General features: G+C 40.5%; 64 protein-coding genes and 1 pseudogene (1 of these 65 running past the window's edge). 58 read left to right on the forward strand and 7 right to left on the reverse strand.

The window, feature by feature from the left end; translation table 11 throughout:
- Positions 1 to 84: 84 nt before the first annotated feature.
- Positions 85 to 1287, forward strand: coding sequence for an iron-containing alcohol dehydrogenase (locus CU633_RS05755; protein ID WP_101658776.1), 1203 nt, complete (start codon positions 85 to 87; stop codon positions 1285 to 1287).
- Positions 1288 to 1472: 185 nt separating this feature from the next.
- On the opposite strand, the gene CU633_RS05760 is transcribed toward CU633_RS05755, so the two are convergent.
- The gene (locus CU633_RS05760; RefSeq protein WP_101658777.1) at positions 1473 to 2624 is read right to left on the reverse strand and encodes an epoxide hydrolase family protein; all 1152 of its coding nucleotides are present in this window, start codon (positions 2622 to 2624) and stop codon (positions 1473 to 1475) included.
- 306 nt (positions 2625 to 2930) lie between these two features.
- Between CU633_RS05760 and CU633_RS05765 the strand changes: the two genes are divergently transcribed.
- From CU633_RS05765 to CU633_RS05785, 6 genes are all read left to right on the forward strand, one after another.
- The gene (locus tag CU633_RS05765) at positions 2931 to 3497 is read left to right on the forward strand and encodes a CGNR zinc finger domain-containing protein (RefSeq protein WP_101658778.1); all 567 of its coding nucleotides are present in this window, start codon (positions 2931 to 2933) and stop codon (positions 3495 to 3497) included.
- A 181-nt stretch (positions 3498 to 3678) separates the two neighbouring features.
- On the forward strand, positions 3679 to 3942 hold the full coding sequence (locus CU633_RS22525) for a hypothetical protein (protein ID WP_142383396.1): 264 nt from the start codon (positions 3679 to 3681) through the stop codon (positions 3940 to 3942).
- A gap of 106 nt (positions 3943 to 4048) precedes the next feature.
- A complete protein-coding gene (locus CU633_RS05770; RefSeq protein WP_219620948.1) occupies positions 4049 to 4264 on the forward strand; it encodes a hypothetical protein in 216 nt (71 codons plus the stop codon).
- A 105-nt stretch (positions 4265 to 4369) separates the two neighbouring features.
- A complete protein-coding gene (locus CU633_RS05775) occupies positions 4370 to 4873 on the forward strand; it encodes a YbaK/EbsC family protein (protein ID WP_101658780.1) in 504 nt (167 codons plus the stop codon).
- A gap of 207 nt (positions 4874 to 5080) precedes the next feature.
- Positions 5081 to 5581: a hypothetical protein gene (locus CU633_RS05780; protein ID WP_101658781.1), complete on the forward strand. Its 501-nt coding sequence runs from the start codon at positions 5081 to 5083 to the stop codon at positions 5579 to 5581.
- A gap of 511 nt (positions 5582 to 6092) precedes the next feature.
- Complete coding sequence (locus CU633_RS05785; protein WP_101658782.1) at positions 6093 to 6524, forward strand: VOC family protein; 432 nt, start codon at positions 6093 to 6095, stop codon at positions 6522 to 6524.
- A gap of 76 nt (positions 6525 to 6600) precedes the next feature.
- Here CU633_RS05785 and CU633_RS05790 read toward each other — a convergent pair whose 3' ends face one another.
- Positions 6601 to 7284, reverse strand: a complete 684-nt coding sequence (locus CU633_RS05790; protein WP_101658783.1) for an LrgB family protein — start codon at positions 7282 to 7284, stop codon at positions 6601 to 6603.
- Positions 7281 to 7646 (reverse strand): CidA/LrgA family protein, encoded by a 366-nt coding sequence (locus CU633_RS05795; protein ID WP_101658784.1) that lies wholly within the window; start codon positions 7644 to 7646, stop codon positions 7281 to 7283. The genes CU633_RS05790 and CU633_RS05795 overlap by 4 nt, the downstream gene beginning before the upstream one ends.
- A gap of 259 nt (positions 7647 to 7905) precedes the next feature.
- Between CU633_RS05795 and CU633_RS05800 the strand changes: the two genes are divergently transcribed.
- From CU633_RS05800 to CU633_RS05820, 5 genes are all read left to right on the forward strand, one after another.
- The gene (locus CU633_RS05800) at positions 7906 to 9582 is read left to right on the forward strand and encodes a helix-turn-helix domain-containing protein (protein ID WP_101658785.1); all 1677 of its coding nucleotides are present in this window, start codon (positions 7906 to 7908) and stop codon (positions 9580 to 9582) included.
- An 84-nt stretch (positions 9583 to 9666) separates the two neighbouring features.
- On the forward strand, positions 9667 to 11115 hold the full coding sequence (locus CU633_RS05805) for an aldehyde dehydrogenase family protein (RefSeq protein ID WP_101658786.1): 1449 nt from the start codon (positions 9667 to 9669) through the stop codon (positions 11113 to 11115).
- Positions 11116 to 11132: 17 nt separating this feature from the next.
- Complete coding sequence (locus CU633_RS05810; RefSeq protein ID WP_101658787.1) at positions 11133 to 12020, forward strand: NAD(P)-dependent oxidoreductase; 888 nt, start codon at positions 11133 to 11135, stop codon at positions 12018 to 12020.
- Positions 12021 to 12050: 30 nt separating this feature from the next.
- Positions 12051 to 12869 (forward strand): DUF3100 domain-containing protein, encoded by an 819-nt coding sequence (locus CU633_RS05815; RefSeq protein WP_101658788.1) that lies wholly within the window; start codon positions 12051 to 12053, stop codon positions 12867 to 12869.
- A complete protein-coding gene (locus tag CU633_RS05820) occupies positions 12866 to 13306 on the forward strand; it encodes a hypothetical protein (RefSeq protein WP_257958533.1) in 441 nt (146 codons plus the stop codon). The genes CU633_RS05815 and CU633_RS05820 overlap by 4 nt, the downstream gene beginning before the upstream one ends.
- 123 nt (positions 13307 to 13429) lie before the next feature.
- Here the strand turns inward: CU633_RS05820 and CU633_RS05825 are convergent, their stop codons facing one another.
- Positions 13430 to 14683, reverse strand: a complete 1254-nt coding sequence (locus tag CU633_RS05825; protein WP_101658789.1) for an ATP-binding protein — start codon at positions 14681 to 14683, stop codon at positions 13430 to 13432.
- A gap of 321 nt (positions 14684 to 15004) precedes the next feature.
- Between CU633_RS05825 and CU633_RS05830 the strand changes: the two genes are divergently transcribed.
- Together CU633_RS05830 and CU633_RS05835 are read left to right on the forward strand one after the other, a co-directional pair.
- On the forward strand, positions 15005 to 15670 hold the full coding sequence (locus CU633_RS05830; protein WP_101658790.1) for a hypothetical protein: 666 nt from the start codon (positions 15005 to 15007) through the stop codon (positions 15668 to 15670).
- Between the two features lie 17 nt (positions 15671 to 15687).
- Complete coding sequence (locus CU633_RS05835; protein ID WP_219620949.1) at positions 15688 to 16014, forward strand: hypothetical protein; 327 nt, start codon at positions 15688 to 15690, stop codon at positions 16012 to 16014.
- Between the two features lie 245 nt (positions 16015 to 16259).
- Here the strand turns inward: CU633_RS05835 and CU633_RS22760 are convergent, their stop codons facing one another.
- Both CU633_RS22760 and CU633_RS05840 read right to left on the reverse strand, forming a co-directional pair.
- Positions 16260 to 16412: a hypothetical protein gene (locus CU633_RS22760; RefSeq protein ID WP_180954884.1), complete on the reverse strand. Its 153-nt coding sequence runs from the start codon at positions 16410 to 16412 to the stop codon at positions 16260 to 16262.
- 191 nt (positions 16413 to 16603) lie between these two features.
- Complete coding sequence (locus CU633_RS05840; RefSeq protein ID WP_101658834.1) at positions 16604 to 17191, reverse strand: lysophospholipid acyltransferase family protein; 588 nt, start codon at positions 17189 to 17191, stop codon at positions 16604 to 16606.
- 421 nt (positions 17192 to 17612) lie between these two features.
- On the opposite strand from CU633_RS05840, the gene CU633_RS23600 reads away from it, so the two are divergent.
- From CU633_RS23600 to CU633_RS05885, 9 genes and pseudogenes are all read left to right on the forward strand, one after another.
- Complete coding sequence (locus CU633_RS23600; protein ID WP_101658792.1) at positions 17613 to 17855, forward strand: DNA glycosylase AlkZ-like family protein; 243 nt, start codon at positions 17613 to 17615, stop codon at positions 17853 to 17855.
- A complete protein-coding gene (locus tag CU633_RS22765; RefSeq protein WP_180954891.1) occupies positions 17789 to 17962 on the forward strand; it encodes a hypothetical protein in 174 nt (57 codons plus the stop codon). The genes CU633_RS23600 and CU633_RS22765 overlap by 67 nt, the downstream gene beginning before the upstream one ends.
- Positions 17963 to 18016: 54 nt before the next feature.
- The gene (locus CU633_RS05850) at positions 18017 to 18415 is read left to right on the forward strand and encodes a VOC family protein (protein ID WP_374703347.1); all 399 of its coding nucleotides are present in this window, start codon (positions 18017 to 18019) and stop codon (positions 18413 to 18415) included.
- A 100-nt stretch (positions 18416 to 18515) separates the two neighbouring features.
- Positions 18516 to 18752: a hypothetical protein gene (locus CU633_RS05855; RefSeq protein WP_101658794.1), complete on the forward strand. Its 237-nt coding sequence runs from the start codon at positions 18516 to 18518 to the stop codon at positions 18750 to 18752.
- Between the two features lie 365 nt (positions 18753 to 19117).
- The gene (locus CU633_RS05860) at positions 19118 to 20032 is read left to right on the forward strand and encodes a Kiwa anti-phage protein KwaB-like domain-containing protein (protein WP_101658795.1); all 915 of its coding nucleotides are present in this window, start codon (positions 19118 to 19120) and stop codon (positions 20030 to 20032) included.
- Positions 20033 to 20054: 22 nt separating this feature from the next.
- A complete protein-coding gene (locus tag CU633_RS05865) occupies positions 20055 to 20609 on the forward strand; it encodes a hypothetical protein (RefSeq protein WP_101658796.1) in 555 nt (184 codons plus the stop codon).
- Between the two features lie 183 nt (positions 20610 to 20792).
- A pseudogene (gene tnpC / locus CU633_RS23265) lies at positions 20793 to 22138 on the forward strand (IS66 family transposase).
- 370 nt (positions 22139 to 22508) lie between these two features.
- A complete protein-coding gene (locus CU633_RS05880) occupies positions 22509 to 23033 on the forward strand; it encodes a sigma-70 family RNA polymerase sigma factor (RefSeq protein ID WP_101658799.1) in 525 nt (174 codons plus the stop codon).
- On the forward strand, positions 23026 to 24060 hold the full coding sequence (locus tag CU633_RS05885; RefSeq protein ID WP_101658800.1) for a DUF4030 domain-containing protein: 1035 nt from the start codon (positions 23026 to 23028) through the stop codon (positions 24058 to 24060). Before CU633_RS05880 ends, CU633_RS05885 begins: the two co-directional genes overlap by 8 nt.
- A gap of 130 nt (positions 24061 to 24190) precedes the next feature.
- Here the strand turns inward: CU633_RS05885 and CU633_RS05890 are convergent, their stop codons facing one another.
- On the reverse strand, positions 24191 to 24727 hold the full coding sequence (locus tag CU633_RS05890; protein WP_101658801.1) for a hypothetical protein: 537 nt from the start codon (positions 24725 to 24727) through the stop codon (positions 24191 to 24193).
- A 1374-nt stretch (positions 24728 to 26101) separates the two neighbouring features.
- Here CU633_RS05890 and CU633_RS22770 point away from each other — a divergent pair.
- From CU633_RS22770 to CU633_RS06050, 35 genes are all read left to right on the forward strand, one after another.
- Positions 26102 to 26269: a hypothetical protein gene (locus tag CU633_RS22770; protein WP_180954887.1), complete on the forward strand. Its 168-nt coding sequence runs from the start codon at positions 26102 to 26104 to the stop codon at positions 26267 to 26269.
- Positions 26270 to 26640: 371 nt separating this feature from the next.
- Positions 26641 to 27645, forward strand: coding sequence for a substrate-binding domain-containing protein (locus tag CU633_RS05895; RefSeq protein WP_101658802.1), 1005 nt, complete (start codon positions 26641 to 26643; stop codon positions 27643 to 27645).
- 25 nt (positions 27646 to 27670) lie between these two features.
- Entirely contained in the window at positions 27671 to 28375 is a 705-nt protein-coding gene (locus CU633_RS05900) for a sugar kinase (RefSeq protein ID WP_308314711.1), read from the forward strand.
- On the forward strand, positions 28311 to 28619 hold the full coding sequence (locus CU633_RS23535) for a carbohydrate kinase family protein (protein WP_308314712.1): 309 nt from the start codon (positions 28311 to 28313) through the stop codon (positions 28617 to 28619). Before CU633_RS05900 ends, CU633_RS23535 begins: the two co-directional genes overlap by 65 nt.
- A gap of 16 nt (positions 28620 to 28635) precedes the next feature.
- Positions 28636 to 29187 carry a 6-phospho-3-hexuloisomerase gene (gene hxlB, locus CU633_RS05905; RefSeq protein WP_101658803.1) on the forward strand — a complete coding sequence of 184 codons (552 nt, stop codon included), beginning with the start codon at positions 28636 to 28638 and terminating at the stop codon, positions 29185 to 29187.
- A gap of 112 nt (positions 29188 to 29299) precedes the next feature.
- The gene (locus CU633_RS05910) at positions 29300 to 30250 is read left to right on the forward strand and encodes a sugar kinase (protein ID WP_101658804.1); all 951 of its coding nucleotides are present in this window, start codon (positions 29300 to 29302) and stop codon (positions 30248 to 30250) included.
- A 17-nt stretch (positions 30251 to 30267) separates the two neighbouring features.
- The gene (locus CU633_RS05915) at positions 30268 to 30912 is read left to right on the forward strand and encodes a bifunctional 4-hydroxy-2-oxoglutarate aldolase/2-dehydro-3-deoxy-phosphogluconate aldolase (protein ID WP_101658805.1); all 645 of its coding nucleotides are present in this window, start codon (positions 30268 to 30270) and stop codon (positions 30910 to 30912) included.
- Positions 30913 to 31235: 323 nt separating this feature from the next.
- Positions 31236 to 31814, forward strand: coding sequence for a TetR/AcrR family transcriptional regulator (locus CU633_RS05920; RefSeq protein WP_180954888.1), 579 nt, complete (start codon positions 31236 to 31238; stop codon positions 31812 to 31814).
- Positions 31815 to 32326: 512 nt separating this feature from the next.
- On the forward strand, positions 32327 to 32749 hold the full coding sequence (locus CU633_RS05925) for a RidA family protein (RefSeq protein WP_180954889.1): 423 nt from the start codon (positions 32327 to 32329) through the stop codon (positions 32747 to 32749).
- 12 nt (positions 32750 to 32761) lie between these two features.
- Complete coding sequence (locus tag CU633_RS05930; RefSeq protein ID WP_101658808.1) at positions 32762 to 33673, forward strand: polysaccharide deacetylase family protein; 912 nt, start codon at positions 32762 to 32764, stop codon at positions 33671 to 33673.
- Positions 33674 to 33677: 4 nt separating this feature from the next.
- A complete protein-coding gene (locus CU633_RS05935) occupies positions 33678 to 34400 on the forward strand; it encodes a 4-hydroxyphenylacetate 3-hydroxylase N-terminal domain-containing protein (RefSeq protein WP_101658809.1) in 723 nt (240 codons plus the stop codon).
- A gap of 2 nt (positions 34401 to 34402) precedes the next feature.
- A complete protein-coding gene (locus tag CU633_RS05940; protein ID WP_257958536.1) occupies positions 34403 to 35197 on the forward strand; it encodes a 4-hydroxyphenylacetate 3-hydroxylase family protein in 795 nt (264 codons plus the stop codon).
- Positions 35198 to 35618: 421 nt separating this feature from the next.
- Positions 35619 to 37064 carry a purine-cytosine permease family protein gene (locus tag CU633_RS05945; RefSeq protein ID WP_101658811.1) on the forward strand — a complete coding sequence of 482 codons (1446 nt, stop codon included), beginning with the start codon at positions 35619 to 35621 and terminating at the stop codon, positions 37062 to 37064.
- Between the two features lie 109 nt (positions 37065 to 37173).
- Entirely contained in the window at positions 37174 to 37680 is a 507-nt protein-coding gene (locus CU633_RS05950) for a flavin reductase family protein (RefSeq protein ID WP_101658812.1), read from the forward strand.
- A gap of 844 nt (positions 37681 to 38524) precedes the next feature.
- On the forward strand, positions 38525 to 39283 hold the full coding sequence (gene fabG, locus CU633_RS05955; RefSeq protein ID WP_101658813.1) for a 3-oxoacyl-ACP reductase FabG: 759 nt from the start codon (positions 38525 to 38527) through the stop codon (positions 39281 to 39283).
- Positions 39284 to 39361: 78 nt separating this feature from the next.
- Positions 39362 to 40138, forward strand: coding sequence for a DeoR/GlpR family DNA-binding transcription regulator (locus CU633_RS05960; RefSeq protein WP_101658814.1), 777 nt, complete (start codon positions 39362 to 39364; stop codon positions 40136 to 40138).
- A gap of 59 nt (positions 40139 to 40197) precedes the next feature.
- Positions 40198 to 41460: a class-III pyridoxal-phosphate-dependent aminotransferase gene (locus CU633_RS05965; RefSeq protein WP_101658815.1), complete on the forward strand. Its 1263-nt coding sequence runs from the start codon at positions 40198 to 40200 to the stop codon at positions 41458 to 41460.
- A 21-nt stretch (positions 41461 to 41481) separates the two neighbouring features.
- A complete protein-coding gene (locus tag CU633_RS05970) occupies positions 41482 to 42495 on the forward strand; it encodes a phosphotransferase enzyme family protein (protein ID WP_101658816.1) in 1014 nt (337 codons plus the stop codon).
- Positions 42496 to 42553: 58 nt separating this feature from the next.
- Positions 42554 to 42997 carry a hypothetical protein gene (locus tag CU633_RS05975; protein WP_101658817.1) on the forward strand — a complete coding sequence of 148 codons (444 nt, stop codon included), beginning with the start codon at positions 42554 to 42556 and terminating at the stop codon, positions 42995 to 42997.
- Positions 42998 to 43065: 68 nt separating this feature from the next.
- On the forward strand, positions 43066 to 44562 hold the full coding sequence (locus tag CU633_RS05980) for an aldehyde dehydrogenase family protein (RefSeq protein WP_101658835.1): 1497 nt from the start codon (positions 43066 to 43068) through the stop codon (positions 44560 to 44562).
- Positions 44563 to 44578: 16 nt separating this feature from the next.
- A complete protein-coding gene (locus tag CU633_RS05985; protein WP_101658818.1) occupies positions 44579 to 44869 on the forward strand; it encodes a BMC domain-containing protein in 291 nt (96 codons plus the stop codon).
- Positions 44870 to 44906: 37 nt separating this feature from the next.
- Positions 44907 to 45563 carry a phosphate propanoyltransferase gene (pduL, locus tag CU633_RS05990; RefSeq protein ID WP_101658819.1) on the forward strand — a complete coding sequence of 219 codons (657 nt, stop codon included), beginning with the start codon at positions 44907 to 44909 and terminating at the stop codon, positions 45561 to 45563.
- Complete coding sequence (locus CU633_RS05995; RefSeq protein ID WP_101658820.1) at positions 45560 to 46216, forward strand: hypothetical protein; 657 nt, start codon at positions 45560 to 45562, stop codon at positions 46214 to 46216. Before pduL ends, CU633_RS05995 begins: the two co-directional genes overlap by 4 nt.
- Before the next feature lie 15 nt (positions 46217 to 46231).
- On the forward strand, positions 46232 to 46516 hold the full coding sequence (locus CU633_RS06000) for a EutN/CcmL family microcompartment protein (RefSeq protein WP_101658821.1): 285 nt from the start codon (positions 46232 to 46234) through the stop codon (positions 46514 to 46516).
- Positions 46509 to 46850, forward strand: coding sequence for a BMC domain-containing protein (locus tag CU633_RS06005; RefSeq protein ID WP_257958539.1), 342 nt, complete (start codon positions 46509 to 46511; stop codon positions 46848 to 46850). The genes CU633_RS06000 and CU633_RS06005 overlap by 8 nt, the downstream gene beginning before the upstream one ends.
- Before the next feature lie 81 nt (positions 46851 to 46931).
- Positions 46932 to 47870 (forward strand): malate dehydrogenase, encoded by a 939-nt coding sequence (mdh, locus tag CU633_RS06010; protein WP_101658823.1) that lies wholly within the window; start codon positions 46932 to 46934, stop codon positions 47868 to 47870.
- A gap of 200 nt (positions 47871 to 48070) precedes the next feature.
- A complete protein-coding gene (locus CU633_RS06015) occupies positions 48071 to 49672 on the forward strand; it encodes an APC family permease (protein ID WP_101658824.1) in 1602 nt (533 codons plus the stop codon).
- A 43-nt stretch (positions 49673 to 49715) separates the two neighbouring features.
- The gene (locus tag CU633_RS06020) at positions 49716 to 50648 is read left to right on the forward strand and encodes a metallophosphoesterase family protein (RefSeq protein WP_101658825.1); all 933 of its coding nucleotides are present in this window, start codon (positions 49716 to 49718) and stop codon (positions 50646 to 50648) included.
- Between the two features lie 110 nt (positions 50649 to 50758).
- The gene (locus tag CU633_RS06025; RefSeq protein ID WP_101658826.1) at positions 50759 to 51658 is read left to right on the forward strand and encodes an acetamidase/formamidase family protein; all 900 of its coding nucleotides are present in this window, start codon (positions 50759 to 50761) and stop codon (positions 51656 to 51658) included.
- Between the two features lie 452 nt (positions 51659 to 52110).
- Positions 52111 to 53478 (forward strand): amino acid permease, encoded by a 1368-nt coding sequence (locus CU633_RS06030; protein ID WP_101658827.1) that lies wholly within the window; start codon positions 52111 to 52113, stop codon positions 53476 to 53478.
- Positions 53479 to 53634: 156 nt separating this feature from the next.
- Positions 53635 to 53721 carry a putative holin-like toxin gene (locus CU633_RS23605; protein ID WP_374703348.1) on the forward strand — a complete coding sequence of 29 codons (87 nt, stop codon included), beginning with the start codon at positions 53635 to 53637 and terminating at the stop codon, positions 53719 to 53721.
- 819 nt (positions 53722 to 54540) lie between these two features.
- A complete protein-coding gene (locus tag CU633_RS06035) occupies positions 54541 to 55332 on the forward strand; it encodes a helix-turn-helix domain-containing protein (protein ID WP_101658836.1) in 792 nt (263 codons plus the stop codon).
- Between the two features lie 572 nt (positions 55333 to 55904).
- Positions 55905 to 56222: a DUF5082 domain-containing protein gene (locus CU633_RS06040; RefSeq protein ID WP_101658828.1), complete on the forward strand. Its 318-nt coding sequence runs from the start codon at positions 55905 to 55907 to the stop codon at positions 56220 to 56222.
- Positions 56219 to 57448, forward strand: coding sequence for a pre-toxin TG domain-containing protein (locus CU633_RS06045; RefSeq protein WP_101658829.1), 1230 nt, complete (start codon positions 56219 to 56221; stop codon positions 57446 to 57448). The genes CU633_RS06040 and CU633_RS06045 overlap by 4 nt, the downstream gene beginning before the upstream one ends.
- 15 nt (positions 57449 to 57463) lie before the next feature.
- A protein-coding gene (locus tag CU633_RS06050; protein ID WP_101658830.1) for an SMI1/KNR4 family protein crosses the window boundary here: on the forward strand, positions 57464 to 57671 show its start. 236 nt of this gene lie beyond the right edge of the window; only the first 208 of its 444 coding nucleotides appear in the window; it begins with the start codon at positions 57464 to 57466; the stop codon falls past the right edge of the window.

Consider the following 57671-nt stretch of genomic DNA (forward strand, 5'->3'; position numbering starts at 1 on the left):
TTATAAACCCTCTGATATCAATGTATTTGCTTGATTTATATATTTAATTTTTGACAATACGGAATAAGTAAAGGAGGGCCTAATATGTCTTTTTCAAAACTGGTGTTCACACCGTTAAGCTATACAGAATGGGGTTCTATAGAGCAGCTCATTCCTGAGGTTGAAAAATACGGGGCTAACAATATCTTGTTAGTGACAGATCCTGTGCTGAAGCAAATTGGTTTGACAGACCGGGTAACGGTTCCGTTGCTGGAAAAAGGATTTGAGGTCGATATTTATACGGATATTGAGCCGGAACCTCCGCTTGAAGTAGGAGAAAAACTCGTCAAATATACGAGGGAGGGTCATTTCGACCTGGTGATCGGGTTGGGAGGCGGAAGCGCACTGGACTTGGCCAAGCTTGCAGCTGTTTTAGCGGAAAATGAAGGTCTGGCAGCAGACTATTTAAACCTTTCCGGCACAAAGCAAATATCGAAAAAAGGGCTGCCGAAAATCCTGATTCCGACCACATCGGGTACCGGTTCAGAAGTGACGAATATAGCGGTCCTGTCGTTGGAAAGCACGAAAGATGTTGTCACCCATGATTATTTGCTGGCTGATTCAGCGATCGTTGATCCGGAATTAACGTTGACGGTGCCAGCAAATGTTACAGCCGCCACGGGCGTTGACGCACTGACCCATGCAATTGAGGCATATGTGTCAGTCAATGCCAGCCCGACAACGGACGGATTGGCCCTGCAGGCGATTCGTTTGATAGCCCGGTCGATCAGGAAAGCTGTGACCGACGGGCAAAATAAACAAGCACGCATCGATATGAGCAATGGAAGTTTTATTGCCGGCCTTGCCTTTTTCAATGCCGGGGTAGCAGGCGTCCACGCACTTGCATATCCACTCGGCGGCCAGTTCCATATTCCGCATGGCGAATCCAATGCTGTTCTTCTGCCATATGTGATGGGGTATATAAGAAGCAGCTGTACGAAACGGATGGCTGACATTCTAAACGCTTTAGGAGGCAATTCAGCTTATTTGTCCGATGAAGAGGCTTCTTACAAATGTGTCGAAGAGCTTGAAAAACTGGTTGCCGACGTGGGAATCCCGCAAACATTGCAGGGATTCGGAATCCCGGAAAGCGCGCTTGAAAAATTAACCGAAGACGGAGCGAAGCAGAAGCGGCTGCTGGCAAGAAGCCCTTTGCCTTTGGACAAGGAAGATATTTTCCAAATCTATCAGTCTGCTTATCTGGGTAAAGTGAGCGAGCCATCCGGAACAAAATCTTACAATAAGTAAGTTTTAGGGAACCTGTTTTGTTAGAAAAGATACTTCATGTTCAGGAACCTGCGAAACGAATATTTGGTTTAAGGAAAAACGTCCTTGTGGCGTTTTTTTCAATTAAAAGGACTGTAACTTTTAATTTATTGTGTTTTTTTGGTGTTATCTATTAATATAGCGTACCAATTCAATAACAATAACCATTATCGAAAATACCTAAAGAATGATCGTATTTTTTCCGCAATCAGCTTCGGCTCTTCTTGTGCAACAAAATGTCCGCCTTTATGTAATTCTTCCCAACTATAGATATTGGGAAAGAGCCGTTCAACATATTCCCTCGGTGGGCGCTCGTGTTTTTGTGTCGCAGTCAATGACACACCATGAGGGACAGGAGAAATATCGTTTTCCCCCGGCCAGGCTGTATGTTTCCCTTCAAGATAATAACGGTTCGCAGAATTTATTGTTTGTGTGAACCAATAAATAGATACATTGGCCAATAGATCTTCTTTGCTGAAATGGTTTAGCAAATCCCCGCTTGGCGGACATGTCCAAAAATGCCACTTTTCCAGTATAAAAGCAGCTAAACCGATCGGGGAGTCATTTAAAGCATATGCTGCTGTCTGTGGCCTTGTACCGAGGATATGGGCATAGCCGCCTTCTTCGTTATACCATTGCTTTAAATAAGATAGAAATTCTTCTTCTGCTTCTGTTAATGCTGTGTCCTTGGAGATATAAGGACTTGGATTGCCAGGTGATGTCGTGTGGTACCCAATGACTTTATCAGGGTGATCGAGACACAGCAAACCTAAAATACTGGCTCCTAAATCATAGCCGTGAGCTCCGAATCTCTCATAGCCCAATCCGTTCATTAGTTTCACAAATAGATTAGCCGCCTGCCGGTCTTCAAATCCAGATGTTAATGGAATTTGCGAAAATCCATGTCCGGGAACTGAAGGAATGATGACGTCAAATGAATCTTCGCGGTTCCCACCGAACTTTTCCGGATCCGTCAGGTGAGGAATGAGCTCGAGCATTTCATAAAACGAACTGGGCCACCCATGAGGAATGATGATCGGAAGCGGATCAGAGCCTTTCCCTCGTTCATGGATAAAATGAACATCAACTCCATCAACTTCAGCGATATAATTTGAGAAAGAATTAATTTTACGTTCTGCCTTTCTCCAATCAAATTCGCTCTCCCAGTAAGTCTTGATGTCTTTCATGAATTCTAATGGAATGCCATACTCCCACTTGGCATCAATTATTTCATCGGGCCACCTCGTCAGTTTTAAGCGTCTGTTTAAGTTTTCGATTTCATCGTCGGGTATGTGGGTGGTGAAAGGCCGAATGTCCATATTAAGTCTCCTTTATGAAAAATGAATAGATTAGAAATTTAAGTAAAGCAGGGTGGAAATTAGGATTTATAGTCACAAGCTGGGCAACAGTATGTAGGAAAATGTGTATATAGCTAATAGATATAGCCGGCAATTATGAATACGAAAGATGTCATCGTAGTAAGTGTTCTGATAAACTGAAAAGAAAATGATCTTTCAAATGAAACTTATTTTTTGAAAGTGACCGATAAAAATTTTTAGTGGTTAACTAACCTATAAAATGATTTTAATGGTTAAATTATAAATGGTCAATAGGAGTGGTTTGTAATGGGGACTGGATACGACGAGCTTGAAATAATAGCAGACTTTTTAAATACCCATGATAAACGGATGCGTTTTGAAGGAGACCCTGGAATAGAGCTGTTAGAAAATACACGTCGACTACATGCATGGTTTATAAAGCATGATCTAATTTCTAAAGACGATGAGGTTTCTAATGACGATTTGCAAATGGCTCTGAAATTAAGAACCGAAATAAGAAGAACAATTAACAATCCTCACGATCAGCAAGCGGAATTTACAGTATTAAATGATTTTGTAAAACAATTTCAATTTACGATCGTTTTCGGCGAACAGGGAGCAAAGCTCCAACCTGTGCAAACAGGTGGAAAAAGAGGTATTGCTAACTTAATTGCATTGATTTTTGAAATCAAAAGGAAAGAATTGTCGTACCGTTTAAGGGTTTGTTCAGCAGAGGATTGCCAGTGGGTGTTTCTTGACCGCTCCCGGCCAGGGACGGGGAAGTGGTGTTCGATGAAAGCCTGTGGCAATCGGGCCAAGAATAAAGCGTTCAGACACAGGAATAAAGCGTTGGGAAAACCGGCTGTCAAATAGTGCAATGCCGTATTTATCATTTCGGGCGAGAAGACCCCTTCCTCAAGGAATGGGTCGGGCGTAGCCCAATGAGTATGGAGGGGATGAATCGCCCCTCCGAAGGAGAACGCTTTTCAATTGAAAAGGGAACATATATTCTGATAAAATATAGAATATAATTGTTTAGAAAGGAGCATGGATTATGGGTATAAAAACGTATTTTTCAAATCGAGTATATAAAAATACTCTTCCGAAAGAATATGTGGAAGCCACTAGCCATGCCCTTTTAGTGTTTAATAGAGCAAAACACTTTGCTTTCAGCACGACTATAAAAGAAAAGCGTTCCGGTCAAAATAGACGTCCAAAATCTATGCACCTTACGGTGAAAGAAAGATTCAATCTTGATGATTATTACGCAAATAGTGCTGTCCAAGAAGCATCTGCCATGCAAAAAAGCCTTACCTGAGTTAAACAAATTGCATGTTTCGAATGTTAATTCCAAGGGACAGCTTATTTCTTCATCGTCATTAAAATTCAATATTTTAGGAAAAACATCGGGTCAAATCTCTAAAATGATTGAGGCAGAGGCAATCGAATTAGTGAATATTGCCCATCGGGCAAACAAGCCGTTGGCTATTGAAAAATTAGATACGACAAAATCGAAAGTATCCCATCCATATGGAAATAAAAAAGCAAACTTCAAATTCAATATGTTTGCTTATAATAAAATGGTCTCAGCGATTAAATCAAGAGCTGAAAAAATGGGTGTAGCAGTATTCGGTCCATAAGGACAAACCGTATCCTCCCCCGGGCTCTACAGTTCACCTATTATTTTTTTCCCAGATGAGTGTGTTATTATTCTATATAACACCGATAGGGGAAGGATGAATAAGATGTCTTTGGAAAGTGTAAAAGCCCATTTTAGACAATGGGACCGTGAAGATGATGTGATGGAATTTGAATCATCGAGTGCTACTGTTGAACAGGCAGCCGACACAATTGGTGTCATTCCTGCCCGGATTGCGAAAACATTATCCTTCAGAGGAGAAGAAGAAAAAGCCATTTTAATCGTCGCTGCTGGAGATGCAAAAATCGATAACAAGAAATTCCGTCATACTTTTGGCTTCAAAGCACGTATGCTCACTCCTGATGAAGTGCTGGAGCAAACGGGACACATGATCGGCGGGGTTTGTCCATTTGGGTTAAAAAATGAACTTGATGTCTATCTGGATGTCTCCATGAAACGCTTCAAGACTCTTTTCCCGGCTTGTGGAAGCACTAACTCTGCAATAGAATTGACGATTGATGAATTATTTCAATATTCATTTGCAAAAGAATGGGTAGATGTTTGTAAAGGTTGGGAAGAGGCTGATCTAAGTGAAAAGGTAGCTCTGTAAAGGTGAACATTAAGTGAATGATGACAACCGAGATTTATTGGTAGCAACAAGGGAAGGGGCAGGTAGCCGCTTCCCGTTTGCATAATTTTGATTATCTTCTCAAAAGATGCTGGAAAAGATGTTGGCATTCATACCTTAACTACAATTATCTGTTAAGATGTGAGTAAGTGTAGCAGAAGATTTGATGAAAAAGTAGAAGCGAAAGGAATGGGTATTATAATGAAACGTATGCCATTCGAAAGTCCAACCGACCATTACGATGAACGCATTTTACCAATCGATGAACAAATCTGTGCTTTGCTGAGACAACGTAAGGATATCTCAAACAATGATCCAGGTTTTCCCCCTCTTGAAACTATCTCTAATTGGGCTGAAAAATTCGATCTGTATGAGGATCTGTTAACATCGCTATTTGGGATGCTAAGAAATGATGAAGAGTTTCGTCCGTATGTGGATCCGGTTGGTTTCCGAAAGAATATACCGATCTTAAAGTCAGTCGAAAACGGTGATCACCTATACTCGGTAACCTTTGTCAGGCAGTACGAAAATGCCAGTGTTGTAAATCTTAATATCGACTGGGAGGAAACAAACGAATCTCCTTCGTACTTACATAGGCACAGTTTTTTTGAATTGTTTCTCGGAGAGCAACTGTTGGCAGGCAAACACGACAAATCGTATCTTTGTTGGAACCTGGACAATTTAAGATAAAAGTTGAACAAAACAGAATCAAACGATTGTTTGATGAAAGTGCTGTTACGCAAAATGCTAAATGGTTAGCCGACTACTGGAGCAAAAAAAGCATTGCTGGGCTAATACCGATGCCTGCAGTTAGCTCCTTTAAGATCAGATCCTCTAAGCTTGGCACCTATCAGGTCACTTCCCCGACTAAATTGTTTCCGGTTCTTTTTATGAAGTGTTTTGGCACGTACGAGCTCACTTGTACGTATTAGTAAATAATTTACGCTCGCTCTATGCTCCTGCATATTAATATTTAGAATGAATTCCGGGCTTTGCCTAGTAAGACGTTCAATTTCTTCAATACATGCCTGTAAATCATTATGAATCGGTTGAGCTGCTTCTATGGTAAGCGCTTCATTTAAATATCATAGGTCGCTGCGGGGATTTTATGAGTTGTTGCAGACATATGTAATATATGGTAGTATACATAGGAACATTAGTTCTATTATGATTAAAAACTAACAAAAAAGAGGTGTCCAGTATGATTAAAGGGCTTTATCCTTATTTGGTTATGAATGGTAATGGGCAAGAAGCTGTAAAGTTTTATGAACATGCTTTGGAGGCGAAAGTTATGGGGCTTCAAACTTTTGGAGACATGCCTGAAAATCCGGAACACCCCATTCCAATTGAAGCAAAAGACCGTGTATTAAATGCACATTTGAAAGTTGGTAATACAGATCTAATGCTTTCTGATACATTCCCGGGTCAACCATATCAACTTGGATCACAAGTCACGATAGCGATGACCATAACCGATGTGGAAAAATCAAAAGAAGTATTCGGAAAACTACAAGAAGGCGGACAAGTAATCATGCCGCTTCAAGAAACATTCTGGAGTCCCTCATATGGACAAATAACAGACAAATTCGGTGTAACCTGGCAAATTTCTGCAGAGGTTGCTGATAATAAATAGCTTGAGTATCAATTTCGCTATGCAATATATCAATAAAAGGAGAGCTGCTTTGGCAGCTCTTTTGATCAATTCACATTCACAAAATGAGCGGCAGGATTGGCACTAACAAGGAAAGAAACAATGCAGAGGTAGTCATTGCTACGCTGCCCATTGCTCCTTCTTCTTCACCCCAATGCAGTGAACGGTTCGCCCCGAGCATTTGTGCTGAGGTCCCCATTGCCAATCCCTTGGCGGCTTTGCTGCGTATTCCCAATCGCTTTAATAATTTTGGACCAACGGTTAAGGAAACGAGACCTGAAAAAATCACAAAGAAAACGGTGGTTGACGTGTAACCTCCCAGTTCATTTGATAAGGTCAGGGCGATAGGAAGGGTGACGGACCGGGGGATTAATGATGCCATTAACTGTTCCTTTAAATGGAATATTTGTGCCAGCCCAATGACAGAAATGATCCCCAGCACCGTGCCACAAACTACGCCTGAACATATTTTTTTATAATTCTTCTTTAGAAAAGACCACTGTTTGTATAGCGGAACAGCTAGAGAGACAACCGCAAGTTCCAACAGCATATTAAAAATGAAACTTCCTTGCTGATAAGTTTCCTCATGGATATGAAAGGCAAGCAATAAAAAAATGAGAATCAAAGATGCGGTGTATAACGGATTTAGCCAATCTTTTTGATATTTACGATAAAGTTGAAAGCCTAACAAGTAGCATAATAGGGTGAAGACAATGCATAAAAATCCGGTAAAAGTAATCATTGTCCATTTCTCCTTTTTATTTTTTCATACCATTCTACAAAGAAAGCTGTGCCCAACAAACAGCACATGCTGCTCACAACTAGAATCAGGACGATGTTCCAATGCATGATCTGTTGCAAGCTTGGAGATAAGAAGAGACTTACAATGGGCGGAATAAATAGTAGTGTCAGGTGTTTTAACTGAAATGAAGCTGTTCTTTCTATCCAATCCAATTTAATAATGCCGGTTAACAGGAAAACGAACAGTAGTATCATGCCCACGACACTACCCGGTAAAGGGATGCGAAAGACAGCGACTGTACCGTAGCCAAGCAGCAGGAATGCTGAAATGATCAAAAGCTGAAGAAGCCAACTTAGCTTCACGTTTCGCCCTCCATCCTGTAAAGCTTTGTTTATTAGCTTAAAGGACTTGAAAATTTATTACATTATAGTTGTTATAAAATCTTCCATACTTTTTTAAAAAGTTATGAAAATCATGAAAGGAAATCTTACATTACATTTCACGTGGAGTCCGCAGGATATGCATAAGCAGATTTAGATTCGCGCAACGCAAGTTTGCGTTTTTTGTACAATAATTTATACTATTTGAAAAGCTCACCAACCATAAAGGAAATAGAGGTCAATGCTGTGTTTATGTTTATTTGTTGGAAATCTGGAATACGAGGAGGATCAAATATTGAAAACCTTGCATGCAAATGATAAGTTTACAAGATTGCTTGAATTAAACCGGGTTTTGACACAGAGCTTTGATTTTAAATTTGTTATTGATACGTTGGTACACGCAGCATATGAACTTATTGAAAAGGCAGACACCGTTATCCTTTATCATTGCCGGGAGGAAGCCAAGCTGTATTTTGCTTCAGGAGTTGGCGTGAATGAACAATGGATGAACCGGGTTGTTTTTTCACCTGAAGAGTCGTTAACAGGCTATACATATACAACTAAAAAACCGCAGCTAAGGACTGGTAATGAAGTTCTTGAATTTATGAAGACGATGTCGCAGGAAAACGTTTACTATTTTCTTAAAGGCGTCAATCATCGCATCATAAAAAGTACGATTTGTGTCCCTCTCCTCTACCGTGATCAATGCATCGGTGTGCTTGTCGTTGATAATTTTGAAACTGATAGCGACTTCCTCTCTGAAGATATTTATGTCATTGAATCTATCGCTGACCAGGCTGCGATTGCCATTATGAATTCCAAGCTTTATAAGGAATTAGAAGAAAAGAATCATCAATTGGAGAATTCCTTACTTATCCATCAGAAGTTCACACAACTTGTCTTGGAGGGCAAAGGTGTTGAACCGATACTAACTTTGCTTAGCCAATTTCTGCAATGCCCCGCATCATATTCCGAGTCAGCGCAAGATCCTTCACAAAGTTTTTCAATTACTCGAGGCCGCGACACCTTCGGTTTTATTGTGTTAAAAAAATCTCTCAATACTTTAACCAACATTGAAAAATCCGCCTTGGAACATGCGGCAACAGCGATAGCACTGGAACTTGTTAAACAAAATGATTTGTACGATAAAGAATTATCCATAAGAGAAGAGTTTTTTCAACAGCTGGTGGATGAACAATCAGTTACTTTGCTTACAAGTATGGTTCATCAGTTATCATGGAATCCTGAAGGAAAAATACAATGTATCTTAATTGATGGATATGAGGCACTCCTTTGGGATACAAAAGCGGTTCTTGAAAAAGCAAAGGTTATCCGTTCAATAGAACAAATTGCCCGTCTGAATTGCGAAAAGCCTCTTGTTTTTACAAAGGCATATCAAGTCATCATTGTGATCCCTTTCATAAAGAAAATGATCGGTGAAACGATCGCACATGCTATTATGAATCGATGGCCTGGTAAATGCGTGATAGGAATTGGGAGAGAAGTGTCTATCAAAGCAATCGGGGAATCATTGCATGAAGCCAAAGAGGCGGTGCATTATGGGAGAAAAAGAAAAACTCCACATGTAACTACATACTCAAATCTCGGATTCGAACGGTTATCGACCAAAATAGAGGCTACAGCAATAGACAGATTTATTGAGGATAGGCTCGGCATGCTTATGGAAATGAATCAAGAGTATTTTCATACTTTGGCAACCTATATTGATTTAAATGGAAGTAATAAAGATACAGTAGAAAAATTGCATATTCATTCGAATACTTTGTACTACCGCTTAAAGAAAATAGAAGAGACGCTAAATGTTTCTTTTCAAAATAAAGAGGATTGGCTAAATATCATGTTAGCTTATAAATTGTATGTTCAAAAAAAGATAATTGTGGATCAACACAAAAACTAGTTTAAATTTTTGTATAGGGACATATTACCTTCTAAAATTCAGAATATTATAATTTTAATAACTGAACGGGGAAGGAGATATAAAATGATCAAAACCTATCACAATTATATTAACGGCAAATGGGTAACTTCTGTTTCCGGAAAGACATTTCCCAGTATAAACCCTGCAAATCAGGAGGTATTAGGTTACTTCCAAACATCAACCGTCGAAGATGTGCAGGAAGCAATTAGAGCTGCTGAGGATGCTTTTCCCGGTTGGGCAAATACCCCCGCTCCAGTTCGCGGGGAAGTACTATTTAAACTTATTTATCACCTTGAAGAAGAAAAAGAAGAGCTTGCCAGAATTATTACAAAAGAAGTGGGCAAATCTTTGCGGGAATCAAGAGGAGAAGTTTTAAAAACAATCCAGGCAATGAAACAATTCAGTGGAGAAGCGACACGGTTAAATGGCGAAACTATTCCCTCCTACGATTCAAATATCTTTGGGTATACCGTAAGGGAACCGCTTGGTGTTGTTGGAGTGATCGCTCCTTTTAACTTCCCTTTAGGTATTGGAATTTGGAAAATCGCACCTGCCATAACGGCGGGAAATACAGTAATTTTTAAACCAGCAAGTACAACAACATTAATCAGTGTAAAAATTGTAGAATTGTTTGAGAAATCGGGTGTTCCGTCAGGAGTTATTAATATGGTAACCGGTTCTGGGTCTGTGATAGGAAAGGAACTTGGTGAAAATGTAAAGTTGAAAGCAGTTTCTTTCACGGGCTCAACAGATGTTGGAGTGGCACTGGGGAAAGCTGTAACGGCACACGGCGGGAAAATGCAGGCTGAAATGGGCGGGAAAAACCCTGCCATTATTCTTGAGGATGCAGATATAGACATGGCCGTAAATAGCATCGTAACAAGTGGATTCCTTGATAATGGACAGCGATGCACCGGAACGAGCCGCTTAATTGTTCCAAGATCGATCTCCAAAACAGTCATTCAAAAACTTGTGAAAAAAGCAGAGGCTTTAAAAATTGGAAATGGTTTTGAAGAAGGAGTAGATAATGGTCCGGTCATTGATGAAAATCAGTTAACCATATATTTGCATTATGTAAAAACCGCAATAGAGGAAGGCGCAGTTCTGGAAACCGGCGGAAAGCGGTTAACTGATGGGTACTTAGCGGATGGTTACTTTGTGGCACCGACAGTATTCAGCCAAGTTACTCCGAACATGATGATTGCAAAAGAAGAAATCTTTGGTCCTGTTATTGGTGTCATTGAAGTCGATTCATATGAAGAAGCGCTGGAAGTGGCGAACAATATAGAATTTGGCCTTTCCTCCACTATTTACACAAAGGATTTGCAAAAAGCATTTCATTTTGTGAGAAATATACAATCAGGAGTTACACATGTAAACTTACCGTCGACCTATTTTGAAAACCAATATCCTTTTGGCGGGAAAAAACAATCCAGTATAGGACCTCGGGAACAAGGAAGCACCGCACTCGATTTCTGGACTGAAATCAAGACAGTATATATCAATCCATAAATGAAAGGACAAAACCAATGAAAAATGCAGGGATAATCGGATGCGGTGCGATGGGAAGAGGAATGGTGAAAAATCTAATCAAGCATCAATATAATGTATTTGTTTATGATATTGACCCTGATATGCTGGCTATCGCAGAATCTTTGGGAGCAACGCCTAAAGAAAATATAAGTGAACTGGCTAAAGAAGTGGATTTTCTTCTAACTTCCTTGCCGAAACCGGAAATTTTAAAAGACGCTTTAACAGGTCCGAATGGTGCTATTCAGCATATGAACGCCCAGACATTTATATTGGATATGGGCACTACTGACGTCGGATTGACAAAAGAATTATATCAAACGGCGAAAGACTCAGATATTTTTTTCTTTGATTGCCCGGTGAGTAATGGCCCGGTGGGTGCTGAAAGTGGGACACTGACGATTATGGTGGGCGGGGAAGAGGAACATTATGAATCAATCGTGCCTGTTTTGCAGTCGGTTGGAAAAGAAATTCGTTATATCGGTCCTGCAGGATCGGGCCAGGTTGTAAAGCTTTGTAACAATATGGTTGTAGCAGGCATTATGGTATTACTGAGTGAAACATTGTTAACAGGAGTAAAAGCAGGAGTAGATGCGAAACAGATTGCAGAGGTAATGTCTATTGGTTCTGCCCAGAGTAAAGTACTGTCTGTTTTCGGGCCGAATTTGCTTCATGATACACATCAAAATATTAATTTCTTTTTAGGCCATATGGCAAAAGATGTTGGATTGTATACCGATTTAGCCAGGTATTCACAAGCACCTTCCTTACTTGGCTCAATGGTGCAGCAGCTTTTTGAGATTGCCAGAATACAAGGAAAAGGAAATCTTGATACAAGTGCGGTCGTTCAAGTAATTGAAACAATGGGACAGCAAAAAATAGTATAATCATACTAAATATTTAAAAGGAGGCTTTGTATGTGGAAAGATTGGAAACTTCATTTATTCGTTCTAGTATTTGTGTTGGCCGGTGAAGCTATTGGGGCTAAACAAATTAACTTAGGGATTGGAACGATCGCTTTTTTCCCTATGTTATATGTATTGATAGCGGGAGCAATCGTGAGTCTGCCAAAGTTAAAATTGTTAACTGAAAAACAAATGAAGAGTGCTGCAGGAATACTTGGTATATCTTTCATGCTGTTCGTCGCCAAGCTCGGCACAATGCTTGGTCCATCGCTTCCAAAGATCTTCGATGCAGGCTTGTCACTCGCTTTTCAAGAGGTGGGACATGTTTTCGGTACTATTGTGATAGGGCTGCCGATCGCATTGTGGCTTGGTATGAAGCGCGAAGCTATAGGCGCTACTTTTTCGATTGATCGTGAGCCGAATCTTGCCATCATCGCTGAAAAATACGGTGCTGATTCACCAGAGGGAAGAGGGGCGCTTGGTGTTTATATTTGCGGCACATTGTTTGGGGCGATTTATTTAGCCTTGCTTGCCGGTTTTCTGGGAAGTACCGGAATTTTTCATCCGATCTCATTGGCAATGGGCGCGGGAGTTGGATCAGGAAGCATGATGGCTGCTGCATCGGGAGCACTGGCTGTTACTTTTCCAGAGGCTGCAGATGATATTGCCTTGTTCGCAGCGGCAGCGAATCTTATTACGACACTCCTGGGCACTTATATTTGTGTATTCTTTTCGCTTCCTGTTACGGCCCGTCTATACAACTGGCTTGAGCCAAAAATCGGAAGAAAGAGCAGTGAAATCTCCGTTGCACAGGAGGATAAAAGCCAATGATGAAACAATCCGGAATTTTGGTTTTGATTGGAATTATCGCTATTCTTGGAAATTGGGTAGGTTATGGTGTATCTCCAATACAAGCTTTGCCTGGCATTTTAATTATTATTTTGATTACGATTGCAGGGCTAAGCCTTACTTCCTTTTTACCTGTTAAAATACCTGCAGTTGTGTGGATTTCATTATTTGCTTTACTGGTAACCTCACCAATTTTTCCAGGGAATGCAGCAATTGTCGCACAAACAGAAAAAATCAATTTCATGGCATTGGCCACTCCAATATTGGCATATGCAGGGTTGTCATTTGGCAAGGATATCGACAGCTTTAAACAGTTAAGCTGGAGGATCGTAGTGGTATCATTGGTTGTTTATACTGGAACGTTTCTTTTTGCTACATTATTTGCGGAGATTATTTTTCATTTACAGGGCAGGTTTTGAACAAGACATTTAAAGGCGCCTACTATTTGGTGGGTGTCTTTCTTGGTTAGATACGAAAATTTTGGCATACCACAGCTTTTTTTGGCTGTGGTATGTAATACATCAAACAATTTGAAGTAATACTTACAATAACGGAAGGGATATTTTAAACAGGGTTCCCTTGTTTATTTGACTTGACACCTTCCAATTACCGCCCATCTCCCTAATGATTTGAAGCGTAACCATTAATCCAAGGCCCGTGCCTTTCTCTTTTGTTGAATAATAAGGCAGTCCAAGGTTCTCAATCTGCTGTGGAGTCATTCCTTCTCCGTCATCCGATATCGTGATTTCCACCTGTTGGTGGCTGGTATGTATCTTCACATTTACATTGCCATTAGGACTTGCTGCTTCAATAGCATTCTTTATAAGATTGACAAACATTTGCTGCAGTCTGCCGGGGCTGCCCATGACAATAGCACGGTCACAAGTATCCACTGATACGTTAACACCGTGAAGAACCGAATAGGAGGAGAGCGATTTTACAGACTGTATGGCTTCCAGGGAAACATCAACTTGTCTAAGCTGCTCAATGTCGCCGCTTTTCCCAAAAGCAAGGTAGTCAGAAATGATGCCATTTGCCCGGTCCAATTCATCCAGGCATACGTGTAGGTAACCTTTCTCAGCAGCAGTGATGTTTTTGGAGAATGACAGGAGTTGAATAAAACCCCGTACACTTGTCATCGGATTCCTTATCTCATGAGCAACGCTTGCAGCCATCTGTCCCACTACATGCAACTTCTCATTTTTTCGGATTTCCTTTAACAGTTCCTTTTTCTCCCGATGTGACTCCATCAAGTGAATGGCAAGCCATACCGTGATGCCATTGGCAATAATAAAGCATACGTAACTGACTAGTCTAACCATCGAGAGTGGCTGCTTAAGTACAATGGTACCAATAAATGGGATCGAAGCAGACAAAACAACAAGGAAAAGGACAGATAGCACGATTTTCTTTTTACGTCCCCATTGTTGAAAACTACTGCAGAATCTGCAAATAACAAAGCTTGATAAGAACATCACAATGAAGGCTGGTATCATTCCTGCTCCGCCGATTAGAAAGCGGATGACGAAGAAAAATATAGTTACATAGATTCCTACAGCAGTCCCCCCATAAATGAATGATAAAAACCATGGAACCATCCTTAAATCGAGGAAAATTCCTTCCTCTATATTGATTGCGAATGCCATAGATAACCCCATCGTAATCGCACAAATATATCCCCAATAGGAATTTTCGTTTTTTACAGTTTGTCTGTCATTCATTAGTGCCAAATACAAAATAATCGGGAACAGCACCATTAACATTTGGAGAAGGATATTGTCATACTGGAAGCCCACCTGCGTCTACCCCTTCTTGAATGATCCTTTTATTTTAATTTCGCTAATAAATTTCTCAATTCCTTTTTATTTCCTTATTATATCATTTAAGGGAATTTATCTTTAAAAACTCTGTTAAATAATCTTCTCCAACGTGGGAGTAATTAAATAAGAGTAGTAGAATAAAGTGATGAACAATAGCTTAGTATGAGCCGCTTTTTCTAATTTTGCTGCAACGGTCATTTTTCAACAAGAAGGACTTTTTATATTGCTCATTGAATATATACCTACGTTTTTCATTACTTTTGTGGTGTTTTAATGTTACTGAAAGGGGCGTATATATTGAAATTGAAAAGCATAGTGTTTTTGTTAATCAGTATTTTGCCTTTTTTTCTTTTAGCCTGTACTTCCAAAGCAGATGAGCATAAGATTAGTAGAATTGATAATGCCGGTAAGAATCTGAACAAGAAAATAGCAGGGAAAGAAAAACCTGTGTTACGGTATAATCCCTGTTTGCAATCTCCAGAAGAGTGGGGAGAACCAGCAGATCAGGCTTTTCCTGAAGAAGGAAAGTTCTGGGCAGCAGATGCACCTAGAAAATTAGAACGAATGGCTTTCGGAACTTTAACTCACAATTCTCTAACAAATATCAATGTTTCAATAAAGAACTTTGAAGTTGATACTTTACTACCCTCCATTCCTGAAGAACTCCCAGTTTATATACAAGGAAGTTACCCATCACGCCATAAAGAACTTTTTAAATCTTTTACCCCCTACCATGAATCTCTAGAGTACCACCCGGCATATTCAGGGATCTACTTTGCTGGCATAAATCCACTTACTGAAAAAGCCGATGAGCTGCAACAGAATTACATTGAACAGAAAGCAAAAGAAGTTCTTGGGAAATTAATTACACCCGGCTCAATCATACCAAAAACTATTCAACACGAAAACGGTGGGTGGACAGTCATTTTCTATCGACACATCAATGATACAAGGTGTATGTAGACAAACCATTAAGGGTAGTGTTTGACAAAGATGGACGGGTGATATCGATAGAAGGCAGGCGAAGACCCATTATAGAGGAAATTCTGTATCCCTCTCGTTCACCAAAGGAAGCATTGGAGCTGCTTAAACAGGGAAAATGGCTGCACATTTATATAACTGATTCGGCTTCAGAGCTCAAGGGGAATATTGACCGTTTTGTTATAAACGAAGTTGAAGTAGCTTATCATGAACAACATCCAAGCTATTCAAGGCAAGTATTACAGCCTTACTATGTTTTTAAAAATAAGGAAGGGCAGGCATTATATATTCCTGCCATAGCAGATCCTTACGTAGAGGCTTATTAATTAGAGGTTGTTTTTAAGATTAAAATTGGATTTGAGAGTTAAGTGATCTATATATGTTGAATTAGAAGGTTCCTTTTTCGTCCACTTAGGGTAAAAATATAAAAGAGTTGGAACTTGAGAAGCGAAATTGGACTAGTAAGGAAGCGGACTATAAATTTCGTATGGGTGAACAGCAGCAATGCGGAAACATCGTTGAAGGAAAAAAACAAGCTTAATCTTAGATATTGGTGTGTGAGGAGCGATAGTTATGCACTATCGCTTTTATTATTTTCATTAACGATTTGCTTCATCTTATCTACGGACTTATCGATTATGTTTTTTATTTTGGCCAGCTTTTTTTCTACATACTGTTCAGTTGTCATTTTATTCTCTTGATTAGGAATGTCTTTTAAGTTCATGCAGATCCCCTTCAATAGACTTGGTTGATTAAGTATATGTCCAGAGTTGAATTAAGAATACAATAAATAACTTTAGTCCTTAGTATTTCAAACATAAAGTTTCTATATCAGAGCAACAGATAAAATAGGTCTCATCTAAGGTATATACGGCAGCATTTTTTGATATGTTGGTTATAAAGCGACAGTTTTATTTAATTAATACTTTTTTCAAGACTCTTAAAAACCTCTGATAACGTCTTTGTATTGTTATCAATTTCTTCTCTATTATTATTTGTATAGTTAAAAAACAGCGGATCCCCAAATATAATTTTAATTTCCTTATTAGTCAGCAATTCTTTGAGATTGGTTGGTCCTGAATAGGCTGCTGGTACAATTGGAACTTTTGCCATTTTGGCAATTGTCACGGCTCCTCTTTTTAATGGTGCTTCCTCCGATGTCCGCGTTCCAGAGGGAAATATGCCAACATTTTTTCCATTTTTCAATAATTGAACAGGAATTTTAATACTGCTTGTTCCCGGATTTTTTCGGTCGACGGGAAAGGCATTAATGGACGTTAAGAAGCGGGAAAAGAATGCATTGCGGAATAATTCTTTTTTAGCCATGAAGTGAATTTGTTCAGGCAAGATGGCAGCACCCAGAGCGACAACATCGACCCATCCCCGATGTGTACAGGCAATTATATAACCTGGTTCTTTCGGTAGATTTTCTTTATTAACAATGATAAATGCTCCTCGCATTTTTAAAATGACGTTTAGTATGTTCGTGATAATTCTATACATGTTTTTCATCCCTCTAACAGCTCCAATTTAGTTAATAGTCCACAATGAGTAAAACCTCTGCCAACACCAGAAAGATTAATTTTGTCATGCTTGATCATCTTCCCGGCTGAGTTAGACCCCAGACTGTTAATTTATGCTCAGGTACATATGAACCAATAGCAGTAATTCTTGCATGAGATTGAGTCATATCTTATAACCTCCTTTTTTTACATCTTCATTTTATCACTAAGTATTAGGACTTGGTACTAAAAACGATAAAAATTTTGTAGTGGGATAACCTGAAAAGTATCCTTTTGTTGTAAAATAGAGAAATAACCGAGGGGATAAAGATCGGGTTTAGTTGAGTTAGGATCACTACTACTTATTACAGACTGGGTCGAAGAAAGCACACTGCTTCAGCTGTGGGTGGTGTTCACCGCCATTGGATAACCTGCTCTGGAGGAGACCCCGCCTTGAGCACCTCTTTGATTTCAGTTATAAATGGGAAATTTACTTTCCGCAATCCAAGCGGCAGTATGGATATTATGTTATGCCGATTTTATACGGAGATTCTTTAATCGGCAGGATGGATCCGCAGTTATTACGCAAGGAAACACGTTGTCCGTCAAATATCTTCAGATTGAGGACCATGTTCCGATTAATACGGCTCTCATTGAGCAACTGAAGAATGGACTGAAGATCTTTGCCAGTTTTCATAATGCGGACCATATTGTTGTTAAAAAAACTCAACCGGAATATCTTGCTGAAAAGCTCGGAAGTAAAAATGTGTAAAAAAGTTTTGGCTGCAAGTGAAATAATTAATAAAATTGAGGGAGTTTGATGAAAATGCAAAAATTTACGACCTTTTTAATGTTCGATGGCCAAGCTGAAAAAGCAATGAATTTTTACACGTCTGTATTTAGGAATTCAGAAATTCTAAGTATTGCCCTTTATGGGCCAGAAGGGCCTGGGGAGGAAGGAACAGTAATGCATGCTATATTCTCACTTAACGGACAAGAGTTTATGTGCATAGATAGTAATGTTAAGCATGACTTTACATTTACTCCTGCCATATCTATATATGTAGCATGTGAAACAGAGGAAGAAATTGATGAAGATTATGGAAAGTTATCTCAAGATGGCGGAGTTCTCATGCCGCTGGCGCAATATCCATTCAGTGAAAAATACGGTTGGGTAATGGATAAGTTTGGAGTTACATGGCAGTTGAACCTTGGAAATCACTGATGAAAAATGAAGACACGTGCGGTTTCGCACTGCACGTGTTTTTATCCTTCTATATTAGAGGATAATTAAATGTGTAAAAATGTTTTCAGGAGGTGCCCAGATGAAATTTAAGAGCTTGATTGTCACATTGTCAACACTGGTTGTAACAACAAGTTTGCTTTTCTTAATAGGGCATTTGTTTACGATTCCTTTGTTAATGTTTCGCTACGAATATACGAATAATGCAAGTGGTGTCTTCATTTCAACTGGTTCAATCATGCCATTGATTATTGGCTTTATTATCAGCTTTTTTGCAGAAAAAATTTATGTACATAAGTACCGACAAAAACTTGGTTGACCATACCAAGTTTTTTTGATGCTCACGTGCCCACTAAGCCAGAATCGCTATAAATCTTTTTTTATCCCCATGGCATCATTTTTCTGCCAAGCAGATGTCTTTGTTTTATTTTTTATGACCCCATGCAGAAAGGGATTTCAACCCCTTTCTTTAGGGCAATAGCATCTTTCAACAATTGTCTTAAGTTTAATGGATAGTTTAAAAGAATTATGGCGATAATGTTTAGTAGTCTTTGCTAGATTTGCCAGCAATTTTTGAAATAAATTCTTTGAACAAAAAGACCATTTTTGATAATTGTGGCATAATAAGAACAAATGTTCTATAAATGCTTGAAAATAACAACAAGAGGGAGGCGGCACTTTTAGATGACGATTGAAAATATTATTACAAAACTGGAAAAATTGACAGATAATGCAAATGGAAAAATTGTTCTCTACTTTACCCGAAAAGGATATAACGGAAAATATAGTTCTTATAAGCCGGGAATTTCCCCATCTTTACAGAAGGAGCTATTAACCATAATCATTCAGGCTCTGAAAGGCATAAGTGGTAAAAGTACCGTACCTTTTAACCCGATAGGGTCCCTCGATGAAACTTTAGAAACTTGTGATTTTTCATACGTAGAAAGTTTAGAACATATTATAGAAAGTCATGAAGAAGGCAATCTGTTAGAGGACCCACCTACCGATTTATCCAGGTTCACCTTCTATTGTATAAAAGTAAATATAGAAGAAGGAGAGGATTTCCTCTTCTTTAGAAGGGTCACTAAGTTTAAAAAATTAAAAAAAGGTGTTATTGGTACTATTTCAACAGGAGATTTTAGAAAAATTGAGGCGGACTTAATAGGTATCGATGGGGATGTAGACATCATTGGTTATGACTCTGTTCTAACCATTGCAAATCATATATCATTGGAAAGAATTTTTGATATAAGAACGCAATACAAGGAGAGTGCCTTAAAAACCCTTGCTTTAATAAAGGAAACTAATATGATTGAAAATTTCGAACAGTTCCATGATGACAGCATAAATGACGGTCGGGTAATTAGGGGACTAACAAAGTTACTGAAAGACCCTCAGAAAGTTATCAAGTGTTTTGAAAATTTTGATAAGGTCAAGGAGCTAGTAGAAGTTGTCGATCTGGATATTAACTTCTCAGAAGATGGAACTAAAATTATTTATGAGAAAAAAGAGCAGTTACCCAGCATTACCTTAATAATCAGGGATGCCTATTATCAAACATATATAACCGATACTTTAGGTATTGATGAACTGGCATAGTAAGTAGGAGAGGGGTCATATCATGGCAAAATTTTATAAATGGTTATTATTTATTTCATCCTATGCCCCTCTGTATTTATTATTAGCCCTCAACAATTACAAATTTGATAAAACTATCATTGAGAATTATAAAGAAGCGATCAGTACCACTCACAAAATGACTTTTTGGATTGTAATTATATCTTTGTTCATAATATCATTGATTACAGTCTATGTATTAAAACATATATCGCTTAATCAACGCAGAAAATTTCAAGGCTTGAAGCCCATCAATGACAGTATTTTAAGCTATATTATTACCTATGTAGTGCCTTTGACTGTCATTGATATAGACAGCGTAAATAGCATGGTGGTTAATCTTGTATTATTTATGATTGTGGGAATTATTTACGTTAATAATGACTTACTGTATTTGAACATTCTATTAATATTTATTGGTTTTCGAGTATATGCAGATAATGACGATAATAAAATCATAACAAACATTGAGAAGAATGAGTTAAAGGAATTAACAAATGCAAATATGGATATGTTGTACCGCGAAGTGGCAAAAGGTGTTTATTTAATTCGAAAATAATAGTTACGACAATAGATTTTTCGTAACTGCTTAGGTTCATAAATGTTTAGTATTTTAAAAAAACGTGTACTGTTTGCCAACTTCCAAAAAGAAGGAAAGTTGGTGATTCAGATGAAATACACGAAAAAGCAGATCAAACAAATAAGTGAAGGGAAACCTTCGGACATCGCACAATTTATCACTATGCTGGTCGAACATATTGTTAAACTTGAAAAGCGGGTTAAAGAACTTGAGAGACAGGTGGGTTCCAATAGCTCAAACAGCAATAAACCACCCTCCAGCGATGGACTCCGCAAACCAAAAAGCCTGCGGGTGCCCGGTGGGAAAAAGGGTGCCCCGAAAGGACATGAAGGGCATACGTTAAAGATGTCTGTCACGCCCGATGAAATCATATGGCATGAGCCTGTGACCTGTTCCCAGTGCAATCATTCCCTTCTTCATGTGCCAGTAGAAAGCGTGAAGAAAAGACAAACTGTTGACGTGCCCACTCCGCGGCTCATTTATACGGAACACAGGGCAGTTTCAAAGTGCTGCCCTAACTGCGAGTCAATCGAACACGGTGCCTTTCCCGAGAATGTGATGGCGCCTGTTCAGTATGGCGAGAGCTGGAGTGCATGGTGCGCTTATTTACATACATATCAGCACATTCCACTTGAAAGGATCAGCCAGGTATTTGAAGACCTGACTGGGCACTGGCCAAGCGAAGGTACCCTTCTGTCCCATCTCGACAGGCTGTCATCCCGTCTTGAACCAATTGAGGCGGATATCCAGTGCAGGCTGTGTGAAAGCAAGGTGGTCCATGCCGATGAGACAGGCATGCGGGTTGAAGGCAGCCTCCATTGGCTGCACACTGTGTGCAATGGATCCTCTACAAGGTGCATCAGAAACGCGGAAAGGAAGCGATCGACTCCATAGGAGTCCTGCCAGGTTATAAAGGGACAGTCGTCCATGATTTCTGGAAGTCCTATTTCAACGAGCACTATCGTTTTAAAAATGCACTTTGCGGCGTGCATCTCCTAAGGGAATGCCAAGGCATTATCGATTATGACAAGCACGAATGGGCTTCCAGGATGCAAGCCCTGCTAAGGGAGGCCTGCAAGGAAAAAAATAAGGCCACAGAAGCCGGTAAGCCGGTTGCCCCTGAAACGATTGCCGGGCTGGAAGCGAGGTATGACCAAATCCTTCTCGAAGGAAAGAAGGAATGGCAGCCGCCGAATCCCTCCGAGGAACCGGGAAAAAGGGCACGGAAAGCGAAAACCAAGGCGGCCAACCTGGCTGAAAGATTCATCCTTTACAAAGCCGATATCCTTCGGTTTCTTAGGGATGCCCATGTACCTTTCGGCAACAGCCAGGCAGAGCGGGACATCCGTACGGTGAAGGTGAAAGAGAAAATTTCAGGTTCCTTCCGCACCCAGAATGGAGCTGAGCAATTTGCCCGTATCAGAGGGTTTATTTCTACTGTGCGAAAACAAGGGAAAAACCTGCTTGAATCGATCAAGTTGGTTAACCGGGGTCAGTTTTCTTTTTGATAGGGACCTAAGTAGTTACGATTTTTCTTTATAAAAACAAATATTTTTAAGGGGCTGTCTAAAAAGTCCATTTAAGAGCAAAATGCACCCAAATTAAAAACCCAAAAATGTTGATTTAACAGCATTCTTGGGTTCTGCTTTTATTAAGGTTTCGGCTGAAATACTACTTTCCGGAAAGCCCCTTTTTTGTTTATTTTTAATTTTATTACCAGTACTGGTGATTTAAATATCTTATTGATTCCAGAATTTTAGTTCAACTAAAAATCTAACTTAAATTTCATGCATTTTCAAAAATAAATTTAGGATTTTTTTATTTTTTTGAAACGTTTTTGTACTGTCTGTTGTCTAACGGTAGAAAAGAGGTGAGTAGATGAGAATTGAAAAAAAAATATACAAGGCAAAAAAAGGTAATGAAAGAGCATTTGAAGAGTTGATTGAAGGTGAAAAAAACAAACTTTTTCGTATGGCTTTTTTATATGTAAAAAATGAAGAAAATGCCCTAGATATTGTGCAAGATACGATTTATAAAGCGTTTATATCAATAAAACATCTAAAAGAACCTCATTATTTCTCAACATGGATAACAAAAATTTTGATTAATACAGCTTTAGATTTTATTAAGAAAAATAACCGTATGATTCCATTGAGTGATGTAGAAAGATTTGCTAATAGTCACAAGACTAACATTGTTGAAAACTTAGACTTGGTGGAAGCGATTGAACGATTAGAAGAGCAGTATAAAACAGTGATTATTCTCAGATATTACAAAGACCTTTCCATAAAGCAAATAGGTGAAATATTGGAATGTCCTGAAGGTACTGTTAAGACTCGATTACATAGAGCTATTAATAAATTGAAATCTGATTTAAAAGAGGAGAGTGTATATAATGAATGATTATTTAACAAGCAACATAAAGAAAGAGGTAGACAGAATTAAAATTCCAGAAGACAAATTAGATGAAAGGATAGGGTATGCCATCAAAAGAGGTAAAAAAAATCAACGTAGACTTGGTAATAAAGTATTTTACATGAGCGGTGCAGCAGTTCTTTTATTCGCCTTATTAGTAAGTTCTTTATTTGTTTCTCCAACTATGGCAAAGGTCGTATCTAAAATTCCTTATCTTGGTCAAATTTTTGAATCAAAAAATGATATCGTAAGCCATATTTCAGAGGAATTAATAGCACGAGGTTACAAAATATCTGGAGTAGGTGTTTCATTCCCCGAAAAGGAACTCCTGATTGGAATTAACGGTTCGGATGAATATTTTGAAAACGTCAAAGATGATGTGGAATATATTGCAAGGGAGATTTTGCAATCCAGAAAATATGATGCATATACACAAAAAGTGATGCTATATAAAGAATCCAAAGATGAAGTGGATGAAAAGGAAGAGATGAAAAGGAAAGAATTTGATCTAGAATACGAAAGAATCCATAATGTAGTAACGAAAGAATTAAAAAGACGGGATTACGACGTATTATCTTTGTCGATGAGTGATAGTCCAAAAACAATTCAAATAGAGATCCCTGATACAGAAACAAGGATTGTTGAGCTGAAGAAAGAAGTCAACCATATTCTTAATGAAAATAAAATAGATGCCATTCCATTAAACGTAAAAAAAATTGATATGAAAAAACGAGAGCAAGATAAAAAATGGATAGAAATTCTTAATATTGTTGGTGAAGATTTATTAGGGAAAAAGGAATACAAAGTGACAACGGTAGGATATTCGATAGAACCTGAACCGGAGATTCAAGCGTTTATTACTTTACCTAGTTCAGACGAAAATGCAAAAGTTTTTGCAAAACAGATTGAAAAAGTTATTGGTGATTTTCTAAAATCAGAACAAATGAAATCAAAAATTGGAAACGATACTTATCATATTACAATTTATAGTCAAGATAATAAGATAATAAATTAAACAATTCAATCAGAATTTCCATTATTGTTTAACAAATATCATATTTGTAGAATAGGTAACTAAATTATAGGTCTTGTACGGTCAAAAGGGTGTCACCTTATAAAGGTAACACCCTTTTCACTTATATTAATCAATCGAACCCTTCGCCATATACATAGTCTTGCGTATAAGCATTCGAAAGTCTAACATAAAATTCTGCTTCATTATCGGAGCCGTCTTTAAAGCCAGATATATTTTGTGCTAATAATACATTGTTAAAACCATCTATTCTTACTGCACTCCCCACTGGATCATCTGCATTATCAGGGTCGTATTCAAATAGTTGAGCTGAAAAAGAGTTTCCAGATGTTATACCAGTAAATTCTACTTTAAAATCTCCACCTCCTGACCTCCAATTAACACCATCTCCTGCTGGGATGTAAGTATAGTTATTATAATTATAAACATAATTACCGTATTTTCCTCTAGATTGCCAACCACCTGGATCACTTATTGCTAGCGCAGTCATTTGGTTTGTGGAGGTATCGCTTTCAGCATTTATACTTGCTTCTTTTTGCGGTACTGATTTTACTGAATATTCCGTCGTCGAAGGAACTGCCTCTGCATGGGACATAATAGGAAACGCAGTAAGTAAACTTAACAATGGTATTCCTAATTTTTTTAGCATTTGGTTTCCACTCCTATTTTTATTTTTACTTACATTTTAATAAATTCTACAAAATGACGATTTTTCCTTGTTTATCTAACAAATTTTTATCTAAAAAATCAATAAATTCACAAATATGTAACAATTAATAAATTGATAGGAAGATATTTGCATTCCAAAGAAGAAATTAATATTCTAATTAAACGGGGTTTTCGCATAAGGCGACTAGAAGCTGAACCGTATAATCTAAATGCTTTTTAGTGAATAAAGTGCTCTTATATCCACATGTCGTTTGCACTTGGTCACTGGAATAGGTTAGATTGTTTCTCTTTGTATTTTCAACAAACAAGGGGCGCAATATATGAGAGGGAAGGAACATAAGGTTTTTTTACATCAAATTCGCCGTTTACATGAGGATTACTGTTGTTGTGAGATACCAGGTATTAAAGCATTAATACTTGAGGATGTTTCCACGATCCCGCAGTATAAAATCCACCCCTTTCTATGTGTTTATTATAAGCATGAAAGAAAAAGGGTGACATGTAAGAATGTCAGGAAGGGAGAGATCATTTCTCCCTTTTTTTACTCAAAAGTGAAGAATTATTCCCGAAGCAGGACTTGATCGTAGGCGGCCCACAGTATTGGTCCCGAGAAACAGCTGTATCTTATGGTGAACATGAGAAAGCCCGGCTGAAGCCGTTAAAAGCCGAATAATAAAGAGGATCTTCCTGGATGTTGAGCGAGCTAATTCCGAACGTTTTTGTAAAAACATCTGAAGATAAAGGTCAAATGATTTAAAAACCTTAAAACCTTCCTTTGGGCGGCAGCACTTACAGGCTGTAAGAAAGGGAAAGAGCGCCCTTTCTAACAGTCTGTACGTGTCGCTTGCGGCACTAAATGGCTGGATAACCACGGCCTGTAAAGAAAGGAAAGAGCGCCTTTCTTAACATTCCGTAGGTTCCTCATCCCTTTACGGCTAACGCCGCCGTACCGAACGAGCCGAAAACCGTCAAAACCTAAAAACTAAAAGATCAAAAGAATAAAACCTAAAAGAATAAAAGATCAAAAGCGGAGAGCAGCCATACGGCTGCCTTTTATTTATCATTTTTCCCTTTGCCTTCTGAATCGTAAAACAGCGCAGGCCGACTAACCTTCCAGCCGGCAGGACACCCGAACCTTTCCGGCAGGAAGCTAAGACGGCCAGTCAATCGTTCAAGGGGCAAAAAACTTTTTTGCTTAATGACGCTATCGCAACAGCAAAAAACTTTTTGTGATGAATCCCTTGACCGATTGCCTATGAGAGTTTTTCGTTTCTCCACGCCAAAGGGGAAAAATAATCCCCTTCGGAGAATCTTTCGCTTCTCCAGGCAAATGAAAAAATCAAAGGAGGAAACAATGAAAAACCAAAAACAAAACCTGAAAGACCTTTTAAACTTTGAAAGAATTGACCGCGGGCTTTTGAGTGAGAAGGACAAAAAGACATTGTCTGAAGCGCTAACAGCTTTAAAAGCGAGAGGAAATTCCTTTTGTATTACTATCTTCATACGTTCCGAAATTTGTTGAGTTGAAAGGAAACTGCTTAGGTAAATAGTGGACGGAGATATAACGACTGGTGATCTATATTTATACTCTTTGTAATTGTGGGATGCATTCTAAACATGCTCCCTTTATTTTGTAAAGTTTCTAGAAATATTACCTCTCACAAACCCTAAACCTTCTTCTCTTTAACCAACTTAGTATGCATTCCCGGTCAGCTAAACATTTGGCCACTAACTTTATCCTCTTTTTTGAAGATCGACATAATCATATTTAACTCCAAATAAAAACGCATTATTAGCAGGAAAAAACATCTTGAAAAGCGCTTTCAATTTATTTATAATATCACTAAACCGGTTTACTAAACCGGTTTATGAAAAAAGGAGCATTGAAACGAGATGAGAAAAGTTACGATGGCAGATGTAGCGAAGCATGCGAATGTTTCGAAGAGTACTGTCTCTCAATATTTGAATAATCGATTTGATTATATGGGTGAGGCAACAAAGAAGAGGATTCAAGAATCAATTCTTGAGCTTGGATACCAGCCGAATGCTGTCGCCCGAAGCTTGAAGCAAAAAAAGACATTTACCATTGGTGTAATTGTCGCGAATATTTTGCACTCCTTTTCCACTCAAGTAATTCGCACGATAGAGGATATTTGCCACGAAAACGATTATCACGTGATCGTTTGTAATGCGGATGATTCACCTAAGAAAGAAAAGAAATATATTGAGATGTTAATGGCAAAGCAGGTTGATGGATTAATAGTCTTCCCGACTGGAGGCAACATTGAATTATATGAATCACTCGTGAAGAGCCGTTATCCACTTGTGTTTATGGACCGGATTGTGCCTGATGTTCTTGTGGATACAGTAATTCTTAATAATGAAAAGGCTTCCGAGCTTGCGGTCAATCATTTTGTTAAAAAGGGTTATGAAAGGATTGGATTGATCACAACTTCTCTTATCCAAAAAATTACCCCACGATTAGAACGGATTGAAGGATATAAAAAAGCTCTAAATAAACGGAATATCGCTGTACAAGCTGAATACGTAAGAGGAATTGAAGTACAAGAGATTAGTGCATCATTGCAAGCGATGTTTTCTCTTCCAAAACCTCCCCAGGCAATTCTCGCTGGAAACGATTTATCGTTAATGGAAGTACTGCGATATGCAAGGGACTATAAAAAGCAGATTCCGGACGACTTTGCATTGATCGGAATCGATGAAGTTTCGTTCGCCAGCATTTACAGTCCCGCTTTGACGATCATAAAGCAGCCGACGCTGGAAATGGGAGAAAAAGCAGCAACGCTCCTAATAGAAAAAATTGAGAAAGCCAACACCGAGAAAGAAGTACAGATTTATCGATATGAACCGGAATTAATTGTTCGGGAATCATGCTGATGACATTGGAATGGAGGGCTGCACCATGGCGGATATCATCACAATTGGCGACGCAATGATTACATTTAATCCAGCGTCCAAGGGCCCCATGCGATTTGTGAATACGTTTGAAAGAAAGGTGGGCGGGGCTGAGCTTAATTTTGCTATAGGCTGCGCCAGGCTTGGATTGGATACAGGCTGGATCGGCTGCTTGGGGAATGATGAGTTTGGACGTTATATCCGGCACTTTGTCCGGGGTGAGGGCATTGATACGAGTCAGGTGAACCTCATTGATGGATACCCGACGTCCTTGAATTTTAAAGAGATTATGGAAGATGGGAATGGACGGACTTTCTATTATCGTCATCAATCTCCAACTTCAACTATGACTCCTGATAGCTTGGCAGATTCCTATTTTCAAGGAGCTAAACTTCTTCATATTACTGGTGTCTTCCCTGCAATTGGAGGGAAAAATTTTGACATCATAAAAAAAGCGGTTGAATTGGCAAAGAAGTATGGTTTGCTTATTTCCTTTGACCCTAATATCCGTCTGAAGCTTTGGAGTAAAGAGGAAGCAAAGGAGAAGCTTTCACAGTTGCTCCCATATGCAGATATTTTATTGACTGGTGAAGATGAAGCGGAGCTCTTGCTCGGAGTACAAGGTACAACGAAAATTTTGAAAGCGCTTGAACCGCAAGATATCCTATATAGCGATCAAAAAGGGAGCACTAGGTTCAATTGGGTACCATAACGGGCAGCAAATAGAAGCTGCTCCAGTAAAACCAAGAAAAGTTGTTGATACGGTTGGTGCCGGAGATGGCTTTGATGCAGGCTTCATATATGGTGTCATGAACAACTGGGAGCTTAAGAAAATATTAACTTTTGCCAATACAATTGGCTCCATGGTTGTAAGCGTATCCGGAGATAATGAAGGTCTTCCCTATCTGGAGGATGTGCTGGTCCAATTAGGGCAAAAAGAATTTATCGAGAGATAGTCAGGGGGGATGGTAGTTGAAAACCATCATTGACACAATAGGAAAAGAAATTATCAGTGTTCTCTCATTAGTAAAGGAAGAAGAAGCTTTAACTCTTTCCCGAAAAATAAAGGAAGCAAAACGGATTTTTGTATATGGGGAGGGCCGTTCCGGGTTAATGGGGAAAGCGTTTGCGATGCGGCTCATGCATGGCGGCTATTCTGTCTTTGTGGTTGGCGAAACGATCACTCCAAGCATCGAGGAAGGAGACCTGCTTGTTGCCATATCGGGTTCGGGATCAATAGGAATGATCCATGAATTTTGCTTAAAGGCCCGAAAATTAGGGGCAACCGTTTTTTTGGTTACGACAAACAGGGATTCCAAGATTGCAAAAGTCAGTGACGCGGTTCTGGTAATTCCTGCGGCAACTAAGTACCGCAGGCCTGAAGAGCCAACAACCATACAGCCTTTAGGGAACCAATTCGACCAGAGTGTTCACCTGCTCCTGGATGGGGTCATCATCCATAGCCTGCAGGTGAACAAAGAAGTAAATGATGCCATGCGTAAGCGGCATGCAAATCTTGAATAGTTGAAAATTAACTTAATGGGGTGTTTATCAATGGCAGACTTCGTGACGGTATTCCGGTGACGGAAAAGGTTTATAACTATTTAACTCAAGAGTAGGGAAAGAAGTGAAGGTAATGGATGTTGTCACAATTGGTGAAACAATGGTTTTGTTTACACCTGATACAACAGGATTGATGAGATATGCCAAGCAATTTTCGATGAAGTTTGGCGGTGCAGAGTCCAATGTAGCAATCGGACTTTCCAGACTCGGACATAAAGTCGGCTGGATCAGCAAGGTAGGGGATGATGAGTTTGGCCGGGCCATGCTGTCCTTTATCAGCGGTGAAAAGGTTGATGTCAGTCAGGTCAAAACTGACGGATCCGCACCAACGGGAATCTATTTTAAAGAACCGCGCAGGGAAAATGACGTTCGTGTCTACTATTACCGAAAGGGGTCTGCAGCCAGTACTCTATCGAAACAAGATATTCATGAGGAATATATCGCAAAAGCAAAATATCTGCATATAACGGGAATCACTCCTGCATTAAGTGAAAGCTGTGAACAGGCAATTTTTGAAGCCGTTGAAATCGCCAAAAGACACCGGGTCAAGATTGTCTTTGATCCCAATCTTAGAAGGAAACTATGGAGTGAAGAAAAGGCAAGAGCCACATTATTAAAACTGATCTCAAAAGCAGATATCGTGCTGCCGGGGGTTTCAGAGGGGCAATTCTTATTTGGGGAAAGCGATCCTGTTAAACTGGGTGAATTGTTTCTTAACCAAGGCCCCTCAACTGTTGCACTAAAGCTGGGTGCACAAGGCGCCATGTATATGACAAAGAACGAACAAGTAACGGTTCCTGGAATTACTGTAGAACGGGTAATCGATCCGGTTGGAGCGGGAGACGGGTTTGCCGCAGGTTTTATCTCGGGCCTGCTCGATGGTCTCGAACCGGTTAAAGCAGTGGAACGAGGAAATATCACAGGTGCATTTGTCACTATGGTCAATGGTGATGTCGAGGGTCTTCCTGAAAGAGAAGAGATTGAGCGTTTGTCAAATCAGTCAGGTGAAGATGTAAATCGTTAAGAAGGATGGGGAGACAAATGAAATTGATAGATCAAATTCAAGAGAATGGTATTGTTGCAGTGATTAGGGGAACTTCTCCCGACAATATCGTTTCAATCGCAAAGTCCTTGCATAAAGGCGGAGTAAAAACACTTGAGATTACGGTGGAGACCCCAAAGGTTCTTTCCCTGATCGAACAAGTTTCAGAAGAGCTGGGGGATGACGTGATTGTAGGAGCGGGAACGGTACTGGATCCGGAAACTGCCAGAGCGGCGATCATGGCCGGTGCCAGATTCATCTTTTCTCCTACCGTCAATAAGGAAACGATTAAAGTTGCGAAAAGATATGGAGTCGTAAGCATCCCAAGTGCGTTAACACCAACTGAAATTCTGACAGCATATGAAAATGGTGCTGATCTTATTAAAGTCTTTCCGGCTAACGTTTTTGGCCCAAGTTACATTAAGGATATCCATGGCCCGATGCCACACATTCCACTTATGCCGACAGGCGGTCTCAATGTAGATAATGTAGGCGCTTATATTAAAAATGGTGCTGTGGCTGCAGGGATTGGAAGTTCCCTCGTCAACATGAAACTGCAAGTAAACGAGGATTTCCTTATGAATCTTGAAATCAAAGCGCGCCAGTTTGTGGATGCAGTAAAAGAAGCACGGTCTACACTTTAAATAGGATGGGACATCTCTTTGTCCCTTTTCTAAGCTTAGTTCAAACAAGGGGGTTTATTGTATTAAAATGAAAGCGTTTTTAACTATGGTGGTAGGAATAATGCTGGTCGTATTAACCGGCTGCAATGTGCTTGAAACGGCTGGCAAAGAGAGAAATGGGGTGACGATGTAGGGACAAAGCTAAAGGAACAATGATTCGAGAAACCGTTTTCTAATTAGTTGATTATTGATTAATTTACGATATCATTAATATAGGACTTCCCATTATGTGGGTTTTTACAAAGAATTTAATGATACGTAAATTATTTAATTGGAGGCTAATTGTGAGTACAAACAAGTCTATTACTACACGTGAAACGATATTGATAGAAGCATGCAAACTGGTGGGAAGAGAGGGGGTTTCACATTTAACCCTTGAAGGCGTTGCAAAAGAAGCGGGAATGAGTAAAGGAGGATTACTATACCATTTTCCTACTAAAGATACCTTAATTAAGGAAATGATTAACTATGTGATGGAATTATCGAATAATCATATTGAGGAGCACGCTGCACTTGAAGAAAATGAGCCAGGTAAATGGCTTCGCGGCTTTGCTAACTCGTCCTTTGAACAGGGAGGCCTGCGCTTTCTGATGAGCTCCGGTTTACTTGCTACCATGTTATCTAATTCAGAATGGGTTGAATCCTGGCGCGAACGTTATGTGGAGTGGCATCAAAAAATAGAAAATGATCATAATGACTTGATTCTCGGCTATATCGTATTTTTGGCGGTAGACGGCTTATGGTATGCAGATTTGCTTGGGCTCAATCCTCCACAGGGAGAACTTCGACAAAAAATACTGGAAACTTTAATTAAACTTACTAAAATGGAAGGCCTGGGAGAAGAGCCAGACAGGCAGATGTAAAGTTATCAAATTTTTTTTTAAGCAGAACAGTTCTTAATATATAGAACACGCAGTCCATTGGAAGATGGACTGTTTTTTTTGGTTTCCTGAAAATAAATGTTCAAAGGATGCAATGAAACAACAGGAATAATAAACTTTTAATCTTAATGAGTAACATCTAAAACAAACAAATAAAGCCAACCAAAAGGTTAAATTTTTTTCTTACTAAAAATTCGAAATATTTAAATTATATCGTTGACGTTTATACCGTCTGGACGGTATAATTAGTCCAAAAGTTAAAAACAAACCGTCCAGACGGTACAGAAAATAGTAATCGTTGAATTTCATTTAAAAAGCCAGAGTGAGGACAGTGAAAATAATTAAGCTTGGATAGTTATGGCTTCTTTATTTTCGAAATCGGGCGGACGGTATCTCAGTTTATTTAAGGGGGTGATCCATTATAGAAATCCTAAGTGGCCAATAAAAGACGTTTCCTTAAGCCAAAACGTATTCAAAAATAACGAGGTGAAATGATGGAAAAGACAAGAATCATGCCTAAAAATCACTGGGATTGGAGCATGCCTGTACCCTTCTCGCAAGGCTGGAAAGTCGGGAACTTGATCTTTGTAGGAGGTCAAATCTCGGCGGATGAGAATGGCAAGACGATAGGCGTCGGTGATATTGAAGTCCAGACACGAAACGTTTTCGAGAATATTCGAAAGGTGCTCAACGAGGCAGGGGCTGATATGAAAGATATTGTCAAATTAAACACCTACTATGTATTTGATGGAGATGAAAACGAAGCAACTGAATTCTGGGAAAAGATGACGAGAGTACGGATGGAGTACCTTGCTGATCCTGGTCCCGCAGGAACTGCTATCCGGATTTCCGGATTTGCCTTTGAGGATCTGTTGATAGAAGTGGAAGCAATTGCAGTAGTACCCGATGGAGAATAAGGAGGAAATTAGATGATTAAAAATCCTGTTCCATGGCCAAATGGAGCAAAATGTGCCGTTGCCATTACCTTCGATATGGATACAGACAGTATCCTTCATCTGGCCCACCCGGACACAGCAGATACCAGAATCTCAACCATGTCATGGCTAAAGTATGATGAAATTGCGATTCCCCGCATTCTTGGGATGTATAAAAAATATAACCTTAAACAGACATTTTTTATCCCGGCCTGGGTCATTGAAAGGTATCCGAAAACGGCAGAATTAATCCTGAATGATGGACATGAAATTGCTCATCACGGCTACTTGCATGAACATCCAAATGAATTGTCGGCTGAAGATGAATTATATTGGCTTCATCGCGGGATAGATGTGATCGAAAAGTTTACAGGGAAACGGCCACGGGGATGGAGAGCCCCAATGTATAATTTCTCCAAACATTCACTGGAGTTTTTGGCGAAAGAGGGTTTTTTATATGATTCTTCCTTAATGGGTGACGATGTTCCCTATATTTTAAAAGGGAAATCAGGTGAAATCGTTGAATTGCCGACCCACTGGGCAATGGATGATTGGCCCCAATACACACATAATTCGGAATTGGGTTATGTCATGCCGATAAACTCTCCACAGCGGGCCATGGAGGTATTTTTATCCGAGTTTGATGCTGCCTGGGAGCATGGCGGAATGTGGATATCTGTATGGCATCCATTTGTATCAGGAAGACTCGCAAGATGTGTCGCCGTCGATAAAATGATTCAATATATGCAGCAGAAAGGCGATGTTTGGTTTGCGACGTTGGAGGAAATTGCACTCCATGTAAAAAAATGTGTGGAAAATGGAAGCTACATACCACGAGTCGATCAGCTTCCGTATTATGAAGGGCAGATTCCGGAGTTAAAATTAGATTCAATGAAAGGGGTTTAAAGGAATGGCCGTTATTGCGACAACGAATAAATTAAGAGAAGTCTTGAGCAAGGGACAGGAACCACATTTGATGACAGGTGAACAGTATAAAGAAAGCCTGAGGGATGGAAGAAGAGTAATTGATGCTCAGGGGAATTTAATACCTGATGTAACCACCCACCCTGCTCTGAAACGCGGAATTGACAACCTGGCGAAGGTGTATGATTCACAATTCGACCCTGAAACCAGGGATATAACAACTTTTATTAACCCCGAGGATGGCAAAAGGTACAGCACTGGCTGGCTGGTGCCGAAGACAAAAGAAGACCTCAAACACCGGCGTGAAATGCTTCGTTTAAGTACGTACCATACCTTTGGTGTTTTTGGACGTCCGAATGATTATGGTTCCATGATGGCGATGGGCTTTCTATCCATCATTGATAAAATTGAAAAAGAAAACCCGGAGTACGCCGAAAATGTGCGAAAGTTTGTAGAGTTTAGCCAGAAACATAATGTCATCAGCGCGGATTTGATTCCGGACGTGCAAACCGATAAAAATCTTCCGCCCAGCGAAAAAAAGGGAACATTAAGAGTTGTCGAGGAACTCCCTGACGGTGTCATTTTATGCGGGGCAAAACCTTGTGGCTCGGTAGGAGTCCAGGGACACTTTGCAACAGTGTCACATCCCCAAACCTGGACCCGGATGCAGCTCTTTGGTGCGCTGTTCCTATCAACTCACCAGGCCTGACGTTGGTACTAAGGGAGCCAACGACTTCACCGGATTCAAACTTTGAGGATCATCCAATCGATTCGTCTGGCGAAGAGTTGGATAATATGATGATTTTTGATCATGTGTTCATTCCGCGCGAATACATCTTCAGCCTCAGAAACACTAAATTATTGGGATTATACAGAGAATCCTGTGCGCTGTGTCACTGGCATATACTGGCCCGTCTTATGTATCGTTCGGAAATTTTTGTTGGTGCTGCGCAAACGATCGTTGATATCCTTGGAACGGATTCATTCCAGGGAGTGAGAGATTCAGTGTCGGAAGTGATCTCCTACTCCGCCTCGTTAAAGGCACATATCCTGGCTGCGGAGGAAGAAGCTAAATTGTGGAACGGGGTACTGGTGCCTTCGACCGAATTCATTACTGCCGGACGTTTGCAATCCATTATCCTCTATCCGCGTGTCATGCACATTCTCCGCGATTTAAGCGGACAGGGATTAATTAGCCGTTTCACAAGCAAAGTCTGGGACCATCCCGAAATTGGCCCGATTCTCGAAGATTACTTACCTGGAGCCGGTGTATCGGCACGGGAGAAAAACAAATTCTTTAATTTCCTGTGGGACCTTTCATGCGGCAGTCATGCAGCAAGGGTCGCGTTATTTGAAAATACCAATTCTACAAATGCCCCTGTTGTCCAGTCAGAACTTTACAGATCGTATAACCGCTCGGAAGCGGTAGACTATATCCGTCAATATCTGAACCTCCCTGATTCACGCCGGAAGATTAAGCGGCTGTACGCCCACGATTTAAAATAAACGCATCTCCGATATACTAGAATTTTTAATATTGCCATGCATAGCTTTAGCGCCAGCAAACCAACTGTACCGCCAGTAATTACGAGTTAAGCCTCACAACTAACACCAGGATTCTTCCCTGGCAAACAATTACTCTTCTATTGTCAAAAAAGATCTTCATAGATGTTGGCGCTACTATTATGCACAGTCTAATCCATACCAGAACTGTTAACAATAGCCGGAAACTGAAGCTTAAATCGTCTGTTATCCCCCTCCCTGGATTTTGACATCACAATTAGGAAAAGAAATGTGAAAAAAATAAATATTAGAACTATGTAGTTCATTAGAGTATAACTACTCCAGTTTAAACTAACTCTGAAAATCAGGCCCGACGCTTTTGGTGTGAATGTAAATTAAACATTGTTAAAGGCGGTGCAGGAATTTGGAATCGAATGAAAAAATGATGCATGAAACTACACTGGAAAACCGGGGAATTGATTATATAGCCGAAAGCGATCGAAACTCCAATCCTTTGAATGTATTTTTTGTGCTTGGCGGAGCCCAATTATGTTTTTCGGTTATGATTATCGGTGCTCTGCCAATTGTATTTGGACTTGGATGGTGGGACGCATTTTTTGCCAATACCATCGGGCTTTTCATTGGCTCCTTATTGATAGCGCCTTTGGCTTTACTGGGACAAAAAACTGGAACAAATGGACCTGTCAGCAGCGGGGCGCACTTCGGCACAAAAGGAAGATTAATAGGAGCTTCCCTAACCATTTTCGTTGCGCTTGGCTTCTACGGGTTAACCGTGTGGACCGGTGCCCAATCGCTGGTCTACAGCGGACATAAACTGTTTGGTTGGCCCGAAGGAGATACCGTTCTAGTCGCTTGTTCCTTAATTCTCAGCATTATAACAAGCATTGTCGCAATATATGGCCATTCGCTGGTTGTTATGATTGAAAAAATTGGGGCTTGGATTTGTGCAGCCATTCTTGTCCTGGCGATCCTTGTATTTCTCCCTGACTTTAATCCATCTTATCGGGGAGGGGACTATTTATTGGGCGGATTTTGGTCCACTTGGCTTTTGTCAGCAAGTGTGGCGTTATCAATCCCGGTCTCCTGTGCCACTTTAATCAATGATTATACTCGCTATATACCAAGCGCAACAAAAGCCCGATCTCTTATGCTTGGAGCCGGCGGCGGCATGTTTTTCGGGTGTTGGCTCGGTATGAATACAGCAGCTTATTTAACGACTATGTTTGCCAATCTGGAAACGCCATTGGTGCAAGGGATTATTGAACTTTCCCCGATATGGTTCGTCTTTCCTCTGTTATTGGTAGGATTGATTGGCAGCTTAACCCAGGGATGCTTTGCCCTTTATGGGGCGGGGCTTGGGCTGGAGACGATGGGTTGGGGGCTGAACCGGATCATTACTACCGTGATGGTAAGTATTGTCGGCCTTCTACTTGTTCTCCTGATTGTGTTTGTTTATGAAATTACCGACATCATTAACGCGTTTGTCACTCTGATTATTGTAGCCATATCTCCATGGCTAACCATCAATCTGGTTGGATATTATTTATTTAAAGGACAGTACTCAGCACAACAATTACACGAAACCCGGGGAGGATTATACTGGTATTCAAATGGCTTTAATATCCCGGCCATGACTGCATGGGTCATAGCTGTTGTAATCGGTTTATTATTTACAAACACCACCGTGTTCGTTGGACCTTTTGTCAATATGTTGGGCGGGGTGGATGTCAGCTTCGTTTCCTCTGCAATTGTGGGAGCTGTCATCTATTATATGATGAAGAAAAATTCATTGCCGCAAGGATTGGAAGTCGGTACAGTTCAACCCAATTCTGAAGAGTCACTTCTCTGAAAATGATGCATCGTGGAATTTTTTTAAAAAAACCGGCATTAAATATGATATGATGCGTTTCAATTATTGAATGGAACCGGATGTCCAGTGAAATAAGGAGGAACCTAGTATGCAAGAAGTTGCGGAAAAATTCAAGGAATCAATGGGCCGTTTGGCAGCGGGCGTAACGGTTGTAACGACAGAGGTTGATGGGCGCCCCTGGGGAACGACAGTAAGTGCTTGCTGTTCCATATCCATGGACCCTCCGTTGCTGATGGTCAGTCTATTTACCAAAAACGCGAGTACCGAGGCAATTAAAGAACAACAGCAGTTCGGGGTTAGTATTTTAAGCGATGAGCAAACGGGCATAGCCAAAGCAGGAGCAAAACCGGGAGCACCCAAATTTTTTGAAGACTTTGTAGAGCGTGATTCTGCAGGAAAGACATATATTGTAAAAAACGCATTGGCACATGTTCATTGTAAAGTGGATAGAACCGTTGTTGCCGGAGATCATACCATTTTTATTGGGCTTGTCGAGCATGTGAATTTAGGTGAATTTAAGCAGCCGCTCCTATATTTTCACCGGGAATTTGGTAGTTTTATAACCGGGACAGAACGAAAAGAAACGGTTGTATAAAAGTAGTTAAAGGACAGAAGTAGGTTTAGCAAAAACCTTCTTTTGTCCTTTTTTCGATCGTTTCGGAACGACACTCGAAATATAACTACATGAAAAGCTGACAAGCCGTCCGATTTGCGCTATTCGTGGAAACGGTGAATAAAAAGTCCTCCATCCAGGTAAATGAAGGACAAAAATAAGTAAGTGAGCAAGGGAAAAGTCCTTCATCCAGGCGATGAAGGACAAATTTACGTAAGTAAGCCCGAGAAAAGTCCTTCATCCAAGCTAGCTGGGGATTGACCACAGGTTGCCGAGTGGAGAAATTGTCGGTGGAAGTGAAGTTCCAAGAGAACTATGCTGCTGGCAATGGATGATAGTGCCGGACAAGAAACAAAGAGTGCTCTCTACCTTATCAGGGTAAGATTGCTGGTTTCGATCTCAGGCCGGAACATAAAATAGTATAAGCCGCAATCCTTTGTGTAACCAGCAAGGGGTTGCGACTTTTTTTATTGAACTGCTTTGTCATCAAAAAAAATTCTTTCGAGATTCCATTTAGTTAATCACATTTTTTCCTAAATTGATGCCTTTAGTATCTATAAATAAGAATTAGCTTTCGCGATTGTTGATGAATTTTAAAGTTCAGAAAATCTTACCCTCTATGTGATACTCCACGAATCCTAGAAACTACGATTAACAACAGCTTAGTTAAAGTTGTCGGAATATTAAGTAATCAACAGTCATACACATTACTATCAATTGAAATCAACAACAATACACAAAACATCCAACAAAATTTTCTAAATTCCCATAGTGTAATGTGGTTTTTTAAATAATTCCAACATAAATCTAAAAAGGAGCTGATTATATGTTTCATTCTGTACAAGGAAAGACTGTTATCGTCACTGGCGGCAGTAAAGGGATAGGAAAAGGAATTGCACGGACTTTCGCGAATCATGGAGCGAATGTAGCGATTGTTGCAAGAAATCTTGCTGCTGCAGAAGCATGTGCAGTTGACATTCATCAGGGGAATGGCAAAGTTTATGCATTTTCTGGGGATGTGACAGACCGTGGATCCATGGAAGCAGTGGCAAAAGAGGTCAATGAGAGATTTGGCAGCATCGATGTGTTATGCGCAAATGCCGGAATCTTTCCTTCAGTCACCATTGAGCAAATGACAACGGAAGACTGGGACACTGTCATGAATACAAATGCGAAGGGAACTTTTCACGCTGTACAAGCGTGTATACCATACCTAAAAAAGAAGGAATATGGACGTATCGTGATTACCTCTTCGATTACCGGCCCTGTTACCGGTTACGCGGGCTGGTCGCACTATGCAGCGAGCAAGGCGGCACAGTTGGGTTTTATGAGAACAGCGGCATTGGAGTTAGCTGGTGATAATATCACGGTAAACGCGGTGCTGCCAGGAAATGTACTGACAGAAGGATTAGAAGGTTTAGGGGATGATTATTTACAAGAGATGGCAGCTGCCATTCCAATGAAAAAGTTAGGGAGTGTCGAAGACATTGGTTATGCTGCGCTATTTTTAGCATCAAAGGAAGCGGGCTTTATCACCGGGCAAACGATCATTGTCGATGGCGGTCAAATTTTACCGGAAAATTAAAAATAAAATATAGTGATATTTTAATAGCTGTTGAAATATTCAGGGCTCTCATTCATTACATAATAGGTGGTACTAAAAATGTCATTATCCTTTAAGGAACGCAAAATAACCATATTGGAATCTTTAGCAAGAGAAGAAAAGGTGCAGGTACGTGAGCTGGCCCATAAACTTCAAGTTTCCGATGAAACGATCCGGCGTGATTTAGACCGGCTTGAAAAAGAAGGAATACTGAAAAAAGTTTATGGAGGAGCTGTAAAAACGAAGATCAATAGTTGGGAACTGCCTTTTGACCAAAAAACAACTATTAATATAAGAGAAAAACAAGCCATTTGCAGGACGGCGGCACAATTAGTTGAAGATGGTGACATTATCATGATAGGTAATGGGACCACACCATTAGAAATGGTGCATTATTTAGCGGACAAAAATGATATTACACTGATTACCCATTCGATTCCTGTTATGTTCCTTGCGATGGAAGTGTTTAAGGGTCGAATGATTTTTACCGGCGGCGAATTTGAAAGAAATCAAAAATATACGAGCGGCCCCCTATCTGAAAGAATGCTTGAGATGCTGAAGGCAAATAAAGCGTTCATATCTGCAGGAGGAATCTCAACGGTCAACGGAATTACAGACTATGATATCAGCGGATCGAGCATCTCTCGTAAAATGATTGAACGTGCTGAAGATGTCTTTATATTGGCCGATCATTCCAAGTTCGGAAAAACGACATTCGCCTATATGTGTTCCTTAACAGATGCGTCCATGATCATTACCGATAAGAGTTGCCCTGAGGAATGGAAAAAGATTTTAGCTGAAAAAGAAATTGAACTTTTGATCGCAGATGAAATGTAGTCATACAATTTGCTGTAACCACACACAAAACTGGTTTTTAAAGAAGTGGGGAGAAGACAATGCTTAAACATAGAAATAAGGATTCTGTTCTTGAACAATCTATTAATTGGTGGAATCCTGGGAAAACGAGGCAATGGCAGAACGATGGTATCGATTTAGTAATGGGAAAGCGTGAGGGATATTATTTCTACGATATGGATGGGAAAAAGTTAATGGATGTCCATTTAAACGGCGGGACATATAACCTGGGTCATCGTAATCCGGAAATTATCGCCACTTTAAAAGAAGCCTTAAATGAATTCGATATTGGAAACCATCATTTCCCGGCGATAACTCGTGCCCAGCTTTCAGAAGAACTTTCAAAATGCACACCGAATGGTTTACAATATTCGATTTTCTCAAGTGGTGGAAGTGAAGCGATAGATGTTGCCGTAAAATGTGCCCGTTATGCGACAAAACGAAAAAAAATCGTTTCCATTCTATATGGCTACCATGGACATACGGGATTAGCAGTATCGTTGGGGAATGAACGCTATTCCCGCCCATTTTTAAGTGAAGGGGATCCGGAGGAATTTATTCATGTGCCTTTTAATGATTTGGAGACAATGGAGAGAGCGCTTCGTCATGAAGATGTTGCCTGTGTGGTGATCGAAACAATTCCAGCTACATATGGTTTTCCTCTTCCGGAAAACAGGTACCTTGCTTCCGTTAAAAGAATGTGTGAAAAATTTGGCTCTTTATATATCGCTGATGAAGTGCAAACTGGCTTAATGCGTACTGGAAAACTATGGGGGATTGAGCACTATAGGGTTGAGCCCGATATTTTAGTTACTTCGAAGGGACTCAGTGGCGGTATATATCCGATTGCAGCCACCGTAGTCAACAAAAAAGCGGGAAACTGGATGAATGAAGATGGCTTTGCCCATATCTCTACATTCGGAGGTTCGGAGTTAGGTTGCATTGTCGCCTTGAAGGTTTTAGAGATATCACAACGCAAGGAAGTGAAACAAAACGTTGACTTTGTCGCGCGCTATTTACGAACAGGACTTGAAACAATCAAAGAGCAATATTCTGATTTTATGGTGGGAATTCGCCAATTAGGCGTTGTGATGGGACTGGAATTCAGCCATCCAAAAGGAGCAATTTATGTCATGCAGTCTCTTTATAAAAATGGCGTGTGGGCGATTTATTCGATGCTTGACAATAAGGTTCTCCAATTTAAGCCTGGATTGCTTTGCGATAAAGATTATTGTGATGAATTACTTTCGCGTTGTGAACTCAGTATTAAACAAGCAGCACAAATGGCTTATAGTTATAACTAACGCATAGAAGGGAGAAATAAAATGAGCGATCTATCCGTCGACCCTTTGAAAGCTTCGTTAGAAAAATTTACTCAAATTGCAAATAACGCTATCCATTTTTACCCCTTTTTGTCCCAATCTGCGATTCAACTTCTCAATTACTCGGAAAATGCTACCTATCTAGTGGACAATTCGATAACAGGTGAAAAATATGTATTGCGGGTGGGGCGTCCTGGATACCATACAAAATCTGAAGTTGAAAGTGAACTGATATGGTTGAGATCAATAGATGAACACTCTTCTATCAAGGTTTCACTACCTATTTCCGGAAGTAACGGTGATGATGTTCAAGTTGTCGACCATGAAAAAACCCAATATTACTGTACTTTATTCACTTTCTTGGAAGGCAGTGCCCCGGATGAAGATAATGAAAATGAACTAATCAAACAATTTGAGTTACTTGGCGAAATTACAGCTCAATTACACGAACATAGCTTCAATAACAGTCAAAACCTAAAACATCTTAGCCTGCTTACTTGGGACTATGAAACAATTCTTGGGCAAAACCCGAAGTGGGGAAGATGGCAGGATGGTCTCGCGATTACACCTGAAAGGGCGGAACTGTTTGAGAAAGTATCAGAAAAAATTAAAGAAAGACTTGACCGCTTCGGCAAAGAGCCTCACCGATATGGATTAATTCATTCAGATTTACGGCTTGCCAATCTGATTGTTGAACGCGATCAAATAAAAGTGATTGATTTTGATGATTGTGGATTTGGCTGGTATCTTTATGATTTGGCCACCTCATTAAGTTTTATTGAACATAAACCATATGTTCATGCTCTGATTGAGGCATGGTTAAAGGGTTATCGAAAAATTCGCTCTCTCACTCAAGAGGAGGAGCTTGAAATCCCGACTTTTATTATGATGCGCAGATTACAGCTCATTGCCTGGATCGGCAGTCGGGATAATGAAACGACCAGGGAACTGGGAAGTGGTTTTACAGTTGACACTGACCCTTTGGCGGAAAAATATTTACAATACTCCACCATATAATTTATGCTATATGCCCTTTCGAAATGGAAGAATCGCTAATCGCATTGGAGGCGGAAAAATGAATGCGGCCTTAGTGGAAAAGATTACTAGATTAGTACTTTTAGAGCTGCAGGAGAACTCTGATTCCTCTGTGAAAGAGTTCAATAGATGGAAAGATAAATCTGTTTCCATGGATGTACTGCCTGAATATCCTCCGCTTACTAAGGAGGAGTTGGAGAAATGGAATGCCATTTCTTCCTCTATTAGGATAACGACGAGTCGTTCTATTAAAGAAAACACTACACTGGCTCCTCTTACAGAGGAAGAGGTGAAAATTTGGGAGGCTCTTTCTTCTTCCTTGGGAACTGGAAAAAATGAAAAACGTTCTGAACAGGAATATCCTCCTTTTATGAACAAGGAGTCGAAAAATGGGTCCCCTAAAAAGGAAACGAAAGCCGAAATGTACACTGATGCTGACAAAGATCCGGGAAATGCCAAGGTGAAATTCTTTCGCCATCATTAAACATAGAGATTGTGAAAGGAGTGTTCCCTATTATTGAACTGGACTATGACTTGAAATCGATCCAGGAGATGCGGGAAGCGGTTCGCCGCGCGAAAGAGGCAATATCCAAGTTTCAACACTTTTCACAGGAACAAGTCGATCGTATCGTTAAAAATATCGCAGAAGCTGCATATCGAGCATCCGAAGCTTTAGCCCGGTTAGCAGTAGAAGAAACGGGAATGGGTGTTGTCGAACATAAAAAGATCAAAAATGAATTAAGTTCTATCGGTGTCCATGAAGCGATTAAGGATGAGAAAACTGTTGGAGTGATTCGAACGGATCCCAAAAAAAAGATTACCGAAGTTGCTTATCCTTTCGGTGTGATTGCAGGTATTATTCCGACTACCAACCCTACCTCTACAGCCATTTTCAAAACCCTGATTTCACTGAAAGCGCAAAATGGGATTGTCGTAAGCCCGCATCCATCCGCAGTAAATTGCACAGTGGAAGCATTGAAAATTTGTAACGAAGCAGCAGTAGAAGCAGGTGCTCCAGAAGGATTAATCGGCTGGATCACAAGGCCAACAATGGGAGCGACCACCCAACTAATGAAACACAACGATATCAATTTGATCCTGGCAACAGGAGGAAGTGGATTAGTCCGGGCTGCATATAGTTCCGGAAAACCTGCCTACGGGGTGGGACCGGGGAATGTACCGGTATATATCGATAAAACGGCGAATGTAAATAAGGCAGTAAACATGATTGTAGATAGCAAAACGTTTGATAATGGTACCATTTGTGCGACAGAACAATCAATTGTCGTTCACAAAAATATCAAAGAAATAACCATCAGAGAGTTAAAACATAACGGCGGATACTTTCTTAATGAAGCTGAGAAAGCAAAGGTGGAAAATATTATTTCCCCGATAAAAAGTAAGCTAAACCCGGCTATTGTGGGACGTTCAGCTGAGACGATTGCAGAAATGGCCGGAATTGATGTTCCGACCGGGACACGATTATTAATTTCTGAAGAAACCCGGATTGGGAAAGACATCCCTTTTTCGATTGAAAAACTGTCGCCAATTTTTGCTTTGTATACAGCAAATGAAATAGAAGAGGCGAAGAAAATTTGTTTGGCATTATTGAATCTGGGAGGCAGGGGGCACAGCTTGTCACTTCACACAAATGATGAAACAGTAGTCAATACGTTTGGCATTGACATGCCTGTTTCACGTATCCTGGTCAATACGCTTGCTTCCATCGGTGCAGCAGGAGCAACGACAGGATTAACCGCCTCAATGACATTGGGTTGCGGGTCATACGGCGGGAATATTACCTCCGACAATATCACAGCTCATCATTTGATCAATATAAAACGGATCGCCTATGGCATCAAAGATATCTCTATACCAAAACCAGCGAAATACAGGAAAGAAGGCTTGCAAGAAAATTTAACCAACGATAGTGTTGATCAAATTGTGAAACAAGTGATCAGGGAAGTGGATATGAAATCAATGCCGGTTGATCCCAACTTAGTTTCGCAATTGGTAAAGAACGTTATCGAGAAGTATCAAAATCAATAATTAGGAGGAGTCAAGCATGGCTAAAGATATTAACGGTGCACTTGGAATGATCGAAACGAGAGGATTAGTTGCTTCATTGGAAGCCGCGGATGCGATGGTGAAGGCTGCGAATGTGAACCTGGTAGGGAAGGTTCATGTAGGCGGAGGGATTGTTACTGTGCTTGTAACGGGTGATGTTGGGGCGGTTAAAGCGGCAACTGATGCAGGCAGTGCAGCTGCACAACGTGTTGGGGAACTTATTTCCGTTCATGTCATTCCACGGCCTCATAATGAGCTGCAAATCATTCTGCCAAAAATAGAGTCTTAAAAAACCAGCTAAGCAATAAAAGAGCGGGGTTCATGAGATGATTAAAATTGACTCAGAACAAATTGTAGAAGAAGTATTGAGAAAGCTGGAGGAGACAAGGCATAAAACAATAGGTATTCCGATTGGCGTTTCAGCACGTCACTGTCATCTAAATGAAATGGCTTTAGAGAAACTCTTTGGTAAAGGGTATCAGTTAACAAAGAAGTCGGATTTATCACAGCCAGGCCAGTTTGCTGCAAATGAAACAGTAACCATCGCAGGACCGCGGGGGAGCATTGAGAGGGTGCGGGTCCTCGGTCCTTTAAGAAGGGCGACACAAGTTGAAATAAGCAAAACAGATTCGATCCGGCTCGGGGTGAATCCACCGATACGTGAATCAGGAAACATCCAGGGCTCCTCTCCGGTAACAATCGTAGGACCTAAAGGAAGTATTTTTCTGGAAGAAGGATTGATCATCGCCCAAGCCCATATTCATATACCGCCAGATGATGCCCTTCACCTTAATTTGCATGACGGCGATTATGTAAAGGTGGAAATCACTAACGGGGAGCGTCCGATCCGGTTCGAAAGGGTGCGGATCCGTGTGTCGGCTAAATTCATATTAGAAATGCATATTGATACGGATGAAGCAAACGCTGCTTCGATAAAAACCGGCCAGAATGGGAGATTAGTTAAAAAGGGTGATGGCATATGACCAATCAACATGATGTCGAAGAAATTGTCATCGCAGTCCTCCGGAGAATGGAATCGGCTAAGCAGAAAAAGCAGCAGCTTCTTGTCATTGCTAAGGACCTGCAGCAACACAAGGAGCAGATAGAGGAGCTCAAATGGCATTGGGATGTCATCGAGAGGCAGCCTGATAGCAGTGATATTCCCTGTTCGACTAGTCACGCAGTCTTTTTGGACGTGAATCAGGACTTACTTGTAAAGGGAGCATTAGGTATTATTGATACACCTGAGAGCTTATTATTTTCCAATTTGATTTTTCAAGGATTCCGTGTTGATTTTGTTCCGGACAGCTCTTTATCCTGGATCTTAAATCCCGGTGGGAATCAAAAGGTGAACAAGAAATATATGATGCAGTTGATGCATTACCAAAAAAGATTAGAAGATTTCGGGGTTCACTTTTATCCTTTGAAATCAATTATCCCGGAGGAAAAAGAGGGGTTGTCCCGTTCTTCCGCCGGAAAACAATCCATCAACTTTCATGACAAATTACTGACGAAAGAGACTATTGATAGGTGGAAAGAGAACTGTATACATGTTCATCATGATACGATTATCACTCCTTTGGCAAGAGATACAGCAAAAGAGAAGGACATAAAAATTATCGATGGCAGAGGGTAAAAGGGGGAGTGACTCATGATCATAGGTACAGTGGTCGGCAACATTTGGGCAACCCGGAAAGAGGAAGGACTAACAGGATTAAAGTTCCTGGTCGTCCAGCCTGATTTATTAGACAGGGATAATCCAAGAGAGCCGGCATTGATCGCAGTAGACCGGATCGGAGCCGGGTTAGGGGATAAAGTAATGGTTACGAAAGGTTCCTCTGCTTCTTATTCAGAAGATAATCGGTTACCCATAGATGCATTAGTGATCGGAATTATCGATGCAATTGATACAGGAAAGGGTGAGGACGGTGACTAAAGCGTTGGGAATGGTGGAAACTAGGGGCCTGGCAGCTTCAATCGAAGTAGCGGATGCGATGTTAAAGAATGCAAATGTCAGCCTTGTCAAACAGTCAATGGTAGACGCGGCACTTGTAACGATATTGGTAGAAGGTGATGTAAGTGCGGTGCAGTCTGCTGTTGAATCGGGCAGAAAAGTGGCGGAAAGAACGGGAGCACTGATCGCCTTTAATGTCATTCCTCATCCCGATACCGATACGGATCAATTAATAGAAGAGAAAAATGAAGTTAAACAGTTAAAAAACGAAGGGGACCAGACTGAGAAACAATCAGCTGATACGGAAAACGCTTAGAATATAGAAAGAATCAATATCGTAAAGGGAACCAGCTATTTCAATATGGTTGAACAATTTTGGGGAAAGGGGGGATCAATCGTGTCATTTAAACGGAAAAAGTTTGCAGTCATTGGATCGGGATATACAGGAACCACGATCGCCTTAATGATTGCGCAAAAAGAACTTGGGGATATTGTGCTTGTTGATATCCCCTCTTTGCACAACCCTACAAAAGGAAAAGCGCTGGACCTGCTGGAAACAGGTCCGATACAAAAATTTGATTCTGTTATTATAGGAACCTGCAATTATGAGGATATTAGAAATGCCGATCTGGTTATTATCACAGCCGGGATTGCAAGAAAACCGGGTATGACCAGGGACGATCTCGCTGCAACAAATGCAAAAATAATCGCTGAAGTGTCAGAACAGATAGCTTACTATGCTCCTGAAAGCTATGTTTTAGTACTGAGCAACCCGGTAGATGCAATGACATATATTTGCTTTAAGTCGACCGGCTTTCCGAAAAACCGGGTGATCGGGCAATCCGGGGTGCTGGATACAGCAAGGTTTAATGCATTCGTCGCCGCAGAGTTAAATATTTCGGTTGAAGATGTTTCGGGTTTTGTTTTAGGAGGCCATGGAGATACAATGGTTCCTTTAATTCGTTATTCGTATGCAGGAGGAATCCCTTTAGAAAGAATCCTGCCAGAAGAAAAAATTGCTGCCATTGTTGAACGCACCCGTAAAGGCGGAGAAGAAATTGTTAAATTGCTTGGCCAGGGAAGTGCGTATTATGCCCCTGCCGCTTCAATTGTCGAAATGGCAGAGGCTATCGTGAAAGACAAAAAGCGAATTCTTCCTTCCGTTGCGTATTTGGAGGGAGAATACGGTTACAAAGATATATATCTTGGAGTTCCTGCGATTCTTGGCGGCAATGGAATAGAAAGTATTATTGAATTGCCGCTAACAGCTGAAGAAAAAGAAGCCTTTGACGATTCAGCCCAATCCGTGAAAAACGTTTTGAACCTGCTTAGGTAAAGAACAATATTTTTTTGGGAATAATTTTTGTAATATTCAAAAATCTTTGTTTTGCCAAGGAGGTGATCGTCCGAAACAACACTGGAGAGTTGCAACTTTTGGAACCCCGTTGGTCAACAAGTCGTGATGGATGTGTCGCATACAGTCTCTGTTGGTGCCTGAAAAGTATTAGAAAACCGTATGGAGAGAAGGGGGAAAACATGTCTAATTTTGGTCTCGCATTGTTTGAACAGAAATCAACCGGTGGAATCGCACGGCAAATCAGTCCAATCGATACGATGATCTACTCAGCTGCAAACCCGGGGTTAATGTTTGCACTCGTATATATCATGTGGGCTCCATTTTTGTATCCGGGGGCACATATGGTTTGGGCTATTTTAGCTGTCTCACAAATGTTTATAATTGCAGGGCTGTATTGGTTATTTTCCGTATCCATGCCCAGGTCAGGCGGTGAATATATCTACATTAGCCGTATCCTGCATCCCTCACTGGGCTTAATGGCGAGTTTTATGATTACCTTCACTTCAATCTCGTGGACAGGAATTCTGTTGAATTGGATTATAAAATGGTCAATTGTAGAATTCTTCTATTCGATTGCCCTGATTAATGGAAATGATGCGACATGGCTTGGCTATGCTGAGTTTTTTAACAGTAATTACATGCATGCGCTCATCGGAACAGCTATGTTGTTGTTTATCTACTATATTTATTACAAAGGAACAAAGTGGATGGTGCGATTGGCTTATATCACGTTAGGTGCCACACTTTTGGGAGCTGTAGTATTTATTATCGCAAACCTCGTAACCGGGCAAGGCACTTTTGCCGCAAATTTTACTCAACTAACCGGGTTAAACTATGATGATGTCATTACGATTGCTAAACAAGATGGTTTTACTGCGGAATTTCTTTTTGGCGCCACCTTTATGGCTGGATCAACCTATATCATTCTAAATACATTAGGTTCAACGTTTGGAGCAAATCTGGCCGGAGAAGTCCGCAATGTTCAAAAGTCTCAGTTGCTTGCATTGTTTGGTTCACTGGCGATATTAATGGTGATATGGGCTGTTTTCTATGGCATGACTTATATTAACTTTGGTGACATATGGTCAAACAGCTTGTATTATCTCTACAATGCCGGGCATGAGGCTTATCCATTTGAAGGGTACGATCCTTTTATCACGATCATGATCGGTATTATGACAAAGAGTCCTATTTTTGTATTTTTAATTGCGATAAGCTTCGCGATTGCCACATTCGGTTCAGCTGCAGGATTAGGCTTCGGCCCGTCCCGTAACTTCGTTGCCTGGTCTTTCGACCGGTTAATCCCTAAAAAATTTATGGAACTCAACCCAAAGACAAATTCACCCACTTACGCATTAAAAACCGTGATCGTTGGTGCCTGGGTTTTTCTCATGCTTGATATCTTCGTTCCTTCGTGGACTGCAAATATTGCGTACACGATTTTCACATGGTTTTTGGCGTGGATTTTCTTGGGGATTGCCGGGATTGTTTTTTCAACCCGAAAGAAAGTATTGTTTAATTCCTCGCCGCCGATCGTTAAGACTAAATTTTTGGGTATGCATTTGGTGACCATTTTAGGCTGGCTGACATTGGCGATCAGCGTGTCTATCTGTTACTATCTCCTGATCCCATTCTTTAGAGGCGATTTACCATTTACGATGATTGTTGTATCCCTCTTGTTAATGTTTATCCCGATTTTTATCTATTTCGTTATGAAACGTTCGCATGCTAAAAAAGGCATCGATATCGATATCCAATTCCAGGAGATACCTTCTGACTGATACGTCTATTAAAAATAAAAAGAGCGATATGGGGTGAGGGAATTTGAAGATATTTTATGCAGGGGATCTGCATGGTGCTGAAACCGCATTTCGGAAATTCACCAATGCCGGCAAGTTTTATAAAGCGGATTTAGTCATTTATGGCGGGGACTTTACAGGAAAAATGGTTGTCCCGGTTGTTGAAAAGTCCGGGGTATACACTTGTACGTATTATGGTTCAACAGTGAAAGTGAAAAAGGCCGGTGAACTCCCGGATTTGGAAAGGAATTTACGGAATGCAGGATTTTATCCTTTGGTCATTTCAGAAGCATCGTTAAATAAATTAAACGAGAACGATGCGGAACGGATTATTAAAGAAAAGCAAATCGAAGTACTGAGAGAGTGGATTAAATTGGCTGATGAACGATACGAGGCCGCAGCGATTCCGTGTATCATCATTCCGGGAAGCGTAGATGATTTTTATCTCGATGAATTTCTCAACTCTGGAAGTTATCTGCAAAATGGAGACGGCAAAATCATCGAGGTGAATGGATTTGAAATACTTTCTATTGGTGGCGGTAAATCAAGTGTATTTAAGTATCCCCGCGAGTTCAGTGAGGAGGAACTGGCTGAAAAAATCAATGAATTAGCTTCTCAAGTGAAAGATATGGGTAAATGTATTTTTAATATTCATATACCGCCTTACGACACAGATTTGGATCAAGGGACCTTATATGATGCCGAGTTAAAGCCGGTGCTTGATGGAGATGCGCTGGCAACTGCACCAGCAGGCAGCAAAGCCGTTCGCGAAGCAATTGAAATGTATCAACCAATGCTTGCCTTACATGGCCATGTTCATGAAAGCCGCGGGGTCACCACGATAGGAAGAACCGTTTGTATAAATGCCGGGACTGACTATGACCAAGGCCTGCTTAGAGGAGCGTTGATAGATGTTGGTGCAGATAGAAAAGTGGCTTATACTCTAACGGCTGGATAATGAAGCTGAGTGTTTACTATATTCATGTCGTGATAGATGAGGTGGAAGGCTTTTCTAAGTAATAGTTTCGTCTATAAAGCTATCTAAAAACAAAGTAAGGAGCATCAATCATGGAGATTATTGCTAAAGAGCAAGCTATCCTTAAGATGTCGCCAAAAAATGCACCTGTAAAAAAGGTGGAAGCAGGGACTACGGTCATTTTTGAAACTTATGACTGCTTCAGTAATCAAATTCAGCAGGAAGACCAGCCTTTTAGCTCAGTCGGATGGGATAAAATTAACCCCGCGACAGGCCCATTATTTGTCGAGGGGGCGGAGCCTGAGGATATTTTAAAAGTAACAATTATCGATATCAAGATTGATAGTAAAGGAGTCATGACGACTGCCCCTAAGCTTGGCGTTCTAGGGGATATCGTAACGGGCGAAACGACAAAAATCATTCCGATATATGATGGGAAAGCCATTTTCAATGAGAAGATTCATATTCCCATTAAACCGATGATCGGAGTCATCGGCACTGCACCTGGAGACGAAGAAATTCCTACTGGAACCCCGGGTGCTCACGGCGGGAACATGGATTGCAAGAAAATTATTAAAGGCTCAACATTGTATTTACCAGTCAACGTGTCTGGCGCGCTGCTATCCATGGGTGATTTACATGCGGTTATGGCTGATGGTGAGATTGTGATATGCGGCCTGGAAGTTCCAGGGGAAGTAACAGTCAAAATGGATGTTATAAAAGGGGAATCCCTTCCGTTGCCAATGCTGGTTAGTGAAGACAGAGTAATAACAATTGCCTCTGCGCAAACATTGGATGACGCAGCAAAATTAGCAACCGTCAACATGCATCAGTTTTTAGTCAAGCAGCTTGGCCTTGAAATTGATGAAGCTGGAATGCTGTTATCATTGGTTGGTGATCTACGCATTTGCCAGGTTGTCGACCCTTTAATGACGGCTCGAATGGAACTGCCACAGTGGATATTGGATCAATATGAATACAAACTAAAATAGTGGGTGCTTCTCCAGGGTAAACAGACTGGTTAGGAACCGTTTAACTATGCCGGAAAATAAAGTCCTTGAATTTCAAGGGCTTTTTATATTGGGAATATCGATCTGCTTACGACAGCTCTATTAGAGTTCTAAAGTTGGTTCAGTGGCCAGGTTAATTTTGGTAGCATCAAATTATGGAAATGATACACATGTTAGATCAACAGAACTATATGATAAGATAAAAAGTATTAACAATTCCCTTGATCCGCCCCGAGGTGGATTAACAGATTTTTTTATATGGCATAATGGTGTTGAGGTTAGAAAAAACGTAATGTAAAAATCTGAAACTTACTAGAGTAAATCACTGAAGCCTATTACCGGACTTTTCGAGGTGCCAAAGTTGAGTTTTAAAAAAAATGTATGATTAGCAAAAAAAAGCAAACATTCTAGAAAAGCAGAGAGTGGGAAATAATATGCAGGAACAACAATTGTCGAGAGGCCTTAAAAACAGGCACGTGCAACTAATAGCGATTGGCGGGGCAATCGGAACGGGATTATTCCTTGGAGCAGGCAAATCTATTCACTTAGCAGGACCATCGATTTTATTTGCTTACATGATTACAGGCGTTATTTGCTTTTTCATCATGCGCGCACTTGGAGAACTGCTCTTAACCAATTTGAATTATCATTCTTTTGTTGACTTTATTAACGACTATTTAGGCAACATGGCAGCATTTATCACCGGGTGGACTTACTGGTTTTGCTGGATTTCAATCGCAATGGCAGACTTAACAGCAGTTGGTCTCTATACCCAATTTTGGCTTCCTGAAGTACCACAGTGGATGCCAGGATTAATTGCGCTCGTAATATTGCTGATTATGAACCTTGCAACGGTAAAACTTTTTGGCGAATTGGAATTCTGGTTCGCATTAATTAAAGTCATCGCGATTTTAGCGCTGATTGTTATCGGTATTTTTATGATTATCAAAGGTTTTTCCACCAATTCAGGCGCATCCAGCTTCACCAATCTATGGAGCCACGGAGGCATGTTCCCAAATGGCATAAATGGCTTTATCCTCTCATTCCAGATGGTTGTGTTTGCGTTTGTTGGCATTGAACTGGTAGGACTTACAGCGGGTGAAACAGAAGACCCGGAAAAAGTGATCCCAAAAGCAATCAATAATATCCCTATACGGGTTTTAATTTTCTACATTGGCGCACTTATTGTCATTATGAGTATTTATCCGTGGAACGCCGTCAACCCAATGGAAAGCCCATTTGTACAAGTCTTCGTTGCGGTTGGTATCGCGGCAGCTGCTGGTATCGTCAATTTTGTCGTTCTAACATCCGCAGCTTCTGCATGTAACAGCGCGATCTTCAGTACAAGCCGGATGATATACTCACTTGCCAAAGAAAAAAATGCACCTGTACCATTTACAAAGCTTACATCCCGCAAAGTACCATCCAATGCATTGTTCTTTTCAACTGTCGTTATTCTAATTGCCGTTGTTTTAAACTATGTAATGCCAGAAGGAGTATTTACGCTTATTACAAGTATTTCTACAGTATGTTTCATCTTTATCTGGGGAATTACTATCATCAGCCATTTGAAATACCGTAAAACAAGACCAGATCTAGCGAAAGTGAACAAATTTAAATTGCCACTTTATCCATTTTCAAATTACTTGATCCTTGCTTTCCTGGCGTTTGTTCTCGTCGTGCTGGCACTTGCGGAAGACACTCGTGTCGCCCTGTTCGTAACTCCTGTTTGGTTTATTTTGCTGATTGCGGTTTATAAGATGCGGAAAACGAAGCCGAACCAGCGACATGTAACTATTTAAAAAAGTTCCCCTTTGTGAGAGATATAATAGAAGATATAGCAGACCACCAACATGTTTTGGTGGTCTTTTTAAGTGCTTATGTGTGCAGCCAGGCAGGGGCGCTATGAATTTTGATTTACGTTCATGGTTTTATATACCGAAAGGGGGTGGTACTGTATGACAGTTTTTGAGGCTTTGATGCTTGCTTGTACTTTTACAAGCCTGATCGTTGCTGTACTGTCATTTAATAACTATAAAAAATAATCCACCTTTGAGTTAACCCGCTCAGGTGGATTATCTGCGCTTTACGATCCCCTTGACCAGGGAACCTGCTATTGCAAGACCGTATTGGTGTTAGAGCACCGACGGTCTTTTTTAAATATATGTCTAATCTTAATTTTATTATACCCAATCATGGATGAAAAGCAAACGAGTTATAAAGCAAAGCTATGTTAAACAATCGCGCTCTTTAATGGAATAAATGTTCCCTAATTAATCAAGGAGGTATTCGGTTTAATCCATATTGAGCCGCAGGTTAGGTTCGCTATGGTTCCTGTCATCGCGCTGGCCCGATCGGAGATTACAGCTTGCTATTTTGGATAAACAAATCGAACAAATTTATTACTGATTTTCTCCGATCAGTAGTACTTGCGAAGCAAGATGGGTATAGAAAAATGTTGGTAAAATATTGTCTTCTCTGCCCTTGGGCAGAAGTATAATTAAACTTTTATTTCTTTCCAAAACATAATGACCATTGCTCAAGAAGAAGGTATTCAAACAATGATCCACTATCTAGACCAGAAAGGAATATGAGAATATGGTGTCGAATAAGAATCATATGTTAGTCAACTCTTGTCTGTTTACTGTAACAGACACAAACACGAGACTTCGACATACAGCTTATTTTTGCTGACGAGCAGGATAAGTTTAATACTTGATAAGTATCTGCATATGCATCTTTCCGGAGACGGAAGTGAGGGTCTGAGAATTCCTGGCCACCACATCGCAGTTATTTATTATTTTTCTAATTATCAAGCTTTATATTGTTGGATTTTCGGTTGTCTAAAGGGGGACATTATGCTGATGAAGCGGAGTTTGGAGATAGACGAAGCCGTCGCTTACATACACACGCATCTGCACGATCAATTGACGCTGGCTCGTTTGGCAGAACACGTTGCCTACAGTCCATATCACTTCTCACGGATGTTTAAGGAGCAGGTCGGACTGTCGCCACTATATTATGTGTCTGCGCTACGGCTGCAGAAAGCGAAGGATCTGCTAATAAACACCGGCTTAAGCATACGCGATATCGGCCTGGAGATCGGCCAGCAAAGCTTAGGCACCTTCACGACTCGATTCTCGAAGTGTGTTGGCGTAACACCGTCTGAATTTCGGCATTCACTACCGTATACAGCCGCAATGATGAATTCTCTGTTAAAACTAGGAGTTTGGCGGGAGATCGAGCCTCAACCGAGTGAATACGGAACTGTTGAAGGAACCGTTCGTACGAAATTTCCGTTTGAGGGAGTCATTTTCATCGGTTTATTCGCAAAACCGATCCCGGAAGGCATCCCTATGAGAGGTACTTTAATGCCCGGCCCAGGAGCATTCTCTATAACAGGCGTAAAGCCGGGTACTTATTATTTGATGGCAACAGCCGTTCCCTGGGGTTCTCAGGAGACCGATATTCTTCTTCCTTATGCGACCCTTCGAACTCACATCCACAAGCCTCTCATCGTGACTCCATACGGAAGAGTTGTGAAGCAAGAGGTTATCCTCAATAAACCTCGTCAGGATGACCCGCCAATCTTGACCTCCTTGCCGTTGCTTATGAACAGGTTCCTTAAGCGGATGGGCAAACACAATAATCGGTAACAAACGGAGCCTTTCTTCAAATACGTATTATCGCTCATTTATACAACGAAAAAACAGATGGATCTTTATTGAAGCCGTTAGTAAAAAAGAAAGGAGTTGTTTTAAACAACTCCTGATACCTTTTATCTTATCTACTGAAGCTCTTCCAAAAGACCGTCGAGGCGCTCAAATTGTGAGGCAAATCCTTGGACTATACCCATTTCGATTACTCGCTGAAGATCCTCGACTGATGCGAATTGCGAACGCGTTATAAGTTATTTTAAAACAATGGTAGCATATATTAAGGGTTTATTCGGTATTTCCGTGTGCAAAAGTTGAGTTATATAATTACTTCCACCAAGTGATATTATCCAAAGATATCTTCTTGCTATTAGGATTTTAGATTCATCTATGGCTGAAGCAGCTACGAAGTACTTCTTGCAGTTATTTAGACCTATATCCAATGCTAATTTAGAGTAATTTTTAAATTGGATTCGGTACTTAAGTCGGTTCAGTGACAAGGGTAATTTTGGTAACATCAACTTATGGAATTAAATGGTTTAATGCCATCGGAATGAAGTAAGGAGGTTGCCATGGATTTAGATCTTTTGGAACAGCTTGAGAGAAAAGCGAAACGTCAAAAGTATCTTTGGATGATAGAGATCCTGCAAGGTTACAAGTCCAATATTAGAGAAGCTGCTGCTCATTTCGAAGACGGAGTCGCAGTTTATCGAAGTGCCCATGGCTGTTATGCGGCCAATTGGCAGGGCCAGTCGCGTGAAGCCTATGAGTTGATCGCTGGTGAATTGAACCAGACAGCCAATCAGGTTGATGCTTTAGGGGACGAACTTGTAAGTGAAGTTGCCTCGGAAATTAAAAAGTTGCACAGGAAAGTGGAGGCCCTGTCATGACCCGGATCCAGATCAAAGTGGATGACCTGGAGGAGTTCGCGGATCAGATTGGCAAAGCGGAGAGGGATTGCAGTCAAGCTCTTAACGCCGTAACCTGGCACTTCAACTCACTGCTGGCTGACTTTCCAGGCGTTTTGCCTGGCGGGATCCAGGATCTTGAAGCGGAGTTCAAGGAAGCGATCAGGCGATACAAGGATAAACTGGACGAAGCGCAACATTTGATCAAAATGACGGCAGGCGGGATGAGAGAGGCCGATCAAAAGCTGGCCGGAGAGATCGGCGAATTTCTTCTTGAAGTGGTCGGATGGTACGATGTCCAGCGGATTTTCGCCGAATATGACCCGATCACAGGCGAAAAGCTTTCAGCTGGAGAACGGGCACTTGCCACCGGCATGGTTTTAGCTACCCTTTTCCCGCCGGCAAAGGTGGTCGGGGTCGTTGGGAAAACAGCCTTTAAAGGAGGAAAAGCTGTTATTGGCGCAGCCTCCATCAGTGGACTGACATCCCTCGCGAAAAACTCGGAAGTCTTTATCAGAATGCGCAATGTGTTTAATCCGAAGAAGGTTTCCGATGCTTTTAAGGTTGTCTACAACCACGTTGTCAAAGGACCGTTAACGGCAACAAAATTATGGTTTGACAAAGCATTTAAAAAGATAGGCGACATGCCTGTACCAGCATTCTTACAACCGCAGCTTGCCGGATATGGCAGAGTACAGAGTTCAATGAGAGAAGTATTTGCTGATGCTAAGGAATCGGTTATGCGGATAGTGAGTGGTGGGAAGAGTGACGCGGTTGGAGTTGTAAGTAATACGGGTAAAAAACCTGAGAAATTGAAGTTTACAAAAGAGCAATTAGCTACAAAACCACCCTTTTCTCGTGACCCGGAAAAATGGTTAGCAAAAGGTGGTATAATCGAAATCGATAGTGAGGGAATTTGGACTTATATTGATTGGGAGATTCCTCCAAACCGAGTTTCATATCCGGGTGGCTTTCCTGATTTTAAATCCGCGGGAATGGTAATACAAGAAGTTAAGATCGGTAAGTTTGAAAAATATGATACAGATTTTGCATTAGCAGATGAACTTGCACCGAATGGGCCTAAATCGGATAAAAACACATGGCATCATCATGAAGATTTAACCACTATGCAAGAAATAAATAAAGAGTTGCATAGGAGGTTTCGACATAAGGGTGGTATGTCACTTGCTAGGAAGTCAGAAGATTAATTAGGAGTGGGATAAATGAATATAAATCCTTTTGGTGCAGCAACTGAAGTCGATATTCGGAATTTGGAAGAGTATTTAGGGTTTTCGCTTCCAGAAGATTATAAAACCTTCTTGCGAAAATATAATGGAGGAACTTCAAAAGTTAGATATAGTAAATTCTTTGTGAAGGAATTAAATCAGGAGATTCCTTTAGATGTCTTATATGGAATAGATGTAGATCAAA

Origin of the sequence: Bacillus sp. V3-13 (assembly GCF_002860165.1) — a bacterium.
Classification (GTDB): Bacteria; Bacillota; Bacilli; order Bacillales; family Cytobacillaceae; genus Bacillus_BJ.

Bases quoted from the DNA above. Each gene is read 5' to 3' on its own strand.
- CU633_RS05755 (WP_101658776.1), top strand. From the start codon at position 85: ATGTCTTTTTCAAAACTGGTGTTCACACCGTTAAGCTATACAGAATGG.
- CU633_RS05760 (WP_101658777.1), bottom strand. From the start codon at position 2,624: ATGGACATTCGGCCTTTCACCACCCACATACCCGACGATGAAATCGAA.
- CU633_RS05765 (WP_101658778.1), top strand. From the start codon at position 2,931: ATGGGGACTGGATACGACGAGCTTGAAATAATAGCAGACTTTTTAAAT.
- CU633_RS22525 (WP_142383396.1), top strand. From the start codon at position 3,679: ATGGGTATAAAAACGTATTTTTCAAATCGAGTATATAAAAATACTCTT.
- CU633_RS05770 (WP_219620948.1), top strand. From the start codon at position 4,049: ATGATTGAGGCAGAGGCAATCGAATTAGTGAATATTGCCCATCGGGCA.
- CU633_RS05775 (WP_101658780.1), top strand. From the start codon at position 4,370: ATGTCTTTGGAAAGTGTAAAAGCCCATTTTAGACAATGGGACCGTGAA.
- CU633_RS05780 (WP_101658781.1), top strand. From the start codon at position 5,081: ATGGGTATTATAATGAAACGTATGCCATTCGAAAGTCCAACCGACCAT.
- CU633_RS05785 (WP_101658782.1), top strand. From the start codon at position 6,093: ATGATTAAAGGGCTTTATCCTTATTTGGTTATGAATGGTAATGGGCAA.
- CU633_RS05790 (WP_101658783.1), bottom strand. From the start codon at position 7,284: ATGATTACTTTTACCGGATTTTTATGCATTGTCTTCACCCTATTATGC.
- CU633_RS05800 (WP_101658785.1), top strand. From the start codon at position 7,906: ATGCTGTGTTTATGTTTATTTGTTGGAAATCTGGAATACGAGGAGGAT.
- CU633_RS05805 (WP_101658786.1), top strand. From the start codon at position 9,667: ATGATCAAAACCTATCACAATTATATTAACGGCAAATGGGTAACTTCT.
- CU633_RS05810 (WP_101658787.1), top strand. From the start codon at position 11,133: ATGAAAAATGCAGGGATAATCGGATGCGGTGCGATGGGAAGAGGAATG.
- CU633_RS05815 (WP_101658788.1), top strand. From the start codon at position 12,051: ATGTGGAAAGATTGGAAACTTCATTTATTCGTTCTAGTATTTGTGTTG.
- CU633_RS05820 (WP_257958533.1), top strand. From the start codon at position 12,866: ATGATGAAACAATCCGGAATTTTGGTTTTGATTGGAATTATCGCTATT.
- CU633_RS22760 (WP_180954884.1), bottom strand. From the start codon at position 16,412: ATGAACTTAAAAGACATTCCTAATCAAGAGAATAAAATGACAACTGAA.
- CU633_RS05840 (WP_101658834.1), bottom strand. From the start codon at position 17,191: ATGTATAGAATTATCACGAACATACTAAACGTCATTTTAAAAATGCGA.
- CU633_RS05850 (WP_374703347.1), top strand. From the start codon at position 18,017: ATGCAAAAATTTACGACCTTTTTAATGTTCGATGGCCAAGCTGAAAAA.
- CU633_RS05855 (WP_101658794.1), top strand. From the start codon at position 18,516: ATGAAATTTAAGAGCTTGATTGTCACATTGTCAACACTGGTTGTAACA.
- CU633_RS05860 (WP_101658795.1), top strand. From the start codon at position 19,118: ATGACGATTGAAAATATTATTACAAAACTGGAAAAATTGACAGATAAT.
- CU633_RS05865 (WP_101658796.1), top strand. From the start codon at position 20,055: ATGGCAAAATTTTATAAATGGTTATTATTTATTTCATCCTATGCCCCT.
- CU633_RS05880 (WP_101658799.1), top strand. From the start codon at position 22,509: ATGAGAATTGAAAAAAAAATATACAAGGCAAAAAAAGGTAATGAAAGA.
- CU633_RS05885 (WP_101658800.1), top strand. From the start codon at position 23,026: ATGAATGATTATTTAACAAGCAACATAAAGAAAGAGGTAGACAGAATT.
- CU633_RS05890 (WP_101658801.1), bottom strand. From the start codon at position 24,727: ATGCTAAAAAAATTAGGAATACCATTGTTAAGTTTACTTACTGCGTTT.
- CU633_RS22770 (WP_180954887.1), top strand. From the start codon at position 26,102: ATGAAAAACCAAAAACAAAACCTGAAAGACCTTTTAAACTTTGAAAGA.
- CU633_RS05895 (WP_101658802.1), top strand. From the start codon at position 26,641: ATGAGAAAAGTTACGATGGCAGATGTAGCGAAGCATGCGAATGTTTCG.
- CU633_RS05900 (WP_308314711.1), top strand. From the start codon at position 27,671: ATGGCGGATATCATCACAATTGGCGACGCAATGATTACATTTAATCCA.
- CU633_RS05910 (WP_101658804.1), top strand. From the start codon at position 29,300: ATGGATGTTGTCACAATTGGTGAAACAATGGTTTTGTTTACACCTGAT.
- CU633_RS05915 (WP_101658805.1), top strand. From the start codon at position 30,268: ATGAAATTGATAGATCAAATTCAAGAGAATGGTATTGTTGCAGTGATT.
- CU633_RS05925 (WP_180954889.1), top strand. From the start codon at position 32,327: ATGGAAAAGACAAGAATCATGCCTAAAAATCACTGGGATTGGAGCATG.
- CU633_RS05930 (WP_101658808.1), top strand. From the start codon at position 32,762: ATGATTAAAAATCCTGTTCCATGGCCAAATGGAGCAAAATGTGCCGTT.
- CU633_RS05935 (WP_101658809.1), top strand. From the start codon at position 33,678: ATGGCCGTTATTGCGACAACGAATAAATTAAGAGAAGTCTTGAGCAAG.
- CU633_RS05950 (WP_101658812.1), top strand. From the start codon at position 37,174: ATGCAAGAAGTTGCGGAAAAATTCAAGGAATCAATGGGCCGTTTGGCA.
- fabG (WP_101658813.1), top strand. From the start codon at position 38,525: ATGTTTCATTCTGTACAAGGAAAGACTGTTATCGTCACTGGCGGCAGT.
- CU633_RS05960 (WP_101658814.1), top strand. From the start codon at position 39,362: ATGTCATTATCCTTTAAGGAACGCAAAATAACCATATTGGAATCTTTA.
- CU633_RS05965 (WP_101658815.1), top strand. From the start codon at position 40,198: ATGCTTAAACATAGAAATAAGGATTCTGTTCTTGAACAATCTATTAAT.
- CU633_RS05970 (WP_101658816.1), top strand. From the start codon at position 41,482: ATGAGCGATCTATCCGTCGACCCTTTGAAAGCTTCGTTAGAAAAATTT.
- CU633_RS05975 (WP_101658817.1), top strand. From the start codon at position 42,554: ATGAATGCGGCCTTAGTGGAAAAGATTACTAGATTAGTACTTTTAGAG.
- CU633_RS05980 (WP_101658835.1), top strand. From the start codon at position 43,066: ATGCGGGAAGCGGTTCGCCGCGCGAAAGAGGCAATATCCAAGTTTCAA.
- CU633_RS05985 (WP_101658818.1), top strand. From the start codon at position 44,579: ATGGCTAAAGATATTAACGGTGCACTTGGAATGATCGAAACGAGAGGA.
- pduL (WP_101658819.1), top strand. From the start codon at position 44,907: ATGATTAAAATTGACTCAGAACAAATTGTAGAAGAAGTATTGAGAAAG.
- CU633_RS05995 (WP_101658820.1), top strand. From the start codon at position 45,560: ATGACCAATCAACATGATGTCGAAGAAATTGTCATCGCAGTCCTCCGG.
- CU633_RS06000 (WP_101658821.1), top strand. From the start codon at position 46,232: ATGATCATAGGTACAGTGGTCGGCAACATTTGGGCAACCCGGAAAGAG.
- CU633_RS06015 (WP_101658824.1), top strand. From the start codon at position 48,071: ATGTCTAATTTTGGTCTCGCATTGTTTGAACAGAAATCAACCGGTGGA.
- CU633_RS06025 (WP_101658826.1), top strand. From the start codon at position 50,759: ATGGAGATTATTGCTAAAGAGCAAGCTATCCTTAAGATGTCGCCAAAA.
- CU633_RS06030 (WP_101658827.1), top strand. From the start codon at position 52,111: ATGCAGGAACAACAATTGTCGAGAGGCCTTAAAAACAGGCACGTGCAA.
- CU633_RS23605 (WP_374703348.1), top strand. From the start codon at position 53,635: ATGACAGTTTTTGAGGCTTTGATGCTTGCTTGTACTTTTACAAGCCTG.
- CU633_RS06035 (WP_101658836.1), top strand. From the start codon at position 54,541: ATGAAGCGGAGTTTGGAGATAGACGAAGCCGTCGCTTACATACACACG.
- CU633_RS06040 (WP_101658828.1), top strand. From the start codon at position 55,905: ATGGATTTAGATCTTTTGGAACAGCTTGAGAGAAAAGCGAAACGTCAA.
- CU633_RS06045 (WP_101658829.1), top strand. From the start codon at position 56,219: ATGACCCGGATCCAGATCAAAGTGGATGACCTGGAGGAGTTCGCGGAT.